Raw genomic sequence first — 55,689 nt, forward strand, 5'->3', positions numbered from 1 at the left:
CCCCGAGATTAGGCGGTCCGAGGTGCGGACCGCGTGTTAATTTGGGGGTCGATCGACAGGACGTGGCTAGGGTTCCGCCGCCCGCGGGCGGGCTGGTCCGAGCGCCACGACCCACCGCGACGGTGGGCATCTGAAGGGGCAAAAGCCTGGTAGGGCGACGTCGGCGCACTTGACCGTGCCGTCGAACGCCCGAGGTGATGTCCGTGTTCCGTCGTCCCGCCGACTTTCGTTCCGTCCTTGCGCTGCCCCGGATCAAGTCCCTGGCCGTGAGTTCGCTGCTGGCCCGGATGCCGAAAGGCATCATGCCGCTGACGCTGGTGCTGCTGGTGACGCAGCGGACCGGGTCGTACGCGCTCGCCGGCACGGTGACCGCGCTCTTCGCACTCGGCGACGCGGCGACCGCTCCCTGGCAAGGTCGCCTGGTTGATCGATTCGGGTACGCCCGGGTGCTGATCCCGATCGCCGTAGTCCACGTGGCGGCCACGATCGGTCTCGTCAGCACGAGGACTCCCGCAGTCCTCGGCGCACTGGCTGTCCTGGCCGGTCTCGGCGTACCACCGATCTCCGGAGCCGTGAAAGCCTTGTGGGCGGAGATGGTCAGCGAAGACCAACTCCCGGCGGCGTACGCGATGGAATCCCTGCTGCAGCAGAGCTTCTTCCTCTTCGGGCCCCTGCTGGCGACCGGACTGATCGCACTCGCCGGGCCCCCCGTCGCCGCGCTCACAGCCGCCATATTGGTTGCCGGAGGCACCTTTGGTTTCGTCCTGGCAGCTGGTCCGCGCCGCCCCCGTCCACACGAGCGTTTGCGCCACGGCGCCTTGCGGATAGCCGCGGTCCGGATCCTGACTGCGAGCACCTTGCTGCAGAGTCTGACGTACGGCGTTCTGCCGATCGCGCTCGTTGCCTCGGCAGCACGGGCCGGCGCACCGACGACGGCCGGAATCGTCCAAGCGACACTGACCCTCGGTGGACTGATCGGGGGCATGCTCGATGGATCGAGAGACTACGTCCGGCTGATGGTGTGGTTCGGGTGTGGGCTGGTGCCCCTGTCGATCTTCGCCGCTATCGAGTCCCCGGCCGGCCTGATCGGGCTGGCAGTCACGCTGACGGCGACCGGCCTGCTGGCTACGCCGCTGGCCATGTCCGGATACCTGTTGATCAGCCGCGCGACGCCGGCCGATTGCCGCACCGAGGCGTTCGCCTGGCAGTCGACCGGCCTGGCGATCGGTACGGCGCTCGGATCCGCGCTCGGCGGGACATTGGTCGACCGCGGTGGCCCCGCGCTCGCGTTCGCCGTACCGCCTGTCGCAGTCGGGCTCGCTGCGAGCCTGGCCGCGACGCTCCGGAGGCGGATGCCTTCCGTCTTCGGCTGATGTCGCGTCAGACTGCGGCAATGGACGAGTTGAAGCTGCCGTCGCCGTGCGTGGTGATCCTGGTCGGGCCGGGCGCCTCGGGGAAGTCGACGTGGGCGGCGGAGCGGTTCGGGGCAGACCTGATCGTGTCGAGTGATCGGTTGCGGGCGTTGGTCGGGGCCGGTGAGGACGATATTGCGGCCAGTGCGGATGCATTCGCGTTGCTGGATGTCGTGGTGCGGCAACGAATCGGGCGGCGGCTGACGACTGTTATCGACACCCTGGGACTGGACAGAGAACGACGCGCGGCGTGGCTCGGATTGGCGCGGGAAGCTGGAATGCCCTGTGTGGCCGTGGGTTTCGACACGCCGGCCGCGGAGTGCCGGAGACGGAATCGGGAGCGGGACTCGAAGCGGATTCCGGCCGATGTGCTGACCTCGCAACTGAAGTCGTGGGCGGCGACCAAGAAGGAGCTGGCGGACGAAGGGTACGACCAAGTTCTGCAACCGACGGCTGTCCGAGTGGTTCCCGAGGCATTTGTCGAGGCAGGCGCGGCGGCCGTGCGGCAGGCGGAGAGGCCGAGCGGGCTGCGGTTCGGTTTGCAGTTGAGCAGCTACACGCATCCAGGTGGTCGGGCGGGGATGGCTTCGTGGGTGCGGGACGTGGCCGCGCGGGCGGAGGCGGTCGGGTTTGATGCGATCTACGTCATGGATCACTTCCGGCAGATTCCGCAGGTGGGGCGGGCCTGGGACGACTTCCTGGAGAGTTGGACGACGCTTGGGTATCTGGCTGCCTGTACGACGCGTGTGCGGCTCGGCACGCTGGTCTCAGGGATCACGTATCGGAACGTCGCGCATCTCGGGAAGATCGCGGCGACGCTCGACGTACTGAGTGGTGGGCGCGCGGTGTGTGGGGTCGGGCTCGCGTGGTTCGAGGCCGAGCACAAGGCTTATGGGTGGTCGTTCCCGCCGGTGGGTGAGCGGTATGCCCTGCTCGAGGACGCGTTGCAGTTGCTGCCGGTTTTGTGGGGACCAGGCAACAAACCGTTCCACGGCAAGGTTCTCGACGTACCGGACACGACCTGCTACCCGCGACCGTTGCAGGAACACCTGCCAGTGCTCGTGGGTGGGAGTGGGCCGCGAACCCTCAGGCTCGCCGCGCGCTACGCCGACGCCGTGAATGTGTTCGGCGACGTCGCCGCAGTACGGAAGGCCGCAACCCACCTCGGGGACAGACCCGTCGAGCTGACGCATCTGTCGACAACGCTCGTGGGCAAGGACTCTCAGGAGGTCGACCAGCTCGTCCAGAAGCTGCGACCGCGCAACGTGAACCCGGCCCGGTACGCCGCGATGGTGAACGCGGGCACGGTGGACGATCAGATCGGGCGGTTCCGCGAGCTGTCCGAGGCGGGTGTGGCCGAGGTGATGATCAGCCTGCCCGACCTCGAGACGCTCGACACGGTCGCCGACGTGATCTCAGCCTTCCGGGTGTAGATCGAGCTGCAGTAGGGCGTTCTCGATCAGTTCGGGCATGGCGGGGTGGATCCAGTACTGGCCCCGGGCCATCGCGTACGCGTCCAGCTCGAAGCTCATCGCCTGGATGATCGGCTGGATCACGGTCGGCGCCTGCGGGCCCATGATGTGCGCGCCGATGATCTGGCCGGTCTTCGGGTCGGCCAGGATCTTCGCGAACCCGGTCGTGTCCTCCATCGCCCAGCCGTACGCGATATCGGCGTACCGCTGAACCGCTTTGACATAGGGGATCCCGCGCTCCTTCGCCTCCTCCTCGGTCAAGCCGACGGAGGCGATCTGCGGCGCGCTGAAGACCGCGTGCGGTACGAAGCGGTGGTCGGACTCGATCCGGTCGTCGGGGTTCAGCAGGTTGTGCTTCACCACCCGCGCCTCGTGGTTCGCGACGTGCTTCAGCTGGTGCGGCGTGGTCACGTCGCCGAGCGCGTAGATGCCGTCGACGGTGGTCTGCTGGTACGCGTCCACGACCACGCGCGCCTCGTCGTCCACCTCGACACCGGTGGCGGCCAGGTTCAGCAGGTCCGAGTTCGGCTCCCGGCCGACCGCGACCAGGAGTTCGTCGACGATCAGCTCGTCGGCCCCGTCCGGGTTCAGCATCCCGACCAGGATCGAGCCGTCGTCGCGTCGCTCAACCCGGATGGTCTCGTGGTTCAGGCGTACGTCGTACAGCTCCTGGGCGATCTTCGTGTACGCCGTGGCGAGCTCGCCGTCCTCGTGCCGGAGCAGCACGCTCGAGCGGGCCACGATCGTCACCTCGACCCCGAACGACGCGAACACGTGCGCGAACTCGGCCGCGACGAACCCGCTGCCGATGATCGCCAGCCGGCGCGGCAGTTCCTCGAGCCGCATGACCGTGTTCGAGGTGTGGAACCCGGTCTCCTCGAGGCCCGGGATCGGCGGCACGATCGGCCGGCTGCCGGTGGCGAGCACGAACTGGTCGGCGCTGAACACGCTCGTCGACCCGTCCTTGTTGTCGACAGTCAGCTCCTTGAACCCGGTGAACCGGCCGGTCCCGTCGTACACGGTGACGTTGGCGTTGTCCGGGTTGTGGTGCCGGTACTCCGAACCGCCCGCCGCGATCGGGTCGATCCGGCCGAAGATCCGGTCCCGGACGTCGGGCCAGCGGACGCCGAGCAGCTCCTCGTCGACGCCGTACCGTGAGCTCTCCGACGGGGTCGCGGCGACGTCGGCGGCGTGCACGAACATCTTGGTCGGGATACAGCCGACGTTGAGGCAGGTGCCGCCGAAGGTGCCGCGCTCAACGATCGCGACCTTCCGGTCGGCGAACCGACGGTTCACGATCGTGTTGCCGGATCCTGTCCCGATGATCACCAAGTCGTAATGCGTCACACCTCATTGTGGCGCTTACACGCAAGTCGGTGCGGTGGACCCGTTCAGCAGGGAAGATGGGCAGGGTGGGTAGTGGTGAGCTGACGAGCACGAACGGCACGGTCGTCTGGGACGGGATCGGGGTCCTCCGGCTCCGGTACGACGGAACTCGGGCCGGACTGGATCCGCTGACCGGCTCGTTGTGGACCCGGTTGGGCGAACGGATCCTGCCGGTCGAGGCCCTGCAGTCGGTCGAGGTCGGCGCCGCGGGCTTCAAGCTCATCCTCCGCGACGGGGCCGACCCGCTGCAGTCCGTGACCGGCGGTCACGTCGTACTGGATCCGTACGACTTCCCGGAGGTCGATCCCGCGCTCGCGGAGCAGATCGCCCGCGACATCCGCAGTACTCTCGTCCGCCGCGACGTACAGGCGACGCCGTCCGCTCGCTGGTTGCTCGCACCACCGGCCGCGCCCGACCGGCTCGAGGGCCGCGACGCGATCCTGTCGGTGGCGAACGGGCGGCTCACGTTCGACTACAAGCGGTCCGCGGGCCGGAAGAAGAAGTCCCTCGGTGAGCGGTGGTCGGTACCGCTGGGCGAGATCATCGACGTCGAGTGGACGCCGAACCAGGGCCGGTTCAACACCCGCGGCTTCCTCCGGGTCGCCACGGCCGGTACGCCGCTCGAGCGCCCGAAGCCGAAGCACGACCCCGCGGCGATGCTCATCCCAGCCGGCGCCGACGTCGACGCCCTGTTCTTCGCCGCCCGCCTGCTGACCCGGATCCGGCCCTAAGCGACTCTGGGCCCGACGTCCTGCTTCGGGCCGACGTCCTGCTTCGTGCCGACGTCCTGCTTCGGAGCGGGCGCGGGCTCGTCCTGGAGCGGGACAGTCTCCAGGACCGCCTTGTCGCCGAGCAGGTCGGTCTGCGGCAGCACCTCGAGGTGCGGGCGCGGCAGCAACCGCGGCCGGATCGCGAGACCGCGCCGCCGCGAGAAGTACAGCACCGAGGCGACGGTCCCGAGCACGGTCAGCCCACCGCCGACGATCAGCGAGTACCGCGCGCCGAGCACCTGGCCGATCCAGCCGATGAACGGCGAGCCGATCGGCGTACCGCCCATCAGGACCGTCATGTACAGCGCCATCACCCGGCCGCGCATGGTCGGCTCGATGCTCAGCTGCATGGTCGCGTTCGCCGAGGTCAGCATGGTCAGCGAGGCCAGGCCGACGATCGGCAGCACCAGCGCGAAGGTCAGGTACGTCGGCATCAGGGCGCTGACGATCTCGGCGATACCGAACGCGAGCGCGGCGCCGATCACGAGGCGAGCCCGGATCCGGACCCGGCGGGCGGCGAGCAACGCGCCGGACAGCGAGCCGATCGCGAGGACCGAGCCGAGGATGCCGTACTCCCCCGCGCCCTTGTGGAACACACTCGTCGCCATCAGCGCCGAGGTGAGCTGGAAGTTCAGGCCGAAGGTGCCGGCGAAGAACACCGCGACCAGGACCATCATCAGGTCCGGGCGGCGCCATAGGTAGCGCATGCCGTCGCGGATCATGCCCTTCTCGCGGCCGGCGGGCTTCGGGGTGTGCAGCTCGGACACGCGCATCAGCCGCAGCGAGACGATCACAGCGGCGTACGTGAATCCGTTGACCAGGATTACCGGACCGGTGCCGATCCAGTTGATCAGCAGACCGGCCAGCGCCGGGCCGAGCAGCCGGGCGGCATTGAACGACGCCGAGTTCAGCCCGACGGCGTTGGACAGCTCGTCACGGCCGACCATCTCGACGACGAAGGCCTGCCGGGTCGGGGCGTCGAACGCGGTGCCGACGCCGAACAGCAGAGCCAGCAGGTACACCTGCCAGGTCTGCACGACACCGCCGATCGTCAGACCGCCGAGCGTCAACGCAACGGTGGCCATGAAGATCTGGGTGATCGTCAGCACGGTCCGCTTCGGGAAGCGGTCGGCGACCAGACCGGCGTACGGACCGAACAACAGGGCAGGCAGGAACTGGAGTCCGGTGACGATGCCCAGCGCCGTACCGGAGTGGGTCAGCTCGAGGACCAGCCAGTCCTGGGCGACACGCTGCATCCAGGTGCCGACGTTCGAGACGATCGCGCCGGAGGCGTAGAGACGGAAGTTGCGGACTTTGAACGCGCGGAAGGTCGGGCTCACTGGGCCGCCAGGCGTTCGAGAACAGGTGCTGCCTTGCGCAGGATGTCGCGCTCCTCGGGGGTCAATTGCTTCAGCTTGGTCTGCAGCCACTCGTCGCGGCGGCGCCGGTTCGCGTGGATCAGCTCGTCGGCGCGGGAAGTCAGCTCGACGACGATCTGACGCTTGTCGGTCGGGTGCGGGCGGCGGATCACCAGACCCGCCTCCTCCATGTTCGTCACGATCCGCGTCATCGACGGCGGCTTCACCTGTTCGTGGGAAGCCAGCTCGCCGATCGTCATCGACTCGTGCTTGGACAGCGCGCCGAGCACGCTGAGCTGGTTCGCGGTGAGGTCGTGACCGGGCTCACGCTGGCGCCGGATCTGCCGGGACAACCTGAGCATCGAGGACCGCAGGGCACTGGCCAGCCCGACGTCACTCTTCACCTGCTGGGCTACGACTTCGGGCATGTCTTTACCTTAACTCATTACCTTTGCTAACTATAACCGGCGATCGGAAGCTGATATTCCCGGCCCCCGCTAGAGTTCCGGGTCATGAGCGTCGAGCTGGAGCGGTACGAGCAGCGGTTCCGGCGGGCCGGGCTGCCGCTGTTCATCGAGGACTTCTCGCCGACGCACGACATCTTCACGCGGGCCACGCCTCTGCTCGTGCTGGTGTTCCTGGCCGAGATGCTCGGGGCAACCTCACTGGACTGGCACTGGTGGCAGAACCTGCTGGCCGCGCTCGGCGGACTGATCGCGCTGGTGGCCGGCTTCGGCCTGCTGAACAGGTTGCGCGGGCGGCCGTTCCGGTCGTTGCCCACCCGCTTCGGCATCCCGGAGCTCGCGGTCTTCGTCCTACTGCCCGCGCTGTTGCCGCTGGTCACCCAGGAGCAGCTCCGGCAGTTCTTCGGGATCGCCGCCGGGAACCTCCTGCTCGTCGGCCTTGTGTACGCCGTGGTCGGCTACGGCCTGGTCGGTACGACGCTGTGGGGCCTGCGCCGACTCGCGGGTGAGCTGGCGAACTCCGTGGCCAGCCTGGTCCGGGCGCTACCGCTGCTGCTGATCTTCTCGCTGGTGCTGTTCATCACCGCGGACACGTGGCAGGTGTTCGCGGGCATGCCGGTCGCCTTCCTCGTCTTGCTTGCGGTCGGCTTCGCCGTACTCAGCAACCTGTTCCTGATGCTGCGACTGCCACGCGAGCTGGAGACGATCGAGCGCGACGTCAGCTCCGGGCCGCCCCTACGCCGCGTCCAGCGGATGAACCTCAGCCTCAGCCTGGTGATCCGCCAGTGGATGCAGGTCCTCGTCGTCAGCACCGGCGTCGGGCTGCTCTTCGTTGCCTTCGGCATGCTCGCGATCAGCGACCACATCTACCAGCAGTGGGGTATCGACCACGGCAAGTGGTCGCACACCCTGCTCGTGCTGGACCATCCGGTGGTGATCAGCTCGTCACTGGTGAAGGTTGCCGTCGGCATCGCAACCTTCACCGGCCTGTACTACTCTATCGCGCTGCTGACGGACGCGACGTACCGCGCCGACTTCCTCGAAAGCCTCACCACCGAGCTCCGCGACCTGTTCGTCACCCGCGCCGAGTACCTGGAGCTGCGCGGAGGACCTCAGGTCAGCCAGTCGGTCAGCGGGCCGATGGCGAAGTAGACGACGAACAGGGCGGCCACCACCCACATCAGCGGGTGGACCTGGCGGGCCTTGCCGCGGACGGCTTTGAGGATGACGTACATGACGAAGCCGGCGCCGATACCGGCGGAGATCGAGTAGGTGAACGGCATCAGGATGATGGTCAGGAACGCCGGGAACGCGACCTCGATATCGTCGAAGTCGATCCCCTTCACCTGCGTCATCATCAGGAAGCCGACCAGGATCAGCGCGGGTGTCGCCGCCTCGTAGGGGACCAGCGTGACCAGCGGCGCGACCACCATCGAGATCAGGAAGCAGATCCCGGTGATCACGCTCGCCAGGCCGGTCCGCGCGCCTTCACCGACCCCCGACGCCGATTCGATGTACGAGGTGTTGCTGGACACGGATGCGGCGCCACCGGCGGCGGCCGCGACGCTGTCGACGATCAGGATGCGCTGCGAGTTCGGCGGGATGCCGTCCTTGTCGAGCAGACCGGCCTCGGCGCCGATCGCGGTCATCGTGCCCATCGTGTCGAAGAAGTCGGCCAGCATCAGCGTGAACACCAGCAGCAGCGCCGACACGACGCCGATCTTCTCGAACGAGCCGAACAGGCTGAACTCGCCGATCGTGTCCAGGTTCGGTTTCGTGAACCAGTGGTCCGGCAGCTTCGGCACGCTCAGGCCCCAGCCGCCGGGGTTGTCCGCGGTCCGGGCGCCGATGTTCGCGATCGCCTCGATGACGATCGCCAGCACGGTCGCGGCCAGAATGCCGATCAGGATCGCGCCCTTCACCTTCCGCGCGTACAGCGTGACGATCAGGATCAGGCCGACCACGAAGACCAGCACCGGCCAGCCGCGGAGCGTGCCACCGACGCCCAGTTCCACCGGCGGACCGGTCGGCGCGGCGGGACGGCGTACGAAGCCTGCGTCGATCACCCCGATGAAAGCGATGAACAGGCCGATGCCGACGCTGATCGCGATCTTCAGCTGGAGTGGAACCGCCTCGAAGACCGCTTTACGGAACCCGGTGAGCACCAGGATCAGGATGATCAGGCCCTCGAGCACGACCAGGCCCATCGCGTCCGCCCAGGTCATCTTGGTCGCGACCGAGAACGCGATGAACGCGTTCAGGCCGAGCCCGGTGGCCAGGGCGAGCGGGAAGTTCGCGACCACGCCCATCAGGATCGTGACCACGCCGGCCACCAGCGCCGTCGCGACCGCGATCTTCGCGATCGCGGCCGCCGGGTCGGTGCCGCCGCCGACGAACTGGCCGGCGCCGTCCTTGACGGTGCCGATGATCAGCGGGTTCAGCACGACGATGTAGGCCATCGTGAAGAACGTGACCAGCCCGCCGCGGATCTCCCGTCCGAGCGTGGATCCGCGTTCGCTGATCTTGAAGAAGGAGTCGAGGACACCGGAACCGGAGCGGGCCGTCGAGGCCAGGGGCGAGCTCATGACCGCATCGTGCCAGCTCCTACCGGCCAGTTGCGAGCACTGACGCCAATCCGTTGCAGGTTAAGGTGGGGGCGTGAGCGAGGAGCAGGGCGGGACCAAGAAGCGCACCGACCCCACGAGCCAGCTGGCGCGCGGGGAGCTGGTGCACGCCGAGGTCAAGCCGCTGGACCTGTCCGGCATCCCCAGCGTCATCACCGGTATCGCCCTGTGGGTGGTCGCCTTCGTCGTCCTCCTGATCTTCCACGGCCGTTTGGAGGACAACGGCCTCGACTGGTGGCTCTGGGTCCCGGTCGCCGGCTTCGGCCTCGGCCTCATCGGCCTCTGGTACTGCAAACGCCGCTGGACCGCCATCCAAGCCGGCCACCGCCCCGCCACCGAAGACTGATCCCCCCTCGCCGTCGAGCAGGCGCATGCCGACGGCGACAACACCGGCTGGTCAGGCGGGAACGACGTACGGGAAGGTCTTCTGGCGCAGGCTTGCGGTCACTGACGGCTTGAGTCCGGACGGTACTGCGGTGCCCGCGACCATCGACAGCATCACCTCGGGAGCGTTGTCGGCGAGGGTGCGGCCGTTCCGGGTCGCGAATCCGAAGGTGGCCGGCGTTCCCACGACGTACGGGAGGACGTCCGGGAACAGCTCGCGAGCGACTGTCTCGCCGTAGCCTTGCGGGTCGTCCGACGTACCCGCCGCCGCGACGACAGCGGCCACCCGATCCTCCAGGTTCTTGCCGTCGGCCTCGAAGTCCTGCGCTGGGTGCCGGGCGTTGGCCGGATACGTGAAGCGAGTGTCGTCCGGCCAGAAGATCGGCCACATCATCGGGTGGCCGGCCCGGTTGATCTGCCGCCATCCGCCGGCGTCGGTCGCCAGCTTCGTGGTGCACCAGACCCCGATCTGCGTACCGGGCTCGAGCACCGGGTGCTGGTGCGAGATCTCCAGCACGATCGACTCGACGGTCGTGCCGGTGAAGCTGTTCTGTGCCTGCTCGGGCTGCCAACCGGACAGGTCCACCGCGGTGCCGTCGTGTACGGCGCCGTTCACCCGCGCCAGGAGCGACAGGTCGATGTAGAACGAGTCGTGGATCCGGCCAGCCCACAGCCGGACGTCCGACCCGTCGCACGCCTCGCCGGTGGTGCCTTCGAGGACGAGTTCTCCGTCGGCAGCGTCCTCGCGGGCATCGTCGCCGGTCAGCAGGTGCAAGGCCAGGGACTGCCGGCCGTCCGAGCCGCGCGCCCCGAAGGACACTCGGTAGGTGAGCGTCTCGAACTCCGCGTTGTCGGCGTGCACCTTGAACTCGTAGCGGGCCTCGTCGTGAAAGCCCGGCTGGATATCCGGCCCGGTGATCGTCGAGTTGACGTCCATGACGAACACCGTGCTCGCCGTTGCGGGGAAGACGTACAGGTCGTCGATGTAGAGCCGGCCGTTCTGCCTGGCGAGCGGCGTGTCGAGATGGTGCGACATGATCGCTGGTTTCCTTCCATCGGTGGCGGCCGAGGCGGCCGCCGGTTCTGCACCGAGCATCTCCGCAGGCAACGAGCGGGGGTACCCGCCAAGTCGGCAACTCCTCATAATCAATGGTTATGAGCGACACGTCGCCCGACCTCGACAGCCTGATGCTGCTCACACTCGTCGCCGAACTCGGCAGCCTCGGCCAGGCCGCCGAACGGATGCGGATCAGCCAGCCGGCCGCCAGTAAGCGGCTCAGCATGCTGGAACGCAGGCTCGGGCTGCCGCTGGCAGAGCGGGGTACCCGAGGCTCCGTTCTGACCGTTGAAGGCAAGGCTGTCTGCCATTGGGCCGAGCGCGTGCTCGCCGAGGCCCGGAACCTGACGGCCGGGGCGGCCGCCCTCCGTGCCGAGCGGGCCCACGACTTGCGACTTGCGTCCAGCATGACGCTCGCCGAGAGCTTTCTGCCGGCCTGGGTCGCCGAACTGCAGCGACAGTCGCCCGGCCTTCAGCTCAGCCTGAAGGTGACCAACTCCGAGCAGGTCGCCGCGCTGGCCGCACGCCACGAGATCACGATCGGGTTCTTCGAAGGTCCCACCGTGCCGCCCGGACTCAGCTCACGGACCGTTGCCACTGATCGGCTCGTGATCGTCGTCGCCCGGACACACCCCTGGGCCCGGCGCCGCCGTCCTGTGGAACTCACCGAGCTCGCCGACACCCCGCTCATCGTGCGCGAACAAGGCTCAGGGACGCGCGAGACGCTGGCCCGGGTTTTCGCCACCGCCGGCCTCCGGCCCGTAGAGCCGCTGATGGTCCTGGAGGTCAATGCAGCCGTACGGCGCGCAGCGGCCGCCGGCATCGGACCCGCAGTACTGAGTGCTGCCACGGTCGAGGACGATCTGTCGCTCGGTCACCTGGTGGAGATCAACCTCGTCGGCGCGGACCTCCACCGGAGACTCCGCGCCGTCTGGCCCAAGGCCCACCCGTTACCGCAGGTCGCGGAGGATCTTCTCCGGATCGCCCGCCACTCCCGCTGAGCCGACTACGTCGGGTCGACGAGCTCCAGCGTGTCGTAGCCGGTGGTGTCGAAGGCGTGGTCGGGGGTGGGGGGCTCGGGGATGTCGATCGTGGCGTCGGAGTGGGCGCCGCAGCCGTAGTCGTAGGCGACTACGCGGGCCTCGCCGGGGGCCATCTCGTTGGCGCAGACCCCGAAGGCCTGGCCCAGGCTGTCGGCCAGGCGGATCCAGTAGCCGCACGAGTGGCACTTGTACGGGACGGCCTGCGCGATCGGCGAGGTCGGCCCGAAGTCACCGGCGTACCAGCGTTCGGCCGCATCCTCGCGCCCGAACGGCGACAGCACGCGCTCACGACCGAGCCCGAGCTCCTCGACCACCGTGAGGACGTCCTCAGGAGCGTCCGACGTGTCGGTGAAACCCGGCTCGAGGCGCGGATCGTCAGGGAGGGTCGGGAACAGGTCGCCGGGACGGAGGTCGCCGGGCTGGACGCGCTCCGACCACGGGACCCACTCGGGCGCGGTGATCGCGACGTCGCCGGGCAGCATCACGACCTCGTTGACCGTGACGGTCTTGGCGCGAGAGGCGCGCGTGACGGTGACCGCCCAGCGCCAGCCGCGGTACCCGGGGTGGGTGGAGGCGAAATAGTGGGTGACGAGGCGCTCGCCCTCGACCAGATGACCGAGGTGCTCGCCTACCTGTGCGGCGCCGGCCTCGGCGATCGCAGCTTCACGGGCCGGTTCGACCGCCGCGACGGCAATGGCGTCGGGTTTGGCGCGGACCGGTTCCGGAGCTCTGACGGGAGTCACAATCGCCCATTCTCGCACGCCCGCCGTCGTACTCCGAACTGCCGTCGATCAACCGCCCGTACGCGCGGTAACTGCGCTCTGTCCCCGCCGCGAGGCAGGATGGTTCCATGCACTCCCCCGACCCCGACGACCCGCAGGTCGGCCCCGGCAACCGCGAAAGCGACGCCGCGGGCCGGTCGCGCGGCGACGCCGACCGGAGGCGGGAGGAGAATGGCAGCCAGCGGGGCGCCGAGCAGGCTGCGAACCGGGCGGCTGCGCACGAGCAGGCGGGTGGTGGCATGGGGGGCAACACCGACGGGACCAACGGCCGAGCCAGCAGCTCAGACGCGGGCGGCGGGGCTGCGGCGGGGAAGTCGGCGGGTGAGCGGTTGACTGATGCCCGGGGGCGGGTGGGGTCTGCGAGCAAGAAGGTCGGGCACGCGTCGAAGGTGGGGGCCGAAGGAGTTGCTTCGGCTTCCAAGAAGGCGGCTGAGGTCAGCGGGAAGGTCGGGCGGGCGACTGGCCGGCGGATCCGTGGGCTGACGGGTGCTCAAGGTGCCGGCGAGTCGGGGCTTTCGCGGCTGATCGAGCTGGGCGCGGTCAACGCGGCCGGTGATACGGCGTTCGCCGTTTCGCTGGCCGGGACGGTGTTCTTCACCGTGCCGAGCGATCAGGCGCGCGACCGGGTGGCGTTGTTCCTGCTGCTGACGATGGCGCCGTTCGCATTGATGGCGCCGCTGATCGGCCCGATCCTCGACCGGTTCAGGCACGGGCGGCGCTGGGCGATCGGCGCGACCCTCGGCGTACGCGCATTCCTCGTCTGGAGTCTCGCCTCCTCGATCTCCGGCCACGGCTCCGCCTGGCTTTACCCGGCGGCCCTCGGCTGCCTCGTCGCTTCCAAGGCGTACGGCGTCACGCGCGCCTCCGCCGTACCGCGTCTGCTCCCGAAGCAGATCACGCTCGTCACGGCCAACTCACGCATCTCGCTGGCCGGTGTCGCCGGCGCGACGATCGGCGCCGGAATCGCGGCCGCGTTCGCCGCGATCGGCCCGCAATGGTCGCTGCGCTGGGCCGCGCTGGTGTACATCGTCGGCCTGATCCTCGCGATCCGCCTGCCGAGCGCGGTCGACTCCCCCACCGACGAAGAAGTCACTGGTACGGCGGGGCGCGAGGCACGCCGGCGCGCAATCACCGCAGCAGTCGCACGCGGGATCCGCTGCAATCTCGGACTGCGGTTCGTGTCCGGATTCCTGACCATGTATCTGGCGTTCCTGCTCCGCGACCAGCCGATCAGCGGCGTGAAGGGCGCGGTCGCGGCCGGTGCGGTGATCGCCGCGGCCGGTATCGGGAACAGCCTCGGCACCCTGCTCGGATCGTTGCTCAAGGCCCGTAAACCGGAAGCGGTCGTGCTGGTGGTGCTGCTCGCGGACGCGATCGTCGCGGTCGCGGTGGCGGTCCTCTACGGTCTGCCGATCCTGATTGCGCTCGGCCTGGTGGCCGGGTTGTGCAGCTCGCTCGGCAAGCTGTCGTTGGACGCGATGATCCAGCGGGACGTCCCGGAGTCCGTGCGTACATCGGTCTTCGCTCGCTCGGAGACCGTGCTGCAACTGGCCTGGGTGATCGGCGGCGGCTGCGGGATCGTGCTGCCGCTGATCCCGCGGCTCGGGTTCGGGTTCCTCGCGGGCGTGCTGGTGATCGTGGTTTTCCTCGTACTGCGGATGCGCCCGGCGGCCCGCCCCGCCGACGGACCGCTCCGCCCAGGCGGCCTCGGCGGACCACGGCCCGGCCCACGCCCGTCCGGGCACGGGCACGACGGACACAGGCACGACGACCGATCGGAGAGCAGGCCGCGTGCGGACAGCACCACGCGGACGATCCTCACCACAAGCGTCGCCGAGCAGCGCGCGAACCGCGCGCGCCGCTCAGACTCCGGCGAGGAGCCGACCATCGAATGGCGCGGCGGCGATCAACCGCCCGCAGGCCGCCCGACAGACCACCAGCCAGACCCGACCCGCCGCCCCGAGCCCGGTAGGCGTCCCGGGCCGCCGCCGGCCGGCAAGTGGTGGAGCGGCCAGCCCGACGAGGACGAGGACACCCAGAACCAAGCCCCCTGGGCCGAAGAGCCGACCGAGGAACGCAACCAAGGCAACCCCTTCAAACGCCGCCCCGGCACCAACAACCACCGCCACCCACCCCGCTGACACCCAACTAACAGCCCCGCTGGCGGGCGACCGGGTGGGGATCCACGCCGGCCGCCGCAGGGTTTGGGACGGGTTAGAGGGCTGGGGTTAGGTCGGCCTCCTCGGGGGCGGGCTCGGGGGTTTGGGTGGGGGTGGGGTGGGTGGTGCCGCGGAGGGTGAGGGTGGCTAGGACGGCGGTGGTTAGTAGGAGGAGGGTGCCGACGACGGCCACCACGTTCATGCTGTGGGTGAAGGCGTGGCGGGCGGTGGTCAGGACGGTGTCGGCTAGCTGAGCTGGGAGGTGTGCGGCGGCGGCGGTTGCGGCCGGTAGGCCCTCACGGCCGGGGGCGGCGACGCCTGCGGGCAGGTCGGACGGGAGGTCGGCGCGGTACGCCGCGGTGCCGATCGAGCCCAGGATCGCGATCCCGAGCGCCCCGCCGAACTCCGAGCAGGTCTCCATCACCGCGGACGCCGAGCCGGCGCGCTCCGGGGCGACCGAGCCGACGACAGCCTCGGTGACCAGGGTCATCACCATCACCAGACCGGCAGCCAGCAGACCCGCGCCGGCCAGGGGCACTGCCAGCGAGGAGTCGACGTGCACCTGGGTGAGTACGGCGTACCCGGAGGCGGCGAGAACGAACGCTCCGCCGATCACATACGCACGGTCCATCTTGTTCGCCAGCGCAGTAGCCAGCGGAGCCGCGCCACCGACCAGCACCGACGGGGCCAGCGACCACAGCGCCGCCTTCAGCGGGCTCAGCCCGTGCACGAGCTGCAGGTACTGGGTCAGGAACACCGCGTTGCCCACCAGCGCGAGGGTTCCAACAGTGTTGGCAGCCAGCGAACCGCTGAACGCCCGGTTGCGGAACATCGAGAGGTCGACCATCGGGTACGCCGCAGTCCGCTGCCGCTGCACGAACAGCACCCCGAACAGCAGCCCGGCCACGATCGCCACCACCGGAAGCATCGACGCGCCGTTGGCCGCGATCTCCTTGATCCCCCAGATCACCGGCAGTACGGCGGCCAGCGAGAGCACCGAACCCAGCAGGTCGAACCGTCCACCGGCAGGAGTCTTGAACTCGGGCAGCAGGATCGGCGCGAGCACCAGCAGCAGGATCATCGCCGGGGTGTTGATCAGGAAGACCGAACCCCACCAGAAGTGCTCCAGCAGGAACCCGCCGAGCACCGGCCCGAGGGTGATCCCGCCCATCATCACCGCGCTCCAGAACGCGATCGCCTTCGACCGCTGCTTCGGGTCGTGGAACATGTTCCGGATCAGCGCCAGGGTCGACGGCATCAGGGTCGCGCCGCCGATCCCGAGAAGGGCGCGGGCCGCGATCAGCTGCTCCGGGTTCTGCGCGTACGCCGCCGCGACCGAGGCGAGCCCGAAGCCGACCGCCCCGAAGATCAGCAGCCGGCGACGGCCGATCCGGTCGCCGAGCGAGCCCATGGTGATCAGCAGGCCGGCCAGCACGAACCCGTAGATGTCGAAGATCCACAGCTGCTCGGTCGCCGACACGCCGAGGTCCGCGCTGATGAACGGGACCGCGAAGTACAGCACCGACACATCCATCGAGACCAGCAGCAGCGGCAGTGCGAGCACGCCGAGCGCGATCCACTCCTTGCGTCCCGCGAGTTCCGGCTTACTCATGATGCCCCTCCGAAGATTTATCTGTTTACGCCGCACACTGTGTGCGCCATACACAGACCATACAGGCGACTGTCTATGCTGTAAACAGATAAGGTGGTGGACATGGAAGAGGACGAACTGCCGCGGGTGCTTCAGCAGCTCTGGGGGATCGAGGGACGGAGCCGGCCGGGACCGAAGCCGGCGTTCCAGGTGCGGGACATCGGGGATGCGGCGATCAAGCTCGCGGACGCGGGCGGGCTGAGCGCGGTGTCGATGAGCAAGGTGGCAGCGGAGCTCGGTGTCACGACGATGGCGCTCTACCGCTACGTCGAGGCGAAGGACGACCTGTACGTCGTGATGCTCGACCAGGCGTTCGGGCTACCGCCGGAGGTGAGCGAGACGGCCGACTGGCGCGAGCGGATCACCACCTGGGCAGAGGCGTTCCAGGCCGCGCTGCAGGAACACCCCTGGATCCTGCAGGTCCCGGTGTTCGAGCCGCCGCTCTCACCGAACCAGCTGGTCTGGATGGAGACCGGCCTGAAGGCGTTCGAAGGTACGCCGTTGGAGCCGAACGACCGGATGTCCGCGATGCTGCTGGTGAACATCTTCGTTCGCGGCACCACCGGGCTCAGCGTGAACATGCTGAACATGCCGCCGGCCGAGGCCGTCGCAGCCGGCGAGCGCTACACCCGGAGGCTGCGGATGCTCGCGACCCCGGATCGCTTCCCGGCCATCGCGACGACCATGGACGGGCCGCAGGACTTCATCGACAACGACCCGACCGAGTTCCGGTTCGGTCTGACCACGGTCCTCGACGGGATCCAGTCGTTGATCAGCCGCCGCGGCTGACCGTCAGAAGTCGAGCTTGTCGGCGACGCCGCGCAGTACCGTGGCCACCTGCTTGGCGGACTTGTTGTCGGGCTGGCGGCCGCGGCGGTAGTTCTCACCGATCCGGTCGAGGAGTTTGATCAGGTCCTCGATGACGACCTGCATCTCCTCCGGCTTCGGGCGCATCGCCTTCGCGACCGACGGCGGCGGGTCGATCAGCCGGACCTGCAGGGCCTGCTCGCCCTTGCGTCCCTCGACGACGCCGAACTCGACCTTCTGCCCGGGCTTCAGGTTGGTGACACCGGCCGGCAAGGCCTCGGCGCGGACGTAGACGTCCCCGCCCTCCTCCTTGCTGAGGAAACCGAACCCCTTGTCGGAGTCGTACCACTTCACCTTGCCAACGGGCACGGGAACCTCTTCATCAGTATCGTCGGAAGCGAACGAGCCGTGAGGCCCGCTCAGGAAACCCAGCGTACGTGACCCGGCGCAACCGCGCCTCCGGGAAACTACCTGATCCGGCAGTCTTCCCGCACCTCACAAACTCCGATACTTTTCGGGATCCGCGAGCCGCTCGTTCATCGACCCGGACCGGAACCCGCGCGGGTCCACCTGCGCCGCCGCGAACCCTTCGGCCATGACCGCATCGACCAGCTCCCGGTGGTCGACCCGATCGAGGAGCGCCGCGTCGATCTCGATCGAGGCACTCTCGCCGAGATCACGCACCCGCACGTTCTGCACGTCGTACGACGCCAGCCGCGCGCGGACCGCCTGCTCGGCGCGGTCCACCCGTACCAACAGGTTCGGCGTGATGCGGATGCCGTACGCGATCCGGCTCGACAGGCAGGCCGCGGCCGGCTTGTCCGACGTCTCGAGGCCCCAGCTACGCGACGCCGTACGGATCTGCGCCTTGGTCAGCCGAGCGTCCCGCAAGGGCGTCAGCGCACCGCGCTCGAACGCGGCCCGGATCCCCGGCCGGAAGCCGGCGATCGCGTCGTCGGCGTTCGTGCCGGTGGCGATCGCGGTGATGCCGAACTCGTCCGCGATCGGCTGCAGCGTCTCGATCAGCTCGGCCTTGCAGAAGTAGCAGCGGGCGCCCGAGTTGGCCTGGTAGCCCTCGCGCTCCATCTCGTGCGTATGCGGGCTGACATGCCGTACGCCGAGAGCGTCGGCGAAGCGCGCGGCCGGCTCCAACTCCGCCGCCGGAAGCGACGGCGATACCGCGGTCGCCGCGACGACGTTGGCCGCGCCGATCGCACGGGCCGCGGCCGCGAGCAGGAACGCCGAGTCGGCGCCGCCGCTGAACGCGACGACCATCTTGTCGTACGACGACAGCCGCTTCATCAACGCTTCCAGCCGCTGCTCGAGCACGTACTCGTCGAGCCAGGCCGGGAACTCCGTCAGGTCGTTCAGTACGACGTCAGCGCCGTACGCCCGCAGCTCGTCCGCGGTGAACGGACCGGTCGCGACCGATACCGCGAGGGCCCCCGCCGCGTGCGCTCCGTCGATGTCGGCGGTGTGATCGCCGACGAAGATCGTCGCCTCGTGCTCGCGCAGCGCCGTACCCTTCTCGGCTCCGTGCAGATCGCCGACCGGCTCGTCGACGTCCAGGCCGAGGTGCTCGAGGTGCAGCCGGACCGACGGGGTGTACTTCGCGGAGACGACCATCGTCCGCCCGCGCAACGCCCGGATCGCGGCCAGCGACTCGGCGACGCCCGGCAGCGGCAGGCTGCCCGTGATCGCGTGCGACGGGTAGTGCTCGCGGTACCGCGCGACCATCGCGTCGACCTGCTCCGGCGGGAACCAGTTCGCCATCTCCCAGGTCAGCGGCGGCCCGAGCCGGCTCACCACCAGGTCGGTGTCGATGTAGACCCCGGTCTCGGCGGCGAGCAGGTCCCAGACGGCCTGGATCCCCGGCCGGGAGTCGATCAGCGTCATGTCCAGGTCGAATCCGACCACGAGCTCCGGCACATCGGCGGCGGTCGGGGCGGGCTGGATCTCGGCGGTTGACACGTCCCCAACCCTACGTGCTCCGAATGAACCACCGGCAGCCGAGACCAAATTGGACATTCTGCGATGTTCTGTCCGAGCACTTGACATCAGAGGCCATTTTGTAAACCCTCGACCTCATGACCTCGTTTGCCGATCGGACCAAACGCCGGCTGCGTGACGAGCTGCTCGACGCGGCGCAGGAGGCGGTGGTCGCCGGTGGGTACGACGGACTCCGGATGGCCGAGGTGGCTCGCCGGACCGGGGTCTCGCGGCAGACCGTCTACAACGAGTTCGGGGACAAATGGGGCCTGCTGGAAGCAGTCGCGGCCCGCGAGACCGAACGGTTCCTGCTGGATGTCAACAACGCGATCGCCGAGCAGCCCAACCCGATCGACGGCCTGCGGGCCGCGGTCGAGCGGGCGCTGACGCTGGCCGGCGAGAACCCGCTGATCAAGGCGGCGCTGAGCCAACCCGGATCCGACCAGGCCAGTCAACTGCTGACCACACGGGGGCAGCAGGTCATTGAACTGGCCCACCTCCGGCTAGGTGCCCACGTCAGGGAGCACTGGCCGGAGGTTCCCGCAGAGGACGCGACCAGCTGCGTGGACGTCGCCTTGCGCGTCGTCATCAGCCACATCGTCACGCCGGGCCCTCCCCCGGCGGCGGTGGCCGATCAGCTGGCTCGCGTCCTCTCACCCTTCCTCGCCGAGTCCCGGAGGTTGCACGTATGAACGACCTGCATCGGAAAGGCTTCACCACGCTGAAGGCCGGCGGCCTCAACTGGGACGCGCTGCCGTTGCGGCTGTTCGACAAGGGCAACCGCAAGTTCTGGAACCCGCGTGACATCGACTTCAGCCAGGACGCGAAGGACTGGCAGGAGCTGAGCGCGGACGACAAGGACAACGCGTTGATGCTCTGCTCGCAGTTCATCGCGGGCGAGGAGGCTGTGACCGAGGACCTGCAGCCGTTCCTGCAGGCGATGGCTGCCGAGGGCCGGTTCGGCGACGAGATGTACCTGACCCAGTTCTGCTTCGAGGAGGCCAAGCACACCGCGGTCTTCCGGCTCTGGCTGGACGCTGTCGGCGTCACCGACGACCTGCACCACTACGTCGAGAACAACCCGGGGTACCGCGCGATCTTCTACGAGGCCCTGCCCGTCGCGCTGAAGTCGCTGGCCGACGATCCGTCACCGGCCAACCAGGTCCGCGCATCCGTCACCTACAACCACGTGGTGGAAGGGACTCTGGCCCTCACCGGCTACCACGCGTGGAACCTGCTCTGTACGGCGCGCGGCGTACTGCCCGGCATGCAGGAGCTGATCCGCCGGATCGGCGACGACGAGCGCCGGCACATGGCGTGGGGCACGTTCACCTGCCGTCGGCACGTCGCCGCGGACGAGGGGAACTGGAAGGTTGTCACCGACACGATGGAGGAACTCCTCCCCCACGCGCTGACGCAGATCCAGTGGGCGATGGACAACACCGCCGCGCTCCCGCCGGAGATCAACCCGACCGCGCTGATGACGTACGCCGGCGACCGCGCCACACGTCGACTCGGCGCGATCGAGTCGGCCGTCGGCGCGGACGTGGCCGGGATCGACCTCGACTACTCCCCCGAGAAGCTCGAGGACGACTTCGGCGACGAGGACTCAGCCGCGCTGGCGGCGGTTCGCCAGTAGAACGATCAGCGCTGCCGTCGCGAGTACTGCGGGAAGCCAGGTGACCGTCGTCGTACCGAGGTGGTCGGCGACCTGGCCGCCGGTGAAGGCGCCGAGCGCGATCGATCCGTTGTAGACCCCCACCAGGACAGCGGACGAGGATTCGGGGGCGTTGGGCGCGGCGGCGTGTCCCCAGGCTTGCGTGCTGACGCTCGTACCGCCGTACGCAAGGCCCCAGATCACCAGCAGGACAAGGGATCCGGCGACGGTGGTGCCGAGGACGGGCACCGCGACGGTAGCGAGCGCGATGCCGGCGGCGATGACCGCGAGGGCGCGGGTCGGGCGGAGGGCGCCGGTCAGGAAGTTGCCGACGACACCGGCCACGCCGTACGCGAGCAGCAGGGTCCCGATCAGCGCCGGACCGGAGTGCGGCTCGAGGAGCGGACGGATATAGGTGTACGCCGCGAAGTGGCCGGTCACGATCAGCGCGACGAGGACCAGACCGACGCGAACGTCCTTGATTTGCAGGACTTCTCGTACGTCGGACAGCTGCACGGATCGCTCGGGGGCGAGGCTCGGGAGGAAGGCTGCGATCGCGGCGGCGAGGCCGAGTGCGAGCAGTCCGACGCCGGCGAACGCCCAGCGCCAGCCGATGAGCTCGCCGACGTACGCACCGGCTGGAATGCCAAGCACAGATGCGATTCCGATGCCGCTGAAGATGAGCGAGGTCGCCGGGCCGGCGGCATGCTCGGGTACGACGCGACGCGCGAGCCCGATCGTCAGCAACCAGACACCGCCGATCGAGATGCCCATCAAGATGCGCGCTGCGCTGAAGACCCAGTAGACCGGTGCGATTGCGGCAACGAATGCCGCGAAGGCGAGCAGCACCATCAGTCCGCCCAGAACTGCCCGGCGGTCCCGCCTGCCCAGGACCAGCGGCAGGACAGGCGCGGCCAATGCGGAGACCACGCCGGTGGTGGTGAGCGCCAGGCCTGCGGTGCCTTCCGATACGTGAAGTGATCCGCCGATTGGAGTGAGCAGACCCACGGGAAGCATCTCGGCCGTCACCACGGTGAACACAGTCGCCGACATGACTATGGATGCGGTCCAGCCCCGGGTGTCCACCCCGTCCGCGCAGATCGTCGTCATACCTCCAGTGAGCGGCCGCAAGGCCACCCGGAACAACGGCGATGTAGTCATGCTTGTATTAGCTGAGCTAATCGATGAAGGTGGAACCATGGCCGTCGAGATCCGCGAACTGGAGTGCTTCCTGGTGCTCGCGGACGAGCTCCACTTCGGCCGTACGGCGGAACGCCTGTACCTCTCGCAGAGCCGGGTCAGCCAACTGCTCCAGTCGCTGGAGCGCCGCATCGGCGGCCCGCTGTTCGAGCGCACGAGCCGCCGGGTCGCGCTGACGCCGCTCGGCAAGGAATTCCTGACCTCGCTGCGCCCGGCGTACGCGGCCTTGGAGCGGGTCGTCGGGGATGCCCGCGAGTACGCCGCGAATGTGAAGGGCAAGCTCCGGATCGGCTTCCAGGGCGCGGCCAACGACACCGTCCTAGGCGCCGTGGCGAAGTTCCAGTCCCATCACCCGGACTGTTTGATCGACGTCTGTGAACTGCCGCTCAACGACCCCTTCGGCGCGGTACGCCGGGGTGACGTCGACGCGGCAGTCGTCATGCTGCCGATGGCCGAGGACGACCTCGTGCTGGGCCCGGTCTTCTCGCGCCAGCAGCAGACCCTCACGGTCGGCTCGGGTCATCGGCTCGCCTCGCGGTCGTCGATCGACGCGGAGGAACTGGCCGAGGAGACGCTGATTGCGATCGCGGGACCCGCACCCGGCTACTGGCGACAGGCCCAGGCGCCGACGCAGACACCCGCCGGCGCGCTGATCCACCGTGGTCCGGATGTCCGGACGCTGCAGGAAGGCTTGTCGCTGATCGCCGCAGGTCGCGGCGGCATGCTCGTGTGCCGCCCGACCGCCGAGCGCAACCAGCACTGGGACGGCATCGTCAGCATCCCGCTCACCGGCGTACCCGAGTCGGCCCTCGGCCTGGTCTGGCGCCGCGGCGAGGACACTCCCGCACTGAAGTCCTTCGCGGATCAGCTACGCCTGAAGTAGTCCTCGCGGCGCCGGGTTTGGGGCGGTTGGCAGACTGGGGCCTGTGACAACGGTGTTGACACCTGCGGAGCGGCGGGGTGCGTCGTTCGCGAGCGCGATGGCTGCCGTGGTTCGCCGGTTGCCGTGGGGGTTGTCGCGGCTTCCGGCCAGCCTGCTCGGATTCGTGGTGATCAACGGGTTCACGTTCGGCGTGGACCTCGCGCTGCTGACCGGGTTACGGTCGTGGGCGCGGCTGCCGCTCTGGCTGGCGATCACTCTCGCCTACGCGGCTGCGTTCGGGCTGAGCTACGTGCTCAATCGCACGTTGAACTTCCGCTCGCACGGCGAGGTGGGGCCACAGGTCGCGAAGTACGTGGGTGTGATCGTGGTCAACTATCTGGTCTGGATTCTCGGGGTCGGCGCCGGGCTGGGCGCACTCGGCGTCGAGTATCACCTCAGCCGCGTCGTCGCGGGTGCCTGCGAGGGTGTTTACATGTACTGCGCGCTTCGCTGGTTCGTGTTCCGGAGCAGCCGGGAGTAGAGGTCCAGGTGCGCGTCGGCGGCTGCTGTCCAGGTGTAGGTGGCGGCGACCTCGCGGCCGAGGTCGGCGCGGCTGTGGTCTGTCAGCGCGTCACGGAGGGCGTTCGCGAGGGCGGCAGGACCGGTCGCGTAGGTCGCAGCGTCGCCGAAGATCCCGCGGAAGACGGGTAGGTCGGAGACGACGAGCGGGACGCCTGCCGCCAGCGCCTCCAGCGGGGCGAGCCCGAACCCCTCCTTGATCGATGGAAAGGCGAACACCTCGGCACCCGCCACCAGGCTCGGCAGATCGGCGTCGTCAACAGGCCCGAGCACGACGGGCACGACACCGAGCTCCGCGGCCCGCTCATCCCAGGCCGCCCGGTAGGACCGGTAGTCGAAAAGCGTCTCGCCACCAGCGATCACCAGCTTCAGCTCGCGGTCACTCGCCCCCGCGACCTGGATTGGCTCCGCCGCCGTCAGTTGGGCGTAGGCCTCGAGCAGGTCGAGGGAGCCCTTGCGCGGTTCGATGCCGCCGACGGTCAGCACATACCGGCCCAGCCGGCGACGCCAACCGTCCTGCCGAGCTACTGCGACTGGATCGTCCGACGCGGCTGTTGCGAAGCGGGTGGCGTCCACGCCGTTGGGGATTACTGTTGCCTTGAGCCCCCAACCGGTGAGGAGCTCGTCGGCGACAGCGGCGGAGACGCAGACGTGCGCGTACGGGTCGACGATCGCGCGTTCATGACACGCCGCCAGCTCCGGCGTACTGAAATGGTCGAGGTGATGCACCGTCCGGATACAGCGGCCGGCCGCGTTCGCGCTGATGCAGTCCTGCGCGTGCACGACGTCGTACTGCGATCCGTCGAACGCATCACGCAGTACCGCGATCGACCGGAGAATGCGCGGGCCGACACCCTCACCGGGCACGTCCGGGAACGGGACCAGCGACAACCGCACCCGCGGATCGACCGGGCGGAAGAAGCCTTCGTCGCCACCGCGCGCGAGCGACCACACCGTCACGTCGGCGCCCGCCGCCGCCAGCGCCTCCGCCAGGTAGAGCGTGTGCACGACACCGCCCCGCGGTTTGGTCGAGTAGCTGAGCAGCGCGATCCGCATCAGTACACCTCCGGACGGCGTTCGCCGAGATGGTGCAGCACCCGGCGGGCGGTCTCGATCTCGGCGCGTACGTCGACCTCCGCGATCGCGATCCCGGCCTTGGACCAGGTACGGGCGACGATGTCGCCACCCGGGCCGACAACCTTCGACTGACCGAGGAACCGCAGGCCGCCGATCGAGCCGGTGAGGTTGGACGAGACCAGCACGACCTGGTTCTCGGCCGCGCGGGACCGGTCGTAGAGGTCGAACAGCCGGGACTGGCGGTCCTCGTTCATCCGCGCGGCCCGATTGGTGATGCTCGTCGGCCACGCGCACAGGCAGGCGATCACGTCGGCGCCGTCGACGGCGAGCGCCCGGGCCGCCTCCGGGAACGTCTTGTCGTAGTCGATCATCATCCCGATCCGGCCGACCGGTGTGTCGAACCCGGCGAACTCGTTGCCTGCGGCATAGATCGCGCGTTCGCCCGGCGGCTGGTGCACCTTGCGGTGATGTCCGAGTACGCCGTCACCGGTGACACACAGCGCGGTGTTGAAGCGGTCCGGCCCGTCCGCCTCGCAGAAGCCGAAGCAGACCACCATCTCGCCGGCCATCGCGATCACCTTGGAGATCAGCGGATCGTCGAGCGTGAGCGCAGGCGGGAGATCGTCGTACGTCGGATTGCTCAGGTCGTTGAGGTATCCGCCGAGCACTGCGTCCGGCAGCACGAGCAGCTGGACCTCCTCGCGACGTCCGTGCCGGATCAGTGCCTCGACCCGGGACAGGTCGAACTCCAGGTCCCGGGTGAACCCTGCGGCAACCGCTCCGATCTTCAGACCCATGCCAGCTCGTAGGCCTCCGGCCGGCGATCCCGCAGATGTCCCATCGACCGGCGGGCGAGCTCGAGCGCCAGCTCGACGTCCAGCTCGGCGATCGCCATCCCCTCGGTCACCCCGGTGTCCGCCAGGATCTCGCCGCCGGGGTCGACCACCTTGGCGCTCGCCACGAACCGCAGTGAGCCGAACGTGCCGGACTGGTTCGCCGACACCCAGACCACCTGGTTCTCCAGCGCTCTCGCCCGGTCGAACAGGTCGAACCGCCGCTTCCAACGATCCTTCGCGAGGTCCGGGTCCGGGTTCGTCCGAGCTCCCGGCCACGCCGACACGCAGACGATGATCTGCGCTCCGTCCAGGGCGAGCGTCCGCGCGGCCTCCGGAAACGCTTTGTCGTAACAGATCATCAGACCCAGCCGCCCGACCGGTGTGTCGAACGCCTCGAACCGGTCGCCGGCGGCGAAATGCGCGTCCTCGTGCAATGGCTGATGCACCTTGCGGTGATGTCCGAGTACGCCGTCACCGGTGACACAGACCGCGCTGTTGTAGATCAGCCCGTCCACTGCCTCGGCGTACCCGGCGGTCACGACCAGGTCGCCGGCGAGCTTGGCCAGGCGGGCGATCTCGGGGCCGTCCGCGGTGAACGCGGGCGGCGGCTCCGCGGTGCCGTCGAGGCTGAGCAGGTACCCGCCGAGCGCGCCTTCGGGGAGCGCGAGCAGCTTCACGCCGGCCGCGCGGGCTTGGTTGATCAACTGCTCTACGCGCACGAAATCGGCTTCGAGGTCGCGGTCGAAGTTCGCGGCCACGGCCGCCATTCTGAGCGTCATGCTGCTCCCATCCCGGTCACTCCGGCGGCCAGCGCCTCGGTGACCTCGCCGTCCGGCCAGCGCAGTACGACGCCTTGTCCGGTGGTCAGCTCGCCGCAGACGGCACTTGTCGCCGGGCCCGCTTCGATAGGACAGGTCGTGAGCATCGCGAAGCCGGGGAAGCAGGTCAGCCAGTCCCCCATCGATGCCGTCCCCGGCTTCGGTACGGCGGCAACGTCCAGCACCGCCGCGCAGCCCGAGGCCTCGGCGAGCATCCCGAGCGTGCCGACGACTCCGGCCATCGACACATCCTTCGCGGCCGACGGCCGCGCGCGGCCCACCGCTGTCACCATCGTGCGCAGTTCGTCCGGGGTGCGATGGCTGGTCGAGTCCCATTGCCGCCCGGCGTACCCGGGTCGCCAGCCGCCACCGAGGTCGGCCGTCAGCCGGACCTGCTCGCCCGAACGTCCGCCGCCACCGGCCACCGGATGGGCGGTCCGGCCGAACGCGGTCACGCTCAGAGCCGCCGGCACCCCCAACTGCGTATGCCCGCCGAGAATCGGTACGCCGAAGGCCGCCGAGGCTCGCTTGAGCCCGGTCAGAACGCGTTCCGCGGCGGCTGCGTCCCGGGCGCCGAGCGCATCCAACAGACCGACCGGTACGGCGCCCATCGCGGCAAGATCGTTGACGTTCACCAGGACCGAACACCAGCCGGCCCACTCCGGATCCCGCTCGACCATCGCCGGCAGGATCGCATCACACGCTGCGACAAGCTCGCTGCCCGGAACCGGCGCACCATCGTCGCCGACGTACCCGTCCGGCCCGATCCCTTGCAACAAAGGGCCGAGCGCACTCTTGGTCGCCGCGACAAGCCGTGCAATCCGCCCGATCGGCCACCGCATCAACACATGCGGCGTACTCGCAACCGTCACCGGCCGGACGGTCTCCCACCCAAGCCGCGTGAAGAACCGCTGAGTCCCAAGCTGCACAGTCGCGTCGAACCGCAAAGCACCAGCCTCCTCAGCCCGAGCACAAGCAGCTCGCACCAAGGCAGCTCCCACACCAGCCAGCTTGTTCGAGGCGGAGGAGGTGCCACGTGCCCGCCCACGCTCCGGGGCACCTGACTGACTACCGGCGACGACCAGGCGGCCGCCTTGCCACCAGCCGATGTCGGGGCCGGTTGTTGCTGGGCCTAGGCGGACGCCGCCGATTACCGTGCCGTCGGCTGTGCGGGCGACCAGGACGATCGTTCTTGGATCCTCGTCGTGGTCGTCGAGGTCGGTGTTGTCGAACAGGCCTTGGTGTTCGACGAAGGCCTCGTGCCGCAGGTGGTAGTACGCGCGCCGGGCAGCAGCGTCCGCCTCCTCGATCAGGAAGGGCGGTGGCGGATCACCCAGCAGTGCGCGGACGTCGGCCGCTCGCATCACGCCGGCGGTCTGGACCACCGTCGTACTCATGAACCGGCCGCCGACAACAGGCTGCACGCGCCACAGGCCGCGCACCCTGCACCTTGGTCCGCGCCGCGCATCTCCGCCTCCGCGAGCAGCGCCGCAACCCGGGCCGTCACGTCACGGACCACGGCGGGATCCGGCGCCGTCACCCCATCGGCCCGAGCAAGCGTCCCGAGCATCGGCCGCAGCGGTACGACGAACGGGTACACCCCGCGCTCGATCAACCGCCCCGCCCCGGCGACCAACTCGTCCGGATCCTCCCCCATGCCGATCAGCAGGTACGTCGACACCCGGTTCCGCCCGAACACCCGGACAGCCTCGTCCCACGCCGCCTCGTACTCCGCCATGCTGACCGTCGACTTCCCCGGCATCCACTTCCGCCGTACGTCGTCATCCAGCGACTCGACATGGATCCCGATCGACGTCGCCCCCGCATCGCGCAACTCAGCCAGCACGGACAGATCACCAGGCGGCTCGATCTGCACCTGGATCGGCAACCCCGGCACGGCATCCAGCACAGCCTTCACCGACCGCACCAGATTCCGCGCCCCCCGATCCCGCCCGGTCGTCGTACCCGTCGTCATCACCATCTGCGTCACACCATCCAGCCGCACCGCCGCCTCAGCGACCTCGGCCAGTTGCGCCGGCGTCTTCGCCGCGATCGTCGCCCCGGCCCGCAGCGACTCCTCGATCGAGCAGAACCGGCAACGCGTGGACTCGTCGTACCGGATGCAGGTCTGGACGACCGTGGTCGCGAGCACGTCCTTCCCGTGCAGCAAGGCGATCTGCCGGTACGGGACGCCGTCGGCTGTCGTCAGGTCGTAGAATCGCGGCCGGCGCACCGGCTCGACCGACAGCCCCAGACTGAGCCCGTCGCGGAACACCCCGCCGTCCCGGACCTGATAGGGGCTATCGGCAACGATCGGGAGGGTGGCGTTGGCACCGTCGACGACCAGGTGCCCGTCGTCGCTCGGCCCGGCGCCCTTGCTGCGACGGACGGGTGCGTCCACCTGCACGCCGTACACGGCCATCTCGGCCCGGACGGCCAAGGCTTCCTCGGTGCCAACGCTCATTGTCGACCGCCTCAGAACATGTAGGTCGAGTTGATGATGGCGCCCTTGCGGGCGTAGTGGATCAGCGCGTCCTGCACGTCCAGCGGGTGGGTCGGGATGACGCCCTCGATCAGGTCCTCCTCGCGGGCGCCGTGCAGCGACAGGCCGAACCGGCAGCAGTACACCTTGCCGCCCTCGGCGATGAACGTCTTCAGCGACTCGTTGATGTTGTGCTCGCCGGGGAAGGCCGAGTTGCCGGTGGTCGGGAACCCACGCGTGGCCAGGCAGTTCAGCGAGCCCGGGCCGTAGAAGTAGATCGCGGACTCGAACCCCTTCCGCTGTGCGCGGGTCGCCTGCAGGATCGCGACGAAGCTCACCGACGACTCGTGCGCGATGCCGTGCACCAGGGTGAAGTAGGTCTCGCCGTCCTCGGCCTGGTAGTCCGGGAAGACCTTGGTGCCGCCGTAGATGCTGGAGCCCTGCGGCAGCGACGGGTGCGGGATCTCCCCCAGGCTCTTGGTCTCGAGGTCGGTCAGTTCGGCGGTTTCGGGCATCTCGTTGCTCCTTGATCAGTCGTACAGGTGGGAGAAGGTGCGGTGGAAAACCTGGTCGGCGAGTTCGCCGTCGCCTATCGCGGCGCGCATCCGGGCGAGCTCGCCGGCGTGGTCGCCCCAGGGCTGGTCGCTGGCGAACAGCACCCGGTCGTGACCGATGCCGCGGCGCTCGATCTCGGCGGCCAGCCAGCCCGGGGCGAAGCCGATCGCCCAGGACAGATCCGTGTAGACCTGCTTACCGGCTTCGATCCAGTCGAAGAACCGGGAGCCGATCAGCTTGATGTGACCGCTCATCCCGCCACCGAAATGGACCAGATGCAGCGGTACGTCGTCGGCGTACGTCTCGATCAGGTGACCGATGTGGTCGATGTCGGACGCGGCGCCGGGCGAGGTGTGCACATGGACGACGAGCCCGTGCCTGCGCGCGGTCGCGAAAATCTCGTCCAGCTGAGGACGTACGGCGTCGTCGGTCGGGTGGCCGCCGAGCAGGAAGCTGAGCTTGAGCACCCGTACGCCGGGCTCCGCCGCCAGCGTGAGCGCCTTCGCGGTGAGCTCCGCGTCCTGCGGCCGAGGCGAGACCCAGAGGCCGGCGCGGATCCGGTCGTCCCGGGCGGCCGCCTCGACCACGAGCTCGTTGAAACCGAACGAGACGGCGACATCCGGTACGCCGTAGTTGGGGATGACCAGCGCCCGCTCCGTCCGCTCGGCGTCGAGGTCGACGATCAACTCGTCGATCGTCGCGCGCGCGGTGATGTCGGGGTTGACCGGAGGCCCGCCGTAGAAGGGATAGGCCGGGAGTACGCCGAGATGGCGGTGGGCGTCGCAGACGTACATGTCAGGCCACCGTCCGATGCAGGCCGGCGATCCAGTGCACGCCGGCCCGCTGCTCGACGATCCGTTCGGCGACGTACTGCGCGTCGTCCGCGACGCCGCCGAAGCGGCCCGAGCCCCAGGTGTGCTGCCAGGGCAGACCGATGAAGTACAGGCCGGGGACGTTCGTCACCCCGAGCCGATGGGTCGGATAGCCCTGGCCGTCGAAGACCGGGACCCGGATCCATCCGTCGTCGCGCCGGAACCCCGTGCTCCAGATGACCGCTCCGATCCCTTGCAGAGAAAGGGTTCCTGGTGCCGTCTCAGGGTGCCAGACGGGCCTGTAGCGCGCTTCCTCGGGAGCGTCGATTCGCTCGGCGGCGATGTACGCGTCGATCGAGTCCTTGATGCCTTCGGACACCGCGTCGGCGCGGTCGAGGTTCTGCTGCAGGTCGGCCGCGAACCGGAGCGTGTCGGGGTCCGCGTCGATCAGCCGGCCGTAGAGCCGCATCCCTTCCAGGGCGAACTTCCGCAGGTCGATATCCCGGCCGCCGTCGCGACCGGTGACGTAGTGGTTCGCCCGCAACCGGACCGCGTCCGCGTCGTCGAACTCCTCGATTCCCTTGCGGTAGTACCCCATCCGGTCCAGCCAGGTGACCACGTCGAGACCGCGGTAGAACCGCGCTACCCGCGGCGCGCTACCGGTCGCGAGATGGACCGTCCGCCCGGCCAGATGCAGATCCTCGGCGATCTGGCACCCGGACTGCCCGGTGCCGACCACGACGACATCACCCTCGGGCAATTGCTCAGGACGCTTGTACTGCGAGGAATGCAGCTGCATGACCGAAAGCCGTTCGGCCAGGGGCGGGATCCTCGGCGACTGGTACGGACCGGTCGCGACCACTACCTGGCCGGCCGTGATCGTCCCGGCCGTGGTGACGATGCGGAACCCGGCGTCGAGCCGGGTCGCTCGGACGCCCTCGACGATCGGCACATCGAACGCCTGGCGGTAGTTCTCCAGGTAGTCGACGATCTCGTCGCGGACCATGAAGCCGTCCGGGTCGGCACCGTCGTACGGGAAGCCCGGCAGGCGGCATTGCCAGTTCGGGGTGACCAGGCAGAACGAGTCCCAGCGGCGGTTCCGCCACTCGGCGCCGACGCGATCTGCCTCCAGTACGACGTGATCCACGCCGTGCCGGGACAGCTGCCAACTGGTCGCGAGGCCCGCCTGGCCGCCGCCGATCACGACGACGGAGTGGTGCGCACCGTCGGTGAGTTGCATGCCGGCTCCCGGGGTCTCGGTCCGTCCTGGATGTGTTCCAGTGAAGGACCGCCCGATTGCCCCGCTGTTGCCCCCGGAACAAACTCACGTTTCCAGATTGACGCCCGGTGTTTCGGGTGGGTAACCGCGTCAGGGGAGTTTGTGGACCTCGGTGTCGGCCGGGGTGAGGAGGCGGCCGTCGGCGGCATGGACCTCCAGCGGTTTCAGCGGCTTGTGGTTGCGGCGGTCGAGGAGTTGGGAGTGGGGCTCACCGGGGGCGAACGCGAACGCCTCGCCCCACTGGCGGAGGGCGACGATCACGGGGAACAGCGCCTCGCCCTTGGCGGTCAACTGGTAGCCGGTCGGCACCTGTTCGAGGATGCCGTTCTCGACCAGCGCACGCAGGCGGGCGCTGAGGATGTTCTTGGCGACGCCGAGACTGCGCTGGAACTCGCCGAACCGCCGGCTGCCGTCGAACGCGTCCCGCACGATCAGCAGCGACCACCAATCGCCGACCGCGTCCACGGAGCGCGCGACCGGACAGCTCTCCTCGTCGAAACGGGTCCGTTTGACCACCATCCACCTCCTGGTTGCAACATGCTACCAATTTCTTCTACGGTAGCAACATGCAACCAAGCCAGCGCGTGCTCCTCGCGGTCGCGGCGGGGGTCGCGGTCTCGACCGTCTACGCGGCCCAGCCGCTACTGGTCACGATCGGTGCTGACCTCGAGATCGGCCGGGCAGGGTCGGCCTGTTCGTCACCGTCACCCAGCTCGGGTACGCCGCCGGCCTGTTCTTCCTTGTCCCATTGGGTGACCTGCTCGACCGCCGACGGCTGATCCGGCTGCAGTTCTTGCTGCTGGCAATTGCCCTCCTGCTGACCGGGATCGCCCTGAACGCTGCGATACTGCTGGCCGGCCTGGCCGCGGTCGGCGCGCTCGCGGTCGTCACCCAGTCCTTGGTCGCGTACGGCGCTTCACTGAGCGCACCGGCCGAGCGCGGACGTACCGTCGGCACGATCACCACCGGCATCGTTATCGGCATTCTGCTGAGCCGGACCGCGTCCGGCATCCTCACCGACCTCGCGGGCTGGCGAGCCGTCTACCTGACCGCGTGCGCTGCCTGCCTCGTAATCGGATGTTGCATGCCCCGCACGGTCCCGCAGCCCAAGGCAGGCTTGACGTACGGCGCGCTGCTCCGCTCCACGGTCAGCCTCTGGGGCGAGCCATCGTTCCGAGAGAGCGCCATCCGCGCCTTTTTCATCTTCGGCTCGTTCGGCACACTGTGGAGTTCGATCGCGCTGCCGCTGACTTCGCGGTCGTTGTCGCATACAGAGATCGGCGTGTTCGGGCTGATCGGCGCGGCCGGTGCGCTGGCCGCCGGTCCGGCCGGCCGGCTGGCCGATCGGGGCCATGGGCAACTGGTCACGCTGATCGCTTCGGTGCTACTGGCAACGAGTTGGCTCGCGACGGCGCATCTTCTTGTGGGGCTGGCGATCGGAGCGGTCCTGCTCGATCTCGCCGTACAGGCCATCCATGTCACGAACCAGAGCATGATCTATCGGCCGGAGCTCGGCAGCCGGTTGATCGGTGGCTACATGGTGTTCTACTCGTTGGGCAGCGGACTGGGCGCGATCGCGTCGACCGCGCTCTACGAACGTGCCGGCTGGAACGCTGTCTGTCTGCTCGGCGCTGCCTTCGGCGTCGGCAGTCTGGTCACGTCAGTCCGAGGTCTTGGCTGGATCACCAGACAAGACCTAAGAGTTCGACGGAGCGCTCGCGCATCTCGACCTTGCGAATCTTGCCCGTGACGGTCATCGGGAAGTCGTCGACCAGCAGGACGTACTTCGGGATCTTGAAGTGCGCGAGTTTGCCGGTGGCAAAGGTTTTGACGGCGTCGGCGTCGAGGGGGTCGGCACCCGGCTTCAGCTTGATCCAGGCGCAGAGCTCCTCGCCGTACCGTTCGTCGGGGACACCAATGACCTGGACGTCGGCGATCGACGGATGGGTGTAGAGGAACTCCTCGATCTCCCGCGGATAGACGTTCTCGCCGCCGCGGATGACCATGTCCTTGATCCGGCCGACGATGTTCACGTACCCGTCCTCGCGCATCGTCGCGAGATCGCCCGTGTGCATCCAGCGGGCCTGGTCGATCGCCTCCGCGGTCTTCTCCGGCTCGTCCCAATAGCCGAGCATCACCGAGTACCCGCGCGTGCACAGCTCGCCCGGTTCGTTCCGCGGTACGACGAGACCGGTAGCCGGGTCGACGAGCTTCACCTCGACGTGTGGCATGACGCGGCCGACTGTCGACGTACGGCGGTCGAGATCGTCGTCGCGCCTGGTCTGCGTGGACACCGGCGACGTCTCGGTCATCCCGTAGCAGATCGCGACCTCGGCCATGTGCATGTCGGCGACGCAACGCTTCATCACCTCGACGGGGCACGGCGATCCGGCCATCACGCCCGTACGCAGGCTGGTCAGGTCGTACTCCGCGAAGTCCGGCAGACCGAGCTCCGCGATGAACATCGTCGGTACGCCGTACAGCCCCGTGCACCGCTCGTCCTGCACGGCCTTGAGCGTCGCGGCCGGATCGAACGCCGGCCCGGGGATCACCATGCAGGCGCCATGAGTGGTGCAGCCCAGATTGCCCATCACCATGCCGAAGCAGTGATAGAAGGGCACCGGGATGCACAGCCGGTCGTCCGCGGTGAACGCGATCGTCTCGGTGACGAAGAAGCCGTTGTTGAGGATGTTGTGGTGGCTGAGGGTCGCGCCCTTCGGGAACCCCGTCGTACCGCTGGTGTACTGGATGTTGATCGGATCGTCGAAGGACAGCTCGGCTTCGCGGGCATGGAGTGCGTCGACCGTGATCCGGCTTGCGTCGTCGCGGAGCGCGTCCCAGTCGCCGGTGCCGAGGTAGATCGTCTCCTCGAGCGCGGGGCACTTCGGCCGGACCTCCTCGACCATCTCGCGATAGTTGCTGGTCTTGAATTCGGTCGCGGAGACAAGCATCCGGACGCCGGACTGGTTCAAGGCATAGGCCAGTTCGTGGGTCCGGTACGCCGGGTTGATGTTCACCAGGATCGCGCCCATCAACGCGGTCGCGTACTGCGTGATCGTCCACTCCGCCTGGTTCGGCGCCCAGATGCCGACCCGGTCGCCCTTCGCGATCCCCCGCGCCAGCAGGCCGCGCGCGACGAGCTCGACCTCCGCGCCGAACTCGTCGTACGTCCACCGCCTTCCGGTCTGGACCTCCACCAGGGCCTCGCGATCGCCGTACTCGTTGATCGTTCGTCTCAGGTTGGCGCCGATCGTTTCACCCAGCAACGGAACCTCGGACACCCCGGACGCGTACGACGGAAGGCTCATCTTTCAATCGTCACCTCGCTCACATGCCTCTGCAAGTGCACGTGCGGCAGGAAACAGGGGGTGGACGGCAAGCAATGTCCTTACCAACTCTGCGTCACAACGGTAGCGCTGTGTGGTTGGACCGTTACATTAGTTGTGAGAGGTGTGAGGCGATGGACCGATCGATGGAAGGTCACGCCCGCAGCGACCGTCCGCCCGGACGTACCGCCGAGGCGGCCCAACGTACCGCTGCGGTACAGGAACGCGTCCAGGCCCTGGGCAGCATCCTGGCCGACGCGCTGGCTGTCGATGTCAACGGCACCGATCTGCAAACCCTCAAACGTGCTCCCCTGCGGGCTCCGCCGACCGTGTCGCCGTCCGATCTCGAAGCGCATCCCGGACCTGTCTGGGATGCGTTCGTGCCCCACCCACCGTTTCGCTGGTGGGGTGCCCAGCGCCGGTTCGCGCGGCGGCTCGCCGATGCCGAGGACCGGTTCGCGGAGGCGATCGAGCGGCACCGGGCGTCCGAGGAGACCCGTCGCGAGCGGGTCGCCAAGGCACTGCGGGAGCAGGTCGAGCACCAGCGCCGGCTCGACGAGGCAACCGCGGAACAACATGCGCGGATCGACGCGTACGAACGCGCAGTGCAGAACCGCGGGCGGGCGGCGGTGACGCGCTACTTCACCAAGGCACTGGACCGGCTGCCGGAACCGCTGGACTTCCCCCGCCGGCGCAAGGTCGGGTACGTGCCCGAATCGACGCTGCTCGCGGTGGAGTGGGACCTCCCCGACGTCAGCGTGGTGCCGGCCGAGGCGTCGTACCGCTATGACCGTGCTCTCGACGCGGTGCTCGCCGTACCGCGCGATCCTCTCGAGCTGCGGCGGCTGTATCAGCAGCTGGTGGCGCAGCTGGCCTTGCGGGCCTTGCACCTGGTCTTCGGCAGTGACAGGTACGGCGTGGTCGACACCGTCGTGTTCAACGGAATGGTGGAGTCGGTGGACCTCACCACCGGGCAGACCGTGCGGCCGTGCCTCATCACCTTGCGGGCAACGCGGGAGCAGTTCGAGGCACTGGTGCTCGACCAGCTCGACCCGGTGGCCTGCATACGGCACTACTTCGCTGCTGAGGTGTCACGGCATCCGGAGGAGCTGCAGCCGGTGGAGCCGGTGCTGGAGTTCGACCTGGCCGACCCACGCACCATCGAGGCAGTCGACGTGATCAGCGAGATCGACGCCCGCCCCAACCTGCTGGACCTGAGCCCCGAGTCCTTCGAGCACCTCGTGCACAACCTGCTCACCCGCATGGGCCTGGAGACCCGCCTGTTCCGCCGCGGCACCGACGGAGGCATCGACTGCGTCGCGTACGACCCCAGACCGATCACCGGCGGCAAGTTCGTCGTACAGGCAAAGCTCTGGACCCGCACCGTCCCGCCATCCGCCGTCCGCGACCTCTTCGGCACCGTAGTAGACGCCGGCGCCACCAAAGGCATCCTCATCACCACCTCCGGCTTCGGCCCCACCAGCTACCAGTTCGCCAACGGCAAACCCCTCCAACTAATAGACGGCACCGCCCTCCTCTCCCTCTGCCACCTCCACAACATCCCCGCCCGAATAATCCCCAGAGCCAGCTGACCATGCCCTAAAAAGTGGGCATATGCCTGATATAGTGGGCACTGGAGGTGGGGTGTCCATGCGATTCTCAGAGCCGATGTCCAGTGTCGTTCCCGGGTTGCACGGCCGGGTCCTCGGAGTGCTCGCGCGAACCGATCGTGCGCTGACAGGGCGATCCGTCGCCTCGCTATTGCATTCGCCGGCAAGTCCGAGCGGAGTGCAGAAAGTGCTGGATGACCTTGTAAGCAATGGTGTTGTCATCGCCGAGCCGGCTGGTCGTGCTCGGCTCTACACGCTCAACCGGGATCACGTGGCCGCTGCGGCAATCGACCAGCTCGCGCGGCTCCGCGACGTACTGCTAGAACGGATCAAGGCCGAAGCGGAGTCGTGGACGATACCTGCGACGGCGATCTGGCTGTTCGGGTCGACGGCACGTGGGCAGGGGGATGCCGACAGCGACCTCGATCTGCTGATCGTCCGGCCGGATGACGTCGACGACTCCGAGCCGGGCTGGCTCGAGCAGGTCGAAACCCTGTCAGCGCACGCAAGTCTGTGGTCCGGCAACTCGTGTGAGGTCGTTGAGTACAGCGCAGCAGAGATCCGGGACCTCATCAGCCAGGGCGAGCGCATCGTGACCGAGCTACGCCGTGACGCACTTCCGATCGCGGGCCGCACACCACAACAAACCCTCAACCGACAGGCAGGCTAGTGACCGCAGTCGACGAAGCCCGAGCGCACTTGGCACGGACCAAGAAGTCTGACAACCACGCCGAGGCGGTCGCGGAGCTGAAAGGCGCCGGTTCGGCCGGACGGGACAGCAGCGCGACGCTGTCCCGGCTCTCGAGGCGCAAGTCCAAGTCGCAGTACCAAGCTGGTTCGGTGTCTGCTGCAGATGCAGCGAAGAGCATCGACTGGGCCACCCGATTGTTCGAAACCGCCAAGAGCGTCGTCTCTACTTGAGTGGGGTTTCGTAGATCTGGAGTTCGGTGCCGTGCGGGGGTTCGCCGTCGTCGGGGGCGGTGATTAGGCGGAGTTTGGTGGGGGTGGATTCGAGGGCTACTGGGTTGCGGGTGGCGTTGTTGTTGGTGGTCGGGGAGAAGTACGGGAACGGGATCTCGTGGAGGATGCGGTTGGTGCGGAGGTCCAGGAGGGCCAGGCCGCCCAGCTCGTAGGAGGTGTTGTTCGGGCCGGGCAGCGTGGTCACACCACCGCACAGCTGCTTGCCATGGGCGGTGTAGCTGCAGTCCTGGTAGTCGAGGAAGTGCGACGCGTTGGCTTGCTTGCTGAGCTGGTTGCCGGTGGGAGTCCAGCTGTAGAGAGTGCGAGAGCCCCAGCTCACCCCGTGCACGTGGCCGGTGGTCCGGTTGCGCACTACTCCTCCGACGTGGTCCTGCACCCGGAAACGCTCGGTCACCTCGTACGTCGTCGGGTCGACCGTGTAGACGATCGCCCGCGAGTCCGGCCGGTACTCCGCCACCGGCACCCACAGGTCCTCCCCGTCGAAGTCCAGCCCACCCGGGTGGTACGCCGTACCCTCGCCGAGCCGGATGTCCTGCTTGAGATTCCCCTGCCGATCCATGGCGAACAGGTGCCCGATGCCTGTGTCCGGCGCCTCCAGCACCTCGACGCTGGTCATGAAGATCAGCTCCCCCACCAGCGCGATCCCCTGCGGGTGGTAGGTCGGGAACTTCAACGGCACCCGCTCCACCAGCGTCCACGCAGTACTGCGATCGGTGGCCTGGAACGCACGCGTCAAGTCAGAGTCCCGCATCAAAGGCTCCTCGCTCGATAGTCGATGGTGAAGTGTGTGATGCCCAGGTGACTTCCAGGTGATGCAGACTGACGGTTATGGACACAGGGGTGACTGTTGTTGGGTCAGGGCAGGTCAGTGGGACGCCGGATGTGTTGCGGGTGTCGTTCGGGGTCGAGCAGGTGGCGCCGGATGTCGCGGCTGCGGTCGCCCGCGTCGGGGAGCGCACGGACGCCGTGATCGCGGCGCTGCGCGGGCGTGGGATCGAGGCATCGCAGCTGGGCACCAGTGCGGTGAACGTGTACCAGGACTACAAGGAACCAGACGCGGCTACGGGGTACCGCGCGTCGCACACGATCACGGTGGAGACGAAGGACCTGACCGGGTTCGGCGCGCTGCTCAACGCGGCGGTCGATGCCGCGGGCAACAGCCTCGGGCTGCACGGCTTGCAGTTCGACATCGAGGACAAGACCGAACTGCTGACACAGGCGAGGGAACTCGCTTTCCAGCAGGCGCGGGCGAAGGCCGAACACCTGGCCGAGCTGGCCGGCTTCTCCCTCGGCTCGGTCACCGCGATCGCCGAGAACCACAACCAGTTCCCGATCCGCCGCGCGTACAACGCCAGCAAAGCCGTCGACCTCGGCGGCGCCATCAACGTCGTCCCGGGCGACAGCAGCGTCGAGGTCACGCTGGAAGTGCACTTCGCCTGGGCGTAATGCGCGTCTCAAAACCAGAACAGGTGTTGCGTTGTCGGTGCCGTCAGGGAGACTGCTCTCATGTACGCACCGGCGCCGCTCCGACGGCAACTGAGCCGGTCCGGGCTGTTACTGCTCGGACCGGCCTTCGTTGCGGCCGTTGCGTATGTCGACCCGGGCAACTTCGCGACCAACATCGCGGCCGGCGCTACGTACGGTTACCTGCTCTGCTGGGTGGTCGTCGGCGCCAACCTGATGGCCGTCCTGGTGCAATATCTCGCGGCCAAGGCGAGCATCGCGACCGGGCGGACCCTGCCGCAGCTGTGCCGTGACCACTTCCGGCGGTCGACGTCGACCGGGCTGTGGGCGCAGGCCGAGGTGGTGGCGATCGCGACGGACCTGGCCGAGGTCGTCGGCGGTGCGATCGCGCTGAATCTGCTGTTCAAGATCCCGCTGCTGCTCGGCGGCGCGATCACCGGCGCGGTGTCGTTCGGCTTGCTGATCTATCAATCGAAGCGCGGCCAACGCCCGTTCGAGGCAGCGATCATCGGCCTGCTCGCCGTCGTACTCATCGGCTTCGTGGTGTCGACGGCCAAGTCGGATCCGTCAGCGAGCGGCGTGGTCGGCGGCCTCGTGCCCCGCCTGGACGGGACGCAGTCGCTCGTGCTCGCGGCCGGCATGCTCGGCGCGACCGTGATGCCGCACGCGATCTGGCTGCACGGCGCGCTCGTCACCGACCGCCACTGGAAGAGCATCCGCTCCCAGGAAGGCAAATCCCGCGTACTGCGTGCCACCCGGCTGGACGTGGCGATCGCCATGGCGCTGGCCGGCGCGGTCAACCTGGCGATGGTCGTCCTGGCCGCGGCCGCGTTGAAGGGCACCGGCGCCGACTCGCTCGACGCGGCCCATCTCGCGATCGGCGACCGCCTCGGCCAGCTCCCGGCCCTGCTGTTCGCGCTCGCCCTGCTGGCCAGCGGTTTCGCCTCCTCCTCGGTCGGGACGTACGCCGGTTCCGTGATCCTGGACGGCTTCTGGCGGCGCCGTGTCCCGCTGGCGGCCCGCCGTTTGATCACGCTGATCCCGGCCCTGGCGGTCCTCGCGATCGGCATCGACCCGAGCCGCGCGCTGGTCGTTTCGCAGGTGGTCCTGAGCTTCGGCATCCCGTGCGCGCTGTGGCCGTTGGTGAGATTGACCGCATCCCGGCGCGTCATGGGTAACCTTGTCAACCGCTGGGCGACTACTCTCGCGGCATGCCTGGTAGCGACCGCCGTCACGGCCCTCAACGTCGTACTGATCGTGCTGACCATTCGGGGATGACGTGACCCGGGTGTTCGCCGTGAGCGACATCCACGGCCACCCGGAGAAACTGACCGCCGCGCTGCGGGACGCCGGCCTCACCGATGCCGACGGCAACTGGGCCGGCGAGGACGCCCGGCTGTGGTTCCTCGGCGACTTCTTCGACCGCGGCCCGGACGGCATCGGCGTACTGCGGTATGTCCGCGGCCTGATCGAGCAGGCGCCGGACGGCGCGATCGAGATGCTGCTCGGGAATCACGAGATCCTCGCGCTCGGGATGCGGAAGTTCGACGACACGTTCGTACCGCACGACGGCATCACCCTGCGCAGCTTCGAGCGTTCCTGGGCCCTGAACGGCGGCCAGGACCGCGACCAGGAGCTGCTCACCGACGACGAGACCGACTGGCTGCTCGACCGGCCGATGCTCGCCCTCGACGCGGGCCACCTGCTGATGCACTCCGACACCGCGGAGTACATCGAGTGGGGCGACTCGATCGACGCCATCAACGCCGCAGCGAGCACCGAGCTGCACTCCGACGACATCGAGGTGTGGTGGGAGATCTGGCGCCGGATGACGTCGCGGTACGCGTTCCGCGGTGACGGCGGGCCGGAGATCGCGCGCATCATGCTGCAGCACCTCGGCGGTCAGCGGATCGTGCACGGTCACAGCATCGTGGCCGACCAGCTAGGCATCGACCCGCAGTACCTGACCGACCCGCTCCTGTACGCCGACGGTCTCGTGCTGGGCATCGACGGCGGCGCGTTCGACGGCGGACCGTGCCTAGTCGTCGAGCTGGAAGAGCTCACCGCGGAGTGAGCCGACCACGGCGTCGAGGCAGGACCGGAAGGTCTGCTGCCCGCCGCCGTCGATCCAGCGGCTGAAGGCGTTCTGGAACACGGCCGACCCGACCTCCGCGATCAGCGCAGCGTCCTCGGTCGACAGCCCGCGCTCCTCGAGGCCGCCGCGCAGCGCGTCGGTGACAGCGGCCAGCTTGGTCCGCTCCCGCTCCTGCAGCTCCGGACTGGCTGCGATGACAGCACGCCGTACGTCGGAGTTCTGGGCGATCTCCGCCAACTGCGCACCGATGACCTCGGCCGCCTGGAGCACCGCCGGCCAGGGGGCGACCGCTGGATCGACGGCCCGGATCGCCTCGACGACGGCCGGGGCCAGCCGTTCCGAGCCGGCGAACAGGACCTCGCGCTTGTCCGGGAAGTAGCGGAAGTACGAGCGCCGGGTCAGGCCGGCGTGCTCGGCGATCTGGTTCACGGTCACGGCGTCGTACCCGTGCGCGGCGTACAGCTCGAGGGCGGCCTTGCGCAGCCGCTCCTCCGCACCAGGATCCCATCGCGCCATGAACCCGAGCTTAGCGTGACGTCCCACAGTGTCATCAATCGTGCTACGGTCGATGATGACACCCTGAGACGTCACTGGGAGAGCTGATGACCATCTGGATTCTTGGCGCGACCGGCCGGACCGGCCGCGAGATCGCCACTCGCGTCGCCGCCCGCGGCGGTACGCCGGTGCTGGTCGGACGGAACGCGGATCGACTCGACAAGACCGCGGCCGACCTCGGGCTGGACGACGTGCTTGTGACCGACGACCTGCCCGGCGCGATCGCGCGTCACCGGCCGGCGGTCGTCGTCAACACCATCGGCGGGTACGCCGAGACCGCCGTACCGATCGCTCGCGCGTGCCTGCCGGGTGGACATTACGTTGACCTGGCCAACGATCTCGTCGCGATGCCGCGGCTGCTGGCGTTGCACGAGGAGGCCGCCGCGGCAGGCGGCACGTTCGTGACGGGCGCGGGGTTCGGCGTACTGGGAACCGAGGCGGTCGTATCGAGTCTGTGCGCGGACCGACCGACGCCGAGCGAGGTGCGGGTGGATGCGCTGCCGTCGGTGGCGATCGAGGGCGGGCGGTTGGGCGAGGCTTTGGCGGAGTCGATCGTGTCTGGTCTGACAAGCGGCGGACTTCGGTTCGAGGACGGGCGGATGATCCCGACACGACTCGCCGCCGATCCTCGGGAGCACGCGCTGCCGGACGGCCAGACAGCGAAGTCAGCCGGGGCTCCGACGGGCGAGCTGCTCGCGGCTCACCTGTCGAGCGGTGCGCCCGCAGTGGTTTCCACGTCCGGTTTGATGCCGACGGCACCGGTCGTGCGGGCGGTGCTGCCGTTGGTCGGCTCGTTGCTGAGGATTCCGGCGCTCCGACGGTTCGCCGTACGCCGGTTGGCGGGGATCGAGGCGAAGCCGGCGCCGCGTCCGCGGGAATACTCCTGGGGTCATGCGGTCGTGACGTGGGCGGACGGCACCTCACGCGAGGGGTGGCTGCGGGCCGGGGACGCCATGGACTTCACCTCGAACGCTGCCGCCGAGATCGCCGTACGGCTGGCCCGGGGCGAAGGCCGGCGCGGTGCATTCACACCGGCCTGTGCATTCGGCTACGAACTCGCCGAAGCGGCCGGGGCGACGATCTCCTGGGAATGACCTCGCGGCGGCCGGGGTTGTCAGCAGGTATGGCGGACAAGACTGTGAAGATTCCTGGGCCGGATCACCCGATCACCGTCGGGAAGAACCCGGATCGTGTGGTCGTGAAGGTCGGCGACCAGGTGATCGCGGACACGCACGACGCGCTGTCGCTGCAGGAGGCCAGCTATCCCGCGGTGCAGTACATCCCGCGGAAGGACGTCGACCTCACGCAGCTCGAGCGGACCGACCACGAGTCGTACTGCCCGTACAAGGGTGACGCGTCGTACTACAGCGTCCTCCCGGCCGGAGCGGACGGGGTGAACGCGGTCTGGACCTACGAGCAGCCGTACGACGCGGTCGCGGACATCCGCGAGCACGTCGCCTTCTACCCCGACAAGGTGTCGATCGAGATCATCGCCGACTGACGAAGTCGGTGAGCACCGGGGCGAGCAGCTCCGGCGGTACGACGTGGTGGTGGCCCGCGAGCTCGACCAGTTCGGCCGCGGGCAGGATCGCTGCGATCCGGTGCGCCGCGTCGACCATGAACGGCGCTGACGCGGTTCCGGCGAGCACGAGTGTCTCCGGCTTGATCGCGCGCAGCAGCTCGACCGGAGTACCGGTGCCGGCGAGGCCGTGGTCCATCACCGCGAAGTCGTACGCGAGCGTGGGCGCGCGGTCCGCGACACTCGGGGCGTACTCGAGCGCGTCCGGCTTCGGCATGCCCGTCATCATCAGGAACAGCTCGACCGCCTCCCGGTTCTGCCCCTCGCGGATCAGTTCGAGCACCTGCTCGCCGTCGTCCGACGGATCGACGTCGTCCGGCCCGTACGGCGGCTCGTGCAGCATGACGTGCGTGAACGGCAGCCCGGTGCTCGCTGCGATCGCTGCGAGTCCAGCGCCGGACGAGTGGCCGTAGATGGCCGCCGTGCCGCCGAGAGCTGTCACCAGCGCCGCGATGTCGTCCACCTCGCGCTGCACGGCGTACGGCGTACCGTCGCCGGAGTCACCGCGACCGCGCCGGTCGTACGTCACCATCTCGAAGGCGCTCGCCAGTACATCGGCCAGCGGCCGGAGCGACTGCCGGTCGCACAACGCTCCCCCGACCAGGACCAGCGGGTGGCCACTGCCCAGCTGGTCGTAGGCGATCGTCGTACCGTCCGCAGACGTCACTGTCTCCATGTTTGTCCTCCAATGTGGTGTCGACGGTGTGACGTCGGAGCCGATGGGCAGCTTTCGACATATCCACTGGCGGTTGACCGGTCTGGGTGATTCACTGCCTGGCGATGATCACCAGAGTCGACACCTACCTTCATAGCGTCCCGCTGTCCGGTGCAGTCGCCGAACAGGTAGGACCGTTCACCCTCTTCCGCAGTACGACGGTGTGGCCGTACTACGCGCGTCCTGTGCCGGGCTCCGGCGTCACGATCAAGCCGGACGATGTCGAGCTCGTACGCGAACGCTGCGCTGAGCTGGAGATCCCGCTGAGCTTCGAGTGGGTCGTGGACACCTGTCCGTCGCTGGGACCGGCTGCAGCTGCTGCGGGCCTCACTGTGGTCGAGCATCCGTTGCTGGTGCTCGAGCGCGACGACTTCCGGCCTGTAGTAGCGGATGCTCGCCTGGAGATCCTGTCTGCTGACGAGGACGTCATCCGGCAGTGTCGTGCGGTCGCCAACCTGGCGTTCAGCGACCCGGGTACTGCGGTCGGCACCGCCGGCGCGGCTGAGCGGGACGCCGCTGCGGCCGAGACGGCCGACAAGATGGTGGCGACGCTGCAGGACCGGGCGCGCCGGGGCATCTCGGTCAGCGCCGGAGCGTTCACCGACGACGGCATGGTCGCCAGCGGAACGCACCAGCCGGTCGACTCCGCCACGGAGATCGTCGGCGTCGGCACGCTCCCGTCGGCGCGCCGCCGCGGTCTGGGTGCGGCCGTGACGTCGAAGCTGGTCGAGCACGCGTTCGCCAACGGAGTGGATCTGGTGCTGCTGTCGGCCGAGTCCGACGCCGTTGCAGCCGTCTACGAGCGGGTCGGATTCCACCGGATCGGGAGCGCTGGGGCAGCGGAGTGACGGGCAGTCCGACCTCGCGCCTCGTCGTACTGCGCGGGAACTCGGGCTCGGGCAAATCCACCACGGCAAAGGCACTACGCGAACGCCTCGGCCGCGGTACGGCGTGGGTCGAGCAGGACCACCTCCGCCGCATCCTGCTGCGCGAGCACGACCTCCCCGGCGGCGTGAACATCGGACTGATCGATCTGAACGCCCGCTACGCGCTCGACCACGGGTACGACGTGGTGCTCGAAGGCATCATGCACGCCGGCCGGTACGGCGACATGCTCCGCCGGCTGACGGACGACCATCTCGGCACCACGTTGCACTACTACTTCGACATCCCGTTCGAGGAGACCGCAGTCCGGCATGCCACACGGGAGCTGGCCGGAGAGTTCAGCGTCGAGGCCATGCGGGAGTGGTATCGCGAGCGGGACCTGCTGGACGGCGTCAAGCAGACCGTGATCGGTCCGGACAGCACACTCGACCAAACCGTGGGCCAGATCCTGACCGACCTTGGGGTAGAGACCGCCGGGGCCGTACCGTTGTAGGGATGAGCACTACCGAGCCGACCCGCCCCCGTACCCTCGCTGAGGCGCTACGGTCGTGGGACGACGCCAGGCTCGGTGAGCTGCTGCGACGGCGGCCCGATCTGGCGCTGCCGATTCCTGCTGACACCGGACAGCTGGCAGCGCGCGCGACGAGCAACGCGTCGGCTGCGCGGGCGGTCAACCGCCTGGACGAGTTCGGTGTGGACCTGCTGGAGTCGCTGTCCGCACTACCCGAGCCGGTCGACCTGGAGTCGTTGGCGCGGGGTGTGGATCAGCCGGTGGAGGTAGTCCGGCCGCGAGTGACCGAGCTCCTGGACCTCGCACTGGTGTGGGGCACCGAGGACGACCTGCGGCCGATCCGTGCGGTACACGAGCTGCTCGGTCCGACACCTGCCGGCCTCGGTCCGATCACCACGCGGCACTTCGGTGATCTGGACAAGCTGATCGACGAGGCCGGTCCGGATGCGCGCGCTGTGCTCGACAAGCTGACCTGGGGCCCGCCGACCGGTTCTGTGGAGAAGGCCGAGCGTCCCGTGACGATCGCATCTGCCCGTACGCCGGTAGAGCGGTTGCTGGCGCGCGGCCTCGTCGTACCCAAGGATCCGAACACCGTCGTACTGCCGCGGCAGATCGGGCTGCATCTGCGCGGCGGACGTGTGCTGGCGTCGACCAGGCCCGCGCCGCCGCCGCTGGACGGCAAGAAGGTGTCGGCCGCGATTGCCGACCGGGCTGCCGCGGGCGCCGCGCTCGACCTGGTTCGGCTGGTTGACCGAGCGCTGGAGCAGCTGGGAACCGAGCCGCCGCCTGTACTGCGGACTGGTGGCATTGGTGTCCGTGAGCTGCGCAGCGTGGCCGGGAAGATCGGCGCGGAGGAGCACAACACCGCAGCGGTGCTGGAGATCGCATACGCCGCTGGACTCGTTGCAGCGGTAGAGGTTGGAACCAGCGAGCTGTGGTTGCCCACCGGCGCCTACGACGACTGGCTGGAGCTGGACCTCGCGCATCGGTGGGCCCAGCTCGTCATTGCCTGGTTCTCCGGGCTCAGAGCGATCGGACTGATCGGACGGCGGGACAGTGGCGCTGGCACGGCGGCTGCGCGAGAGCGGCTGATCAACGCACTGGCTCCGGACCTGGAGCGATTGCTAGCGCCGGAGATCCGCGTGCTGGCGTTGCAGGCGCTAGCCGGAGCTGGTGCGGGCACTGCGCCTGCTCCGGAGACTGTGGTGACGTGGGTCGCGTGGCATCGCCCTCGGCGTGGCGGGCAGTTCCGCGACGACCTGGTCGAGTGGAGCGTGTCCGAGGCGGCCTTGCTCGGTCTGACTGGGCTGGGCGCGATGGCGAGTCATGCGCAACCGCTCTTAGGTGCTGAGCCAACTGCTGATGAGCTGGCCGAGGCGATCAGTCCGCTGATGCCGGAGCCGGTGTCGGAGGTCCTGCTGCAGGCAGACCTCACTGCGATCGCTCCTGGTCCGCTGGTCCGCGTTGTGCAGGACGAGCTGTCCGCAATGGCGGATGTCGAGTCGGATGGTGGCGCGGGCGTCTATCGGTTCAGTGAGAACTCGGTGCGGCGCGCGTTCGACCTCGGCCGTACCGCGGAGCAGCTGCACGCCTGGTTGGTCGAGCATTCGCGTACTCCGGTGCCGCAGCCCCTCAGCTACCTCATCGACGACGTGGCGCGACGCCACGGCGTACTGCGACTCGGCACGGCGTCGACGTACCTGCGGTGTGACGACGAGACCGTGCTGACCCAGCTGCTCAACTCGAACCTGCCCGGTGTCCGCTTCCGTCGGTTGGCGCCGACTGTGGTGGTGTCGCCGTCCCCGCCGGACATGGTGCTGAGCCGACTGCGCGACGCCGGGTTGGCGCCGCTCGCGGAGACGTTCGACGGGGCTTTGCATGTGACCGGTACGCCGCGACGTGGTGAGGCGCCACGCCGGCGTACCAGCAGGGACTTCAACGAGAGCGCGTTCGACCTGACCGACGACCAGGTGAAGGCCGTCATCGAGAAGGTCCGCGCCGGCGACCGCATCGCCGCCGAACGCCCCGGCGACCAGGGCCTGGTCCAACCGGCGGCCCCCGCCGAGACCATCGCCGTACTCACCAACGCCGCGGAGTCCCACAGCCGCACCTGGATCGCGTACGTCGACCACAACGGCACCTCGTCCGAACGCATCGTCGAACCGGTCCGCGTCGCCGACGGCTGGCTCACCGCCTACGACGACACCACCGACAACCCCCGCACCTACGCCCTCCACCGAATCTCCGCGGCGAGGGCGGTGGAGTAGTCAGCCCAGCCGGGTCAGCAAGTCAGCTACCGCTGCCTGCCAGGCCTCGTAGTCAGTCAGCTCGGCGTCTTGCCAGAGCTCGAGCAGCTCCGACTCCCCGGTACGAACTCGCCCGACGGCCGCCTTCGCCACGTCCTGCAGCTTGACCACCTCCGGGTGCTGCGCCACCCACGCGAGTCCTGCCTCGCTGTACGGACTAGCAGGCAACCCACGCCCCAACGCCGCCGCAACCAGCTCACCTGCAGCCAGCACCTCGGCTCCCGGACCGCTTTCCAAGTACTCGTCAGCCCCGAGGCCGGCTACATCTCGCAGCAGCTCTTCGACCTGTTCCGCCGTGCCGCCCTCGGCCAGATTCCCCACCCAGTCAGCTGCGACGTCGTTGCCGAACACTGACGCATCCCAAGCTCCCATGGCAGCGCAATTTACAGCCGCCGGTTCTTCGTTGGTGTGCTCGGGCACAATCGAGGGTCGGGGCGAGACTGAGGAGCTGCGGGTGACAGACGGTCCTTTGCTGATAGTCCTGACCGGATTGCCGTACTGCGGAAAGACGACGCTGGCTCGAGCGCTCGAACAAGAAGGCGCGACCGTGGTCGAGCTGGACCACATCAACCGCGAGCGCGGGTTCAGGATCGAAGACGGCGTACCGATGGCGGAGTGGCCGGAGACGATTCGTCAGGCGGAGGTGAGGATCGCGCAGAGTGGCGCGGAGGTTGTCGTCCTCAGCTGGGTCAATCCGAGTGAGCGCGACCGCCAACGCTGGCGAGACTTCGCGTCAGCGCGCGGGATGCGCCATCTGGTCGTGTACCTAGCCGCTGACCAGGAGCTGCTCGACGCCCGGCGTAGTGCGGCTGTTGCCGCACCGGACCGGCACATGCTGTCCGACAAGGTGCTGCAGCGCGTGCAGCGGCGGTTCCAGCCGCCGACAGACGCACTGGTTCTCGATGCCACCTGGAGCACCCGGAAACAGGCCGAGCTTGTGACCGCTGCCCTGTGAATTGACCGCTCAGGCACAATGGAAGGTCGGGGCGAGATTGAGGAGCAACGGGTGACAGACGGTCCACTGATCGTGCAGTCGGACAAGACGTTGTTGTTGGAGACCGCGCATGCGGAGGCCAACGAGTGTCGGAAGGCTATTGCGCCGTTCTCCGAGCTGGAGCGAGCGCCGGAGCATGTGCACACCTATCGGCTGACACCGCTGGGGTTGTGGAACGCGCGGGCCGCCGGGCACGACGCGGAGCAGGTGATCGACGTACTGCTGCGCTACAGCCGCTACCCGGTCCCCCACTCGCTGCTGGTCGACATCGCCGAGACACTGGACCGGTACGGGCGTCTGCGGCTGGAGAAGCACCCGCAGCACGGACTGGTGCTGGTGACGACCGACAGGCCGGTGCTGGAGGAGGTGCTGCGCAGCAACAAGGTCAAGCCGATGCTGGGCGAACGCATCGACGACGACACCGTGCTGGTGCACCCGTCGGAGCGCGGCCACCTCAAGCAAACCCTGCTGAAGCTCGGCTGGCCCGCGGAGGACCTGGCCGGATACGTCGACGGCGAGGCGCACAAGATCGGTCTCAAGCTGGACGGCTGGGAGATGCGCCCGTACCAGCAGCAGGCGGTCGACTCGTTCTGGCACGGCGGCTCCGGTGTCGTCGTACTGCCCTGTGGGGCGGGCAAGACGATCGTCGGCGCGGCCGCGATGGCGCAGGCGTCCGCGACCACGCTGATCCTCGTCACCAACACCGTGTCCGCACGGCAGTGGAAGGACGAGCTGCTCCGACGGACCAGCCTGACCGAGGAGGAGATCGGCGAGTACTCCGGTGCGCGCAAGGAGATCCGGCCGGTCACGATCGCGACGTACCAGGTGATGACGACGCGCCGGAAGGGCGTCTACACGCACCTGGAGCTGTTCGACGCCCGCGACTGGGGCCTGATCGTGTACGACGAGGTGCACCTGCTGCCCGCGCCGATCTTCCGGATGACCGCCGACCTGCAGACCCGGCGCCGGATCGGTCTGACCGCGACGCTGGTCCGCGAGGACGGCCGCGAAGGCGACGTGTTCTCGCTGATCGGCCCGAAGCGGTACGACGCTCCGTGGAAGGACATCGAGGCGCAGGGCTGGATCGCGCCGGCCGACTGCATCGAGGTCCGGGTGGATCTCGAGCAGACCGAGCGGTTCGTGTACGCGACCGCCGAGCCCGAGGACCGCTACCGCCTGGCCGCCTCCACGCCGGCGAAGTCGCGGCTGGTACGACGGATCGCCGACCACCACGCGGGTGAGCCGCTGCTCGTCATCGGTCAGTACATCGACCAGTTGGACGAGCTCGGCGAGCGCCTGGAGTGCCCGGTGATCAAGGGCGAGACGACCGTGAAGGAACGGCAGCGACTGTTCCAGGCCTTCCGGACCGGGGAGATCAACCGGCTGGTGGTCTCCAAGGTCGCGAACTTCTCCATCGACCTCCCCGAGGCGTCGGTCGCCATCCAGGTCTCCGGCACCTTCGGCTCCCGCCAGGAAGAGGCCCAGCGCCTGGGCCGGGTCCTCCGCCCCAAGGGTGACGGCCGCACCGCCCGCTTCTACTCCATCGTCGCCCGCGACACCATCGACGCCGAATTCGCCGCCCACCGCCAACGCTTCCTGGCCGAACAGGGCTACGCCTACACGATCGTGGACGCAGAGAACCTCTTTGCGTGAGGTGATGTGCAAGGTCGACAGGAGGTGTCGGGGCAGCAGTTGATCGGTCCGCTCGACACCTGCGGAACCAGGTCGGGTTGGGGAGACATCTCCTGTCGAGGTTGTACGGAGTCAGCCGGCAAGACGCCGCGCCAACGCGGCCCGGACAGTCGCGACGACCCAGGCAGGGTCTCCGAGGACCTGCTCGTACGTGAATCGGAGTACGAGCCAGCCGGCCGCCACCAACTCGTCGTACCGCTGGCAGTCAGCGGCGAAGTCACTCCGGGATCCGTGGAACTCGAAGCCCTCTGCCTCCAACGCCAACTGCGCTTTCCGGTGTCCGAGATCAACCCTGGCCCGAAACGTCCCGTGGGTCACCAGAACCTGTGGTTCGAAGCCGTCGATGCCCGCACTGATCAGAAGCGCCCGGAGCATCGACTCGAGGAAGCTGTCCGAGAGGCAGGTCGAGGCGGCGGCTGCCCTGCGCGCGTTCAGGCAGCCGTGACCACGCATCGCGGCAGTGGCAGCAACGAGCTCGTCCTGGCTGAGCCGGCCGGTGGCGAGGGCTGCGTCCGCCACGGCCAACGCCTCGGGGAACGGGAGGATACGACAACAGTCAAGGACGGTCCGCGGCAGTGAGGTGATCCGGTTCCGACGCTCCTCGGACGTGGTGTCGGCCCAGTGCAGGACGGCGGGCGGTCCCGGACGTGGGTGCCGCTTGGGCGGGACGACGACGTGAGGCTTCTGCGGTGTCACCAGTAACGGAAGCGCCAGTGCTTTAGCAGCACTCACATGCGAGAGGACTCCGTCGTACGCCAGCACGGCCACCTCGTCGGCCGGAAGGTCCGGTAGTGCATAGATCCCCAGGGCGATCCGCTGAATCTCACCCCGCTCGAGCGCTGCTTCGACGGCCCGGCGGGAAGTCGCCCCGACCAGCTCGGCCCGCGTCGTCCAACCGCCAAGACGCGCGAGGACCTCACCGACCGATTCCATCCGAGGATGGTGCCCTAGGTGGGGCGGGTGCTGCTTTGGCTTATCCACAGGGACAAGCTCGACAGGACCTAACCGGCCCGAGGGGCCAATGCAGGCTCCGCTGACTAGCAGATCCTCTTCAGTGGACGTATATGTCCTGTCGACCTTGCGCGCACTATTCGCCCAGGCGGGTGTGGATGCCGTTGAAGTGGCTCTTCATGGAGTGGGCGTAGGTGTCGGGGTCGGCCGATTCCAAGGCATTGAGAAGGTCTCGGTGCCAGGCGGCGGCGTCCGCGGGGGTGTAGCGGGCGCCGGGGAGGCGGGCGTCTACCTGGGCGAAGGTGCGCCAGAAGACGGACAGTAGGTCGATGACCAAGGCGTTGCCGAGGGGCTCGTAGAGGGCTTGGTGGAAGGCCCAGTCCTCGTCGGGGAAGTACTGGCCGTCGGTGGCCTTGGCTTCCATGCGTTGGACGATCGGCTCCAACGCGTCGTACCCGTACTGCTTGAAGTGGGCGACCACGTCGTCCGCCAGGCCGACCTCGATGGCCTGGCGGACCTCCAGGACGTTCTGTACGTCGCGGAGGTCGCCCGCCATCGACTGCGACATCCGGAAGGCCAGTCCGTCCTCGAGGGACTGCAGGTTGACCTCGCCGACGTACGTCCCGTACCCGTGCCGGATCTCGATGATGCCGACGGCCTGCAGTGCCTTCATCGCCTCGCGCAGCGGGTGCCGGCCGACGCCGAGCTGCGCCATCAGCTCCTGCTCGTTGGGCAGCGGGTCACCCGCCTTCAGCCCGCGCTCCAGGATGTACGACTTCATCGCATCCCGGATGAAGGACTGATTCCCTGCCGCACCTCGTGCCCGGCTGAGCCCACCCGTTGTCACTGCCGGCCTCCCTAGGTTAGGAATCGCTCAGTGTAATCCGGCGCGGTCGAGTAGGGGCCGGACCGCGGCGATCTCCGTGTCGTTCAAAGGAATGCAGGGGTACGCCGTGATCGGGCAGTCGATCACGCCGAGCAGATGCAGCCCTGCCTTGAACGCACCCAGCGCGGCCGAGCTCGCGCCCATCCGCTTCCGGTCCGCGACGTTGATGATGTCGAACAGCCGGAACAGCCGGTCTTGCTCCGCCCGGGCAGCCGCCGCATCCCCGGCGACAGCCGCCTTGAACAGCCGGACGTAGCCCGCCGGGTCCACGTTGCCCAGACCAGGTACGACGCCGTCCACGCCGAAGGCCAGTGCGGAGTCGACTGTCACCTCGGAGCCGGTCATGATCGCGAAGTCGTCCAACTGCGTCTCGCGACGGGAGAGCACCAACTCGCGCAACGACGTCTCCTGGCCGGACGAATCCTTCACGCCGGCGATCACTCCCTGCTCGCCAAGATCCATGACGACGGAGGCTGGGAGCTTGGTGCCGACTCGGGACGGGATGTCGTAGGCGTAGAGCGGCACGTCGCCCGCGAGACCAGCCAGCTTGACGAAGTGGCGCTCGATCTCGGCGCGGTGTGTGGCTGCGTAGAAGGGGGCTGTGGCGACCAGTGCGTCGACACCTGCCTTGAGAGCGGCGGAGACGTGTGCGGCGACCCGGTTGGTCGACGTGTCGATAACGCCGGCCAGCACCGGCACCTGTCCGGCCACCTCCGCCACGGTCGTTTCCAGCACGACCTGCCGCTGCTCGTCGGTCAGGAACGTGCCCTCACCGGAGGTGCCGAGCACGAACACCCCGTTCACACCCCCGGCCAACTGGTACTGGATCAGCCGCGCCAGCGACGCGGTGTCGACGTCGTACGACGGGGTGAGCGGAGTGACGAGCGGCGGTACGACGCCAGTCAATCGGGCGGATGCGGTCAAGGGGTCTCCCAACCTCAAAAGGCGAATGTGGCAAAGCGCAAGGTCGCGAACGAGGACGTCTCACCGGCCTCGTAGAAGATGCCGACGGACCCGTCGGCCAGCAGCACCAGATCGGAGTACCCGGCCATGCCCTCGTGCACGACCAGAGCCGGCTCCCACGACACACCGGAGTCCTCAGACACGAAGACGGTCAGCTCACGGCGGGACGTCGGGTTGACCGGTGTTGACAGCAGCAGCCGTCCGTCGGGCAGACAGACCACGCTGCCCTGGATACCCGGTGCCGTGATCTCAGGGATCCCGGCGTACGGCGCATCGAGGGTCTGGCCGCTGTCGGACGACCAGGCGTGCACGCGGGCCGGTCCGGTGCCCTGGTGGTTGCGGGCGTTGAAGTAGAGCCGTCCGTCGGGCAGCTCGGTCACAGTGGTCTCGTTGGCGTTGATCTCCGCGCCGTCGTTGCGATCGGCGAAGCCCACCGACCAGGTGACACCACCGTCGTCACTCACGATGCAGTGCCCACCGTTCAGACGGATCAGGTCGTCTACGGGCTCAGACGGCACAAAAGAGTGGTTCGCCGGTACGACGAGACGCCCCGAGCGCAGCGCGATCCCGTGACACGGTCCGGTCGCATACCAACCCCAGTCCGCCCTTTTGACCTGACCAGTGATCTCCACCGTCGGGCTCCAGGTCGCACCGTCGTCCGACGACCGCTGGACGAACACGCGCCGCCCCGACTCCGGATCGGTGCCACGAGCCAATGACATCTCGACGGCGTCCGCCCCGTTCTCCACCGTCACCAGCACAACGTCGACGGACACCGGGTCGAACAGCGGCACCGGGTTCCCGCAGGTCTTGCCGGCCTTCGCCGACACCACCTGAACCGGCAGCCACGTCTGCCCGCCGTCCAGCGAACGCCGCAGGACGATCTCGATCTCGCCCGCGTCACCGGACCCGTGCAGCCGTCCCTCGCAGAACGCCAGCACCAGCGGACCCCGCGCCACCACGGACGGGATCCGGAACGTGTGATAGCCGCTCCCGGCGGGGTCGAAGACGATTTCCATCGCGCCGACTCTTGAAGACATAGGACGTACTATGTCATGGTGTGGCCCTCCGATGGAAGTGAGGCCCAATGCCAGTCAGCAGAAGATCTTTCCTCGGCGGTGGCCTGGCCGCCGCCGCTGTCGCGGTCACCGGTACGCCGCTGCTGGCGGGGTGCGCGTCGGACAAGAAGAACACCGCGGCCGCCAACTCGGCGGTGAAACTCCCGACCTACACGAAGTACGGCGAGATCAAGCCGGACCTGCCCGGCACCGACGTGGTGCTCGACGGGTTCCTGAAGTACCCGGCGAACCCGGTGAAGGCGATTGCCGAGGCACCTGGTGACGGCAAGCCGATCACGTTCATGACCAACATCCCGGGCGCGATCCCGCCGTCGGTCGACAAGAACCAGTTCTGGCAGGAGCTGAACAAGCGGCTCGGCTCCGAACTGCAGATCAGCATGGCGTCGAACGACGAGTACAACGACAAGTTCGCCACCCGGATCGCCGGCGGCGACCTGCCGGACATCCTGAACGTCCCGCCGGGCACGCCGCAGATCCCCGGACTGCTCAAGGCCAAGGCGATGGACCTGACCGAGCATCTGTCCGGCGATGCCGTGAACAAGTACCCGTTCCTGGCGAACATCCCGAGCCTGTACTGGAAGGGCTGCGTCTTCAACGGCGCGATCTACGGCGTCCCGGTGCCGCGCGGAATGTCGCGTACGTCGCTGCCGCTGTACCGCACCGACCTGCTCGCCGCGAAGGGCATCAACGATCCGGCGCCGAAGAACTTCGAGGAGTTCTTCGACATCTGCAAGGAGATGACCGCGGCGAAGGAGAACCGCTGGGCGTGGACCCGCGTGCCCACGTCGTACATCCGGATGATGCTCGGCCTTCCGAACAACTGGAAGCAGGAGGGCGGCAAGTTCACCTCGGTGTACGAGGTCGACGGCAACGAGGACGCGCTCGAGGCGTCGCGCAAGATGGTGGCGGCCGGTGTCATCAACCCGGACACGTTCAGCGCCAAGGCCGCCGCCCGCAAGCAGTGGTTCAACGGCGGCACCGCAGCATTCGACTACGACAGCTTCGTGGCCTGGAACCAGTACTACTCCGACAACACCGCCGGCGACGCGTTCGGCGTCAACATGCTGGACGTACCGGGCTTCAGCAGTGGTGACGGCAAGGTGTGGATGGGTGCGGCGCTGAACAACGTCACCGCGTTCAACAAGTCCACCAAGCACTCCGTGGAGACGCTGCTCAAGGTGGCGAACTGGATGGCCGCACCGTTCGGCACGGAGGAGTACCTGTTCCGCAAGTACGGCGTGGCGGGCCGGCACTACACCATGCAGGGCACGGACCCGGTCCCGACCAAGACCGGTGTCGTGGAGACGGGCATCGGCCTGCAGTACATCTCCGACTCCACGCTGGCGCTCTACTGGGCCGGCAAGCCCGACGTACCGACGAACCAGCACAAGATCCAGCAGAAGATCGCGGACCGGCTCGTGTACGACGCGTCGTACGGGCTGTACTCCGACACGATGTCGAAGCAGTGGGGTCAGCTGACCGGCGTACTGACCGATCTGGAGAACCAGATCGTGCAGGGCAAGAAGCAGGTATCCGAGTGGGCGCCCGCGGTCAAGACCTTCCTGTCCTCGGGCGGTGAGAA

At 68.4% G+C, this 55,689-nt stretch carries 56 protein-coding genes (1 of these 56 only partly in view); 28 read left to right on the top strand and 28 right to left on the bottom strand.

Annotated elements, in window-relative coordinates; all coding sequences use genetic code 11:
• The first annotated feature begins 203 nt into the window (after positions 1-203).
• Together EV645_RS07415 and EV645_RS07420 are read left to right on the top strand one after the other, a co-directional pair.
• A complete protein-coding gene (locus EV645_RS07415; protein WP_157997022.1) occupies positions 204-1,373 on the top strand; it encodes an MFS transporter in 1,170 nt (389 codons plus the stop codon).
• Positions 1,374-1,393: 20 nt separating this feature from the next.
• Positions 1,394-2,845: an LLM class flavin-dependent oxidoreductase gene (locus tag EV645_RS07420; RefSeq protein WP_130441038.1), complete on the top strand. Its 1,452-nt coding sequence runs from the start codon at positions 1,394-1,396 to the stop codon at positions 2,843-2,845.
• Here the strand turns inward: EV645_RS07420 and EV645_RS07425 are convergent.
• Complete coding sequence (locus tag EV645_RS07425; RefSeq protein WP_130441040.1) at positions 2,828-4,231, bottom strand: mycothione reductase; 1,404 nt, start codon at positions 4,229-4,231, stop codon at positions 2,828-2,830. The genes EV645_RS07420 and EV645_RS07425 overlap by 18 nt on opposite strands.
• Before the next feature lie 56 nt (positions 4,232-4,287).
• Between EV645_RS07425 and EV645_RS07430 the strand changes: the two genes are divergently transcribed.
• Positions 4,288-5,001 carry a DUF4429 domain-containing protein gene (locus tag EV645_RS07430; RefSeq protein WP_130441042.1) on the top strand — a complete coding sequence of 238 codons (714 nt, stop codon included), beginning with the start codon at positions 4,288-4,290 and terminating at the stop codon, positions 4,999-5,001.
• Here the strand turns inward: EV645_RS07430 and EV645_RS07435 are convergent.
• Both EV645_RS07435 and EV645_RS07440 read right to left on the bottom strand, forming a co-directional pair.
• Positions 4,998-6,380, bottom strand: a complete 1,383-nt coding sequence (locus EV645_RS07435) for an MFS transporter (protein WP_130441044.1) — start codon at positions 6,378-6,380, stop codon at positions 4,998-5,000. The two genes, EV645_RS07430 and EV645_RS07435, sit on opposite strands and share 4 nt — an antisense overlap.
• Entirely contained in the window at positions 6,377-6,826 is a 450-nt protein-coding gene (locus EV645_RS07440; protein WP_130441046.1) for a MarR family winged helix-turn-helix transcriptional regulator, read from the bottom strand. Before EV645_RS07440 ends, EV645_RS07435 begins: the two co-directional genes overlap by 4 nt.
• Positions 6,827-6,910: 84 nt before the next feature.
• On the opposite strand from EV645_RS07440, the gene EV645_RS07445 reads away from it, so the two are divergent.
• On the top strand, positions 6,911-8,014 hold the full coding sequence (locus EV645_RS07445; protein ID WP_130441048.1) for a hypothetical protein: 1,104 nt from the start codon (positions 6,911-6,913) through the stop codon (positions 8,012-8,014).
• Here the strand turns inward: EV645_RS07445 and EV645_RS07450 are convergent.
• Positions 7,975-9,447 (bottom strand): NCS2 family permease, encoded by a 1,473-nt coding sequence (locus EV645_RS07450; RefSeq protein WP_130441050.1) that lies wholly within the window; start codon positions 9,445-9,447, stop codon positions 7,975-7,977. The two genes, EV645_RS07445 and EV645_RS07450, sit on opposite strands and share 40 nt — an antisense overlap.
• Before the next feature lie 73 nt (positions 9,448-9,520).
• Between EV645_RS07450 and EV645_RS07455 the strand changes: the two genes are divergently transcribed.
• Positions 9,521-9,832, top strand: a complete 312-nt coding sequence (locus tag EV645_RS07455) for a DUF2530 domain-containing protein (protein ID WP_130441052.1) — start codon at positions 9,521-9,523, stop codon at positions 9,830-9,832.
• 51 nt (positions 9,833-9,883) lie between these two features.
• On the opposite strand, the gene EV645_RS07460 is transcribed toward EV645_RS07455, so the two are convergent.
• Positions 9,884-10,966, bottom strand: coding sequence for a DUF4331 family protein (locus EV645_RS07460; protein WP_198681506.1), 1,083 nt, complete (start codon positions 10,964-10,966; stop codon positions 9,884-9,886).
• A gap of 59 nt (positions 10,967-11,025) precedes the next feature.
• Between EV645_RS07460 and EV645_RS07465 the strand changes: the two genes are divergently transcribed.
• Positions 11,026-11,928, top strand: a complete 903-nt coding sequence (locus EV645_RS07465) for a LysR family transcriptional regulator (protein WP_130441054.1) — start codon at positions 11,026-11,028, stop codon at positions 11,926-11,928.
• 5 nt (positions 11,929-11,933) lie between these two features.
• Here the strand turns inward: EV645_RS07465 and EV645_RS07470 are convergent, their stop codons facing one another.
• Positions 11,934-12,713, bottom strand: coding sequence for a DUF3027 domain-containing protein (locus EV645_RS07470; protein WP_130441056.1), 780 nt, complete (start codon positions 12,711-12,713; stop codon positions 11,934-11,936).
• A 107-nt stretch (positions 12,714-12,820) separates the two neighbouring features.
• Here EV645_RS07470 and EV645_RS07475 point away from each other — a divergent pair, with 107 nt between their 5' ends.
• Positions 12,821-14,893, top strand: a complete 2,073-nt coding sequence (locus EV645_RS07475) for an MFS transporter (protein ID WP_242000262.1) — start codon at positions 12,821-12,823, stop codon at positions 14,891-14,893.
• A gap of 73 nt (positions 14,894-14,966) precedes the next feature.
• Here EV645_RS07475 and EV645_RS07480 read toward each other — a convergent pair whose 3' ends face one another.
• Positions 14,967-16,523, bottom strand: coding sequence for an MFS transporter (locus EV645_RS07480; protein ID WP_130441058.1), 1,557 nt, complete (start codon positions 16,521-16,523; stop codon positions 14,967-14,969).
• A 102-nt stretch (positions 16,524-16,625) separates the two neighbouring features.
• On the opposite strand from EV645_RS07480, the gene EV645_RS07485 reads away from it, so the two are divergent.
• Positions 16,626-17,351, top strand: a complete 726-nt coding sequence (locus EV645_RS07485; RefSeq protein WP_130441060.1) for a TetR/AcrR family transcriptional regulator — start codon at positions 16,626-16,628, stop codon at positions 17,349-17,351.
• A gap of 3 nt (positions 17,352-17,354) precedes the next feature.
• On the opposite strand, the gene EV645_RS07490 is transcribed toward EV645_RS07485, so the two are convergent.
• The gene (locus tag EV645_RS07490; RefSeq protein ID WP_130441062.1) at positions 17,355-17,738 is read right to left on the bottom strand and encodes a cold-shock protein; all 384 of its coding nucleotides are present in this window, start codon (positions 17,736-17,738) and stop codon (positions 17,355-17,357) included.
• A gap of 126 nt (positions 17,739-17,864) precedes the next feature.
• Positions 17,865-19,340 (bottom strand): ATP-dependent sacrificial sulfur transferase LarE, encoded by a 1,476-nt coding sequence (gene larE, locus EV645_RS07495; RefSeq protein WP_130441064.1) that lies wholly within the window; start codon positions 19,338-19,340, stop codon positions 17,865-17,867.
• 116 nt (positions 19,341-19,456) lie between these two features.
• On the opposite strand from larE, the gene EV645_RS07500 reads away from it, so the two are divergent.
• The gene (locus tag EV645_RS07500) at positions 19,457-20,050 is read left to right on the top strand and encodes a TetR/AcrR family transcriptional regulator (RefSeq protein WP_130441066.1); all 594 of its coding nucleotides are present in this window, start codon (positions 19,457-19,459) and stop codon (positions 20,048-20,050) included.
• A complete protein-coding gene (locus EV645_RS07505) occupies positions 20,047-20,997 on the top strand; it encodes a R2-like ligand-binding oxidase (protein WP_130441068.1) in 951 nt (316 codons plus the stop codon). Before EV645_RS07500 ends, EV645_RS07505 begins: the two co-directional genes overlap by 4 nt.
• On the opposite strand, the gene EV645_RS07510 is transcribed toward EV645_RS07505, so the two are convergent.
• Positions 20,968-22,125 (bottom strand): MFS transporter, encoded by a 1,158-nt coding sequence (locus tag EV645_RS07510; protein WP_130441070.1) that lies wholly within the window; start codon positions 22,123-22,125, stop codon positions 20,968-20,970. The two genes, EV645_RS07505 and EV645_RS07510, sit on opposite strands and share 30 nt — an antisense overlap.
• Before the next feature lie 88 nt (positions 22,126-22,213).
• Here EV645_RS07510 and EV645_RS07515 point away from each other — a divergent pair, with 88 nt between their 5' ends.
• A complete protein-coding gene (locus tag EV645_RS07515) occupies positions 22,214-23,098 on the top strand; it encodes a LysR family transcriptional regulator (protein ID WP_130441072.1) in 885 nt (294 codons plus the stop codon).
• A 43-nt stretch (positions 23,099-23,141) separates the two neighbouring features.
• Positions 23,142-23,618 (top strand): GtrA family protein, encoded by a 477-nt coding sequence (locus EV645_RS07520; RefSeq protein ID WP_206751444.1) that lies wholly within the window; start codon positions 23,142-23,144, stop codon positions 23,616-23,618.
• Here EV645_RS07520 and EV645_RS07525 read toward each other — a convergent pair.
• The 9 genes from EV645_RS07525 to EV645_RS07565 form a co-directional block, all read right to left on the bottom strand.
• Entirely contained in the window at positions 23,567-24,712 is a 1,146-nt protein-coding gene (locus EV645_RS07525; RefSeq protein WP_130441074.1) for an MSMEG_0565 family glycosyltransferase, read from the bottom strand. The genes EV645_RS07520 and EV645_RS07525 overlap by 52 nt on opposite strands.
• Entirely contained in the window at positions 24,712-25,530 is an 819-nt protein-coding gene (locus EV645_RS07530; RefSeq protein ID WP_130441076.1) for a carbon-nitrogen hydrolase family protein, read from the bottom strand. The genes EV645_RS07525 and EV645_RS07530 overlap by 1 nt, the downstream gene beginning before the upstream one ends.
• Positions 25,521-26,348, bottom strand: coding sequence for a carbon-nitrogen hydrolase family protein (locus tag EV645_RS07535; protein WP_198681507.1), 828 nt, complete (start codon positions 26,346-26,348; stop codon positions 25,521-25,523). Before EV645_RS07535 ends, EV645_RS07530 begins: the two co-directional genes overlap by 10 nt.
• Positions 26,345-27,829 (bottom strand): MSMEG_0567/sll0787 family protein, encoded by a 1,485-nt coding sequence (locus EV645_RS07540; RefSeq protein ID WP_242000263.1) that lies wholly within the window; start codon positions 27,827-27,829, stop codon positions 26,345-26,347. Before EV645_RS07540 ends, EV645_RS07535 begins: the two co-directional genes overlap by 4 nt.
• The gene (locus EV645_RS07545) at positions 27,781-28,851 is read right to left on the bottom strand and encodes an MSMEG_0568 family radical SAM protein (RefSeq protein ID WP_130441078.1); all 1,071 of its coding nucleotides are present in this window, start codon (positions 28,849-28,851) and stop codon (positions 27,781-27,783) included. Before EV645_RS07545 ends, EV645_RS07540 begins: the two co-directional genes overlap by 49 nt.
• Positions 28,852-28,862: 11 nt before the next feature.
• The gene (locus tag EV645_RS07550; protein WP_130441080.1) at positions 28,863-29,384 is read right to left on the bottom strand and encodes an MSMEG_0572/Sll0783 family nitrogen starvation response protein; all 522 of its coding nucleotides are present in this window, start codon (positions 29,382-29,384) and stop codon (positions 28,863-28,865) included.
• 15 nt (positions 29,385-29,399) lie between these two features.
• Positions 29,400-30,218: an amidohydrolase family protein gene (locus EV645_RS07555; RefSeq protein WP_130441082.1), complete on the bottom strand. Its 819-nt coding sequence runs from the start codon at positions 30,216-30,218 to the stop codon at positions 29,400-29,402.
• A gap of 1 nt (position 30,219) precedes the next feature.
• Positions 30,220-31,476, bottom strand: a complete 1,257-nt coding sequence (locus EV645_RS07560; protein WP_130441084.1) for an MSMEG_0569 family flavin-dependent oxidoreductase — start codon at positions 31,474-31,476, stop codon at positions 30,220-30,222.
• Positions 31,477-31,605: 129 nt separating this feature from the next.
• Positions 31,606-32,034 (bottom strand): winged helix-turn-helix transcriptional regulator, encoded by a 429-nt coding sequence (locus tag EV645_RS07565; protein WP_198681508.1) that lies wholly within the window; start codon positions 32,032-32,034, stop codon positions 31,606-31,608.
• Positions 32,035-32,081: 47 nt separating this feature from the next.
• On the opposite strand from EV645_RS07565, the gene EV645_RS42170 reads away from it, so the two are divergent.
• Positions 32,082-32,294 carry a hypothetical protein gene (locus tag EV645_RS42170; protein ID WP_198681509.1) on the top strand — a complete coding sequence of 71 codons (213 nt, stop codon included), beginning with the start codon at positions 32,082-32,084 and terminating at the stop codon, positions 32,292-32,294.
• On the top strand, positions 32,246-33,265 hold the full coding sequence (locus EV645_RS07570) for an MFS transporter (RefSeq protein ID WP_242000385.1): 1,020 nt from the start codon (positions 32,246-32,248) through the stop codon (positions 33,263-33,265). Before EV645_RS42170 ends, EV645_RS07570 begins: the two co-directional genes overlap by 49 nt.
• On the opposite strand, the gene EV645_RS07575 is transcribed toward EV645_RS07570, so the two are convergent.
• The gene (locus EV645_RS07575) at positions 33,198-34,823 is read right to left on the bottom strand and encodes an AMP-binding protein (RefSeq protein ID WP_130441086.1); all 1,626 of its coding nucleotides are present in this window, start codon (positions 34,821-34,823) and stop codon (positions 33,198-33,200) included. The genes EV645_RS07570 and EV645_RS07575 overlap by 68 nt on opposite strands.
• 152 nt (positions 34,824-34,975) lie before the next feature.
• On the opposite strand from EV645_RS07575, the gene EV645_RS07580 reads away from it, so the two are divergent.
• The 3 genes from EV645_RS07580 (at position 34,976) to EV645_RS07590 (ending at position 37,372) form a co-directional block, all read left to right on the top strand.
• Positions 34,976-36,433, top strand: coding sequence for a restriction endonuclease (locus tag EV645_RS07580; RefSeq protein ID WP_130441088.1), 1,458 nt, complete (start codon positions 34,976-34,978; stop codon positions 36,431-36,433).
• Between the two features lie 205 nt (positions 36,434-36,638).
• Positions 36,639-37,121 carry a nucleotidyltransferase domain-containing protein gene (locus tag EV645_RS07585; protein WP_157997023.1) on the top strand — a complete coding sequence of 161 codons (483 nt, stop codon included), beginning with the start codon at positions 36,639-36,641 and terminating at the stop codon, positions 37,119-37,121.
• The gene (locus EV645_RS07590; RefSeq protein ID WP_130441092.1) at positions 37,121-37,372 is read left to right on the top strand and encodes a hypothetical protein; all 252 of its coding nucleotides are present in this window, start codon (positions 37,121-37,123) and stop codon (positions 37,370-37,372) included. The genes EV645_RS07585 and EV645_RS07590 overlap by 1 nt, the downstream gene beginning before the upstream one ends.
• Here EV645_RS07590 and EV645_RS07595 read toward each other — a convergent pair.
• Positions 37,365-38,183, bottom strand: a complete 819-nt coding sequence (locus EV645_RS07595; RefSeq protein ID WP_130441094.1) for a DUF6454 family protein — start codon at positions 38,181-38,183, stop codon at positions 37,365-37,367. The two genes, EV645_RS07590 and EV645_RS07595, sit on opposite strands and share 8 nt — an antisense overlap.
• A gap of 89 nt (positions 38,184-38,272) precedes the next feature.
• Between EV645_RS07595 and EV645_RS07600 the strand changes: the two genes are divergently transcribed.
• From EV645_RS07600 to EV645_RS07610, 3 genes are read left to right on the top strand one after another with little or no spacing between them, the layout of a single operon-like run.
• Positions 38,273-38,878: an SIMPL domain-containing protein gene (locus EV645_RS07600; protein ID WP_242000264.1), complete on the top strand. Its 606-nt coding sequence runs from the start codon at positions 38,273-38,275 to the stop codon at positions 38,876-38,878.
• Between the two features lie 60 nt (positions 38,879-38,938).
• Positions 38,939-40,174: an Nramp family divalent metal transporter gene (locus EV645_RS07605; protein ID WP_130441098.1), complete on the top strand. Its 1,236-nt coding sequence runs from the start codon at positions 38,939-38,941 to the stop codon at positions 40,172-40,174.
• 19 nt (positions 40,175-40,193) lie between these two features.
• Positions 40,194-40,970 (top strand): metallophosphoesterase, encoded by a 777-nt coding sequence (locus EV645_RS07610; protein WP_242000265.1) that lies wholly within the window; start codon positions 40,194-40,196, stop codon positions 40,968-40,970.
• On the opposite strand, the gene EV645_RS07615 is transcribed toward EV645_RS07610, so the two are convergent.
• Positions 40,935-41,507 (bottom strand): TetR/AcrR family transcriptional regulator, encoded by a 573-nt coding sequence (locus EV645_RS07615; RefSeq protein WP_130441102.1) that lies wholly within the window; start codon positions 41,505-41,507, stop codon positions 40,935-40,937. The two genes, EV645_RS07610 and EV645_RS07615, sit on opposite strands and share 36 nt — an antisense overlap.
• A gap of 86 nt (positions 41,508-41,593) precedes the next feature.
• On the opposite strand from EV645_RS07615, the gene EV645_RS07620 reads away from it, so the two are divergent.
• Both EV645_RS07620 and EV645_RS07625 read left to right on the top strand, forming a co-directional pair.
• Positions 41,594-42,640, top strand: coding sequence for a saccharopine dehydrogenase NADP-binding domain-containing protein (locus EV645_RS07620; RefSeq protein WP_130441104.1), 1,047 nt, complete (start codon positions 41,594-41,596; stop codon positions 42,638-42,640).
• Between the two features lie 29 nt (positions 42,641-42,669).
• Positions 42,670-43,047, top strand: coding sequence for a DUF427 domain-containing protein (locus tag EV645_RS07625; RefSeq protein WP_130441106.1), 378 nt, complete (start codon positions 42,670-42,672; stop codon positions 43,045-43,047).
• Here the strand turns inward: EV645_RS07625 and EV645_RS07630 are convergent.
• Positions 43,034-43,801 (bottom strand): alpha/beta fold hydrolase, encoded by a 768-nt coding sequence (locus EV645_RS07630; RefSeq protein WP_130441108.1) that lies wholly within the window; start codon positions 43,799-43,801, stop codon positions 43,034-43,036. The two genes, EV645_RS07625 and EV645_RS07630, sit on opposite strands and share 14 nt — an antisense overlap.
• Before the next feature lie 104 nt (positions 43,802-43,905).
• Here EV645_RS07630 and EV645_RS07635 point away from each other — a divergent pair, with 104 nt between their 5' ends.
• From EV645_RS07635 to EV645_RS07645, 3 genes are read left to right on the top strand one after another with little or no spacing between them, the layout of a single operon-like run.
• Entirely contained in the window at positions 43,906-44,688 is a 783-nt protein-coding gene (locus EV645_RS07635) for a GNAT family N-acetyltransferase (RefSeq protein WP_130441110.1), read from the top strand.
• Complete coding sequence (locus EV645_RS07640) at positions 44,685-45,218, top strand: kinase (RefSeq protein WP_130441112.1); 534 nt, start codon at positions 44,685-44,687, stop codon at positions 45,216-45,218. Before EV645_RS07635 ends, EV645_RS07640 begins: the two co-directional genes overlap by 4 nt.
• A gap of 2 nt (positions 45,219-45,220) precedes the next feature.
• Positions 45,221-47,503: a helicase-associated domain-containing protein gene (locus EV645_RS07645; protein ID WP_130441114.1), complete on the top strand. Its 2,283-nt coding sequence runs from the start codon at positions 45,221-45,223 to the stop codon at positions 47,501-47,503.
• On the opposite strand, the gene EV645_RS07650 is transcribed toward EV645_RS07645, so the two are convergent.
• Positions 47,504-47,914, bottom strand: coding sequence for a DUF4259 domain-containing protein (locus EV645_RS07650; protein WP_157997024.1), 411 nt, complete (start codon positions 47,912-47,914; stop codon positions 47,504-47,506). It lies immediately after the preceding gene.
• Positions 47,915-47,996: 82 nt separating this feature from the next.
• Between EV645_RS07650 and EV645_RS07655 the strand changes: the two genes are divergently transcribed.
• Positions 47,997-48,497, top strand: a complete 501-nt coding sequence (locus tag EV645_RS07655; RefSeq protein WP_157997025.1) for a P-loop nucleotide/nucleoside kinase family protein — start codon at positions 47,997-47,999, stop codon at positions 48,495-48,497.
• Between the two features lie 18 nt (positions 48,498-48,515).
• Entirely contained in the window at positions 48,516-50,189 is a 1,674-nt protein-coding gene (locus EV645_RS07660) for a DNA repair helicase XPB (protein ID WP_479684494.1), read from the top strand.
• Between the two features lie 111 nt (positions 50,190-50,300).
• On the opposite strand, the gene EV645_RS07665 is transcribed toward EV645_RS07660, so the two are convergent.
• From EV645_RS07665 to EV645_RS07680, 4 genes are all read right to left on the bottom strand, one after another.
• The gene (locus EV645_RS07665; protein ID WP_130441122.1) at positions 50,301-51,161 is read right to left on the bottom strand and encodes a DUF559 domain-containing protein; all 861 of its coding nucleotides are present in this window, start codon (positions 51,159-51,161) and stop codon (positions 50,301-50,303) included.
• Between the two features lie 154 nt (positions 51,162-51,315).
• Positions 51,316-52,026 carry a FadR/GntR family transcriptional regulator gene (locus tag EV645_RS07670; protein WP_277876988.1) on the bottom strand — a complete coding sequence of 237 codons (711 nt, stop codon included), beginning with the start codon at positions 52,024-52,026 and terminating at the stop codon, positions 51,316-51,318.
• A gap of 27 nt (positions 52,027-52,053) precedes the next feature.
• On the bottom strand, positions 52,054-52,989 hold the full coding sequence (locus EV645_RS07675; RefSeq protein ID WP_130441126.1) for a dihydrodipicolinate synthase family protein: 936 nt from the start codon (positions 52,987-52,989) through the stop codon (positions 52,054-52,056).
• Between the two features lie 14 nt (positions 52,990-53,003).
• On the bottom strand, positions 53,004-54,068 hold the full coding sequence (locus tag EV645_RS07680) for a sialidase family protein (protein ID WP_130441128.1): 1,065 nt from the start codon (positions 54,066-54,068) through the stop codon (positions 53,004-53,006).
• Positions 54,069-54,115: 47 nt separating this feature from the next.
• On the opposite strand from EV645_RS07680, the gene EV645_RS07685 reads away from it, so the two are divergent.
• Positions 54,116-55,689: the 5' portion of an extracellular solute-binding protein gene (locus EV645_RS07685; protein WP_130441130.1), read on the top strand. The gene runs 49 nt beyond the window's last position; 1,574 of the gene's 1,623 nt are visible here — the first part of the coding sequence; its start codon is at positions 54,116-54,118; its stop codon lies off the right edge, out of view.

Origin of the sequence: Kribbella rubisoli (genome assembly GCF_004217145.1) — a bacterium.
Classification (GTDB): Bacteria; Actinomycetota; Actinomycetes; order Propionibacteriales; family Kribbellaceae; genus Kribbella; species Kribbella rubisoli.

What these genes read in the sequence shown, in the direction of transcription:
- EV645_RS42170 (WP_198681509.1), top strand. Translation starts at nt 32,082, where the DNA reads ATGCAACCAAGCCAGCGCGTGCTCCTCGCGGTCGCGGCGGGGGTCGCG.
- EV645_RS07660 (WP_479684494.1), top strand. Translation starts at nt 48,516, where the DNA reads ATGGAAGGTCGGGGCGAGATTGAGGAGCAACGGGTGACAGACGGTCCA.
- EV645_RS07430 (WP_130441042.1), top strand. Translation starts at nt 4,288, where the DNA reads ATGGGCAGGGTGGGTAGTGGTGAGCTGACGAGCACGAACGGCACGGTC.
- EV645_RS07625 (WP_130441106.1), top strand. Translation starts at nt 42,670, where the DNA reads ATGGCGGACAAGACTGTGAAGATTCCTGGGCCGGATCACCCGATCACC.
- EV645_RS07500 (WP_130441066.1), top strand. Translation starts at nt 19,457, where the DNA reads ATGACCTCGTTTGCCGATCGGACCAAACGCCGGCTGCGTGACGAGCTG.
- EV645_RS07650 (WP_157997024.1), bottom strand. Translation starts at nt 47,914, where the DNA reads ATGGGAGCTTGGGATGCGTCAGTGTTCGGCAACGACGTCGCAGCTGAC.
- EV645_RS07615 (WP_130441102.1), bottom strand. Translation starts at nt 41,507, where the DNA reads ATGGCGCGATGGGATCCTGGTGCGGAGGAGCGGCTGCGCAAGGCCGCC.
- EV645_RS07445 (WP_130441048.1), top strand. Translation starts at nt 6,911, where the DNA reads ATGAGCGTCGAGCTGGAGCGGTACGAGCAGCGGTTCCGGCGGGCCGGG.
- EV645_RS07635 (WP_130441110.1), top strand. Translation starts at nt 43,906, where the DNA reads ATGATCACCAGAGTCGACACCTACCTTCATAGCGTCCCGCTGTCCGGT.
- EV645_RS07440 (WP_130441046.1), bottom strand. Translation starts at nt 6,826, where the DNA reads ATGCCCGAAGTCGTAGCCCAGCAGGTGAAGAGTGACGTCGGGCTGGCC.
- EV645_RS07560 (WP_130441084.1), bottom strand. Translation starts at nt 31,476, where the DNA reads ATGCAACTCACCGACGGTGCGCACCACTCCGTCGTCGTGATCGGCGGC.
- EV645_RS07525 (WP_130441074.1), bottom strand. Translation starts at nt 24,712, where the DNA reads ATGCGGATCGCGCTGCTCAGCTACTCGACCAAACCGCGGGGCGGTGTC.
- EV645_RS07420 (WP_130441038.1), top strand. Translation starts at nt 1,394, where the DNA reads ATGGACGAGTTGAAGCTGCCGTCGCCGTGCGTGGTGATCCTGGTCGGG.
- EV645_RS07545 (WP_130441078.1), bottom strand. Translation starts at nt 28,851, where the DNA reads ATGAGCGTTGGCACCGAGGAAGCCTTGGCCGTCCGGGCCGAGATGGCC.
- EV645_RS07475 (WP_242000262.1), top strand. Translation starts at nt 12,821, where the DNA reads ATGCACTCCCCCGACCCCGACGACCCGCAGGTCGGCCCCGGCAACCGC.
- EV645_RS07465 (WP_130441054.1), top strand. Translation starts at nt 11,026, where the DNA reads ATGAGCGACACGTCGCCCGACCTCGACAGCCTGATGCTGCTCACACTC.
- EV645_RS07535 (WP_198681507.1), bottom strand. Translation starts at nt 26,348, where the DNA reads ATGACGCTCAGAATGGCGGCCGTGGCCGCGAACTTCGACCGCGACCTC.
- EV645_RS07605 (WP_130441098.1), top strand. Translation starts at nt 38,939, where the DNA reads ATGTACGCACCGGCGCCGCTCCGACGGCAACTGAGCCGGTCCGGGCTG.
- EV645_RS07645 (WP_130441114.1), top strand. Translation starts at nt 45,221, where the DNA reads ATGAGCACTACCGAGCCGACCCGCCCCCGTACCCTCGCTGAGGCGCTA.
- EV645_RS07550 (WP_130441080.1), bottom strand. Translation starts at nt 29,384, where the DNA reads ATGCCCGAAACCGCCGAACTGACCGACCTCGAGACCAAGAGCCTGGGG.
- EV645_RS07460 (WP_198681506.1), bottom strand. Translation starts at nt 10,966, where the DNA reads ATGCTCGGTGCAGAACCGGCGGCCGCCTCGGCCGCCACCGATGGAAGG.
- EV645_RS07450 (WP_130441050.1), bottom strand. Translation starts at nt 9,447, where the DNA reads ATGAGCTCGCCCCTGGCCTCGACGGCCCGCTCCGGTTCCGGTGTCCTC.
- EV645_RS07515 (WP_130441072.1), top strand. Translation starts at nt 22,214, where the DNA reads ATGGCCGTCGAGATCCGCGAACTGGAGTGCTTCCTGGTGCTCGCGGAC.
- EV645_RS07630 (WP_130441108.1), bottom strand. Translation starts at nt 43,801, where the DNA reads ATGGAGACAGTGACGTCTGCGGACGGTACGACGATCGCCTACGACCAG.
- EV645_RS07595 (WP_130441094.1), bottom strand. Translation starts at nt 38,183, where the DNA reads ATGCGGGACTCTGACTTGACGCGTGCGTTCCAGGCCACCGATCGCAGT.
- EV645_RS07510 (WP_130441070.1), bottom strand. Translation starts at nt 22,125, where the DNA reads ATGACGACGATCTGCGCGGACGGGGTGGACACCCGGGGCTGGACCGCA.
- EV645_RS07580 (WP_130441088.1), top strand. Translation starts at nt 34,976, where the DNA reads ATGGACCGATCGATGGAAGGTCACGCCCGCAGCGACCGTCCGCCCGGA.
- EV645_RS07665 (WP_130441122.1), bottom strand. Translation starts at nt 51,161, where the DNA reads ATGGAATCGGTCGGTGAGGTCCTCGCGCGTCTTGGCGGTTGGACGACG.
- EV645_RS07565 (WP_198681508.1), bottom strand. Translation starts at nt 32,034, where the DNA reads ATGGTGGTCAAACGGACCCGTTTCGACGAGGAGAGCTGTCCGGTCGCG.
- EV645_RS07505 (WP_130441068.1), top strand. Translation starts at nt 20,047, where the DNA reads ATGAACGACCTGCATCGGAAAGGCTTCACCACGCTGAAGGCCGGCGGC.
- EV645_RS07620 (WP_130441104.1), top strand. Translation starts at nt 41,594, where the DNA reads ATGACCATCTGGATTCTTGGCGCGACCGGCCGGACCGGCCGCGAGATC.
- EV645_RS07485 (WP_130441060.1), top strand. Translation starts at nt 16,626, where the DNA reads ATGGAAGAGGACGAACTGCCGCGGGTGCTTCAGCAGCTCTGGGGGATC.
- EV645_RS07530 (WP_130441076.1), bottom strand. Translation starts at nt 25,530, where the DNA reads ATGGGTCTGAAGATCGGAGCGGTTGCCGCAGGGTTCACCCGGGACCTG.
- EV645_RS07555 (WP_130441082.1), bottom strand. Translation starts at nt 30,218, where the DNA reads ATGTACGTCTGCGACGCCCACCGCCATCTCGGCGTACTCCCGGCCTAT.
- EV645_RS07480 (WP_130441058.1), bottom strand. Translation starts at nt 16,523, where the DNA reads ATGAGTAAGCCGGAACTCGCGGGACGCAAGGAGTGGATCGCGCTCGGC.
- EV645_RS07575 (WP_130441086.1), bottom strand. Translation starts at nt 34,823, where the DNA reads ATGAGCCTTCCGTCGTACGCGTCCGGGGTGTCCGAGGTTCCGTTGCTG.
- EV645_RS07680 (WP_130441128.1), bottom strand. Translation starts at nt 54,068, where the DNA reads ATGTCTTCAAGAGTCGGCGCGATGGAAATCGTCTTCGACCCCGCCGGG.